This is a genomic window from Pseudomonas sp. sp1636 (genome assembly GCF_030376615.1).
Lineage (GTDB): Bacteria > Pseudomonadota > Gammaproteobacteria > Pseudomonadales > Pseudomonadaceae > Aquipseudomonas.
The window spans coordinates 57,672-99,729 of sequence record NZ_JARRAB010000020.1; the positions used below are offsets into that span (position 1 = coordinate 57,672).

Annotated in this window: 32 protein-coding genes (1 of these 32 running past the window's edge); 18 read left to right on the forward strand and 14 right to left on the reverse strand. The window is 61.8% G+C overall.

Going from position 1 to position 42,058, the window contains the following annotated elements:
• Nucleotides 1-130: the beginning of a bifunctional aconitate hydratase 2/2-methylisocitrate dehydratase gene (gene acnB / locus P8H27_RS17795; RefSeq protein WP_289639038.1), read on the reverse strand. Its footprint begins 2,471 nt before the window's first position; 130 of the gene's 2,601 nt are visible here — the first part of the coding sequence; the start codon lies at nt 128-130; its stop codon lies beyond the left edge, outside the window.
• Between the two features lie 552 nt (nt 131-682).
• On the opposite strand from acnB, the gene P8H27_RS17800 reads away from it, so the two are divergent.
• On the forward strand, nt 683-1,159 hold the full coding sequence (locus P8H27_RS17800) for a DUF1289 domain-containing protein (RefSeq protein ID WP_289639008.1): 477 nt from the start codon (nt 683-685) through the stop codon (nt 1,157-1,159).
• A gap of 86 nt (nt 1,160-1,245) precedes the next feature.
• Here P8H27_RS17800 and P8H27_RS17805 read toward each other — a convergent pair whose 3' ends face one another.
• Nucleotides 1,246-2,109 carry a universal stress protein gene (locus tag P8H27_RS17805; protein ID WP_289639009.1) on the reverse strand — a complete coding sequence of 288 codons (864 nt, stop codon included), beginning with the start codon at nt 2,107-2,109 and terminating at the stop codon, nt 1,246-1,248.
• A gap of 163 nt (nt 2,110-2,272) precedes the next feature.
• Between P8H27_RS17805 and P8H27_RS17810 the strand changes: the two genes are divergently transcribed.
• Complete coding sequence (locus P8H27_RS17810) at nt 2,273-2,878, forward strand: tRNA-(ms[2]io[6]A)-hydroxylase (protein WP_289639010.1); 606 nt, start codon at nt 2,273-2,275, stop codon at nt 2,876-2,878.
• Nucleotides 2,879-2,885: 7 nt separating this feature from the next.
• Here the strand turns inward: P8H27_RS17810 and P8H27_RS17815 are convergent, their stop codons facing one another.
• Together P8H27_RS17815 and P8H27_RS17820 are read right to left on the reverse strand one after the other, a co-directional pair.
• Nucleotides 2,886-3,359, reverse strand: coding sequence for a hypothetical protein (locus P8H27_RS17815; protein WP_289639011.1), 474 nt, complete (start codon nt 3,357-3,359; stop codon nt 2,886-2,888).
• Between the two features lie 535 nt (nt 3,360-3,894).
• Nucleotides 3,895-4,767, reverse strand: coding sequence for a sulfurtransferase (locus P8H27_RS17820; RefSeq protein WP_289639012.1), 873 nt, complete (start codon nt 4,765-4,767; stop codon nt 3,895-3,897).
• A gap of 153 nt (nt 4,768-4,920) precedes the next feature.
• Between P8H27_RS17820 and P8H27_RS17825 the strand changes: the two genes are divergently transcribed.
• From P8H27_RS17825 to P8H27_RS17855, 7 genes are all read left to right on the forward strand, one after another.
• Nucleotides 4,921-5,691, forward strand: a complete 771-nt coding sequence (locus tag P8H27_RS17825) for a ZIP family metal transporter (RefSeq protein WP_289639013.1) — start codon at nt 4,921-4,923, stop codon at nt 5,689-5,691.
• Between the two features lie 52 nt (nt 5,692-5,743).
• Nucleotides 5,744-6,427, forward strand: coding sequence for an MnmC family methyltransferase (locus P8H27_RS17830; RefSeq protein WP_289639014.1), 684 nt, complete (start codon nt 5,744-5,746; stop codon nt 6,425-6,427).
• A gap of 200 nt (nt 6,428-6,627) precedes the next feature.
• Complete coding sequence (gene rnd / locus P8H27_RS17835; protein WP_289639015.1) at nt 6,628-7,761, forward strand: ribonuclease D; 1,134 nt, start codon at nt 6,628-6,630, stop codon at nt 7,759-7,761.
• A complete protein-coding gene (locus tag P8H27_RS17840; protein WP_289639016.1) occupies nt 7,758-8,051 on the forward strand; it encodes a YcgL domain-containing protein in 294 nt (97 codons plus the stop codon). Before rnd ends, P8H27_RS17840 begins: the two co-directional genes overlap by 4 nt.
• Before the next feature lie 5 nt (nt 8,052-8,056).
• Nucleotides 8,057-8,989 carry a D-2-hydroxyacid dehydrogenase gene (locus P8H27_RS17845; protein ID WP_289639017.1) on the forward strand — a complete coding sequence of 311 codons (933 nt, stop codon included), beginning with the start codon at nt 8,057-8,059 and terminating at the stop codon, nt 8,987-8,989.
• A 199-nt stretch (nt 8,990-9,188) separates the two neighbouring features.
• On the forward strand, nt 9,189-9,638 hold the full coding sequence (locus tag P8H27_RS17850) for a YcgN family cysteine cluster protein (protein WP_289639018.1): 450 nt from the start codon (nt 9,189-9,191) through the stop codon (nt 9,636-9,638).
• 110 nt (nt 9,639-9,748) lie between these two features.
• On the forward strand, nt 9,749-10,975 hold the full coding sequence (locus P8H27_RS17855) for a hypothetical protein (RefSeq protein WP_289639039.1): 1,227 nt from the start codon (nt 9,749-9,751) through the stop codon (nt 10,973-10,975).
• A gap of 163 nt (nt 10,976-11,138) precedes the next feature.
• Here P8H27_RS17855 and P8H27_RS17860 read toward each other — a convergent pair whose 3' ends face one another.
• Nucleotides 11,139-11,606, reverse strand: coding sequence for an RNA methyltransferase (locus P8H27_RS17860; RefSeq protein WP_289639019.1), 468 nt, complete (start codon nt 11,604-11,606; stop codon nt 11,139-11,141).
• A gap of 147 nt (nt 11,607-11,753) precedes the next feature.
• Nucleotides 11,754-12,128 carry a YajD family HNH nuclease gene (locus P8H27_RS17865; RefSeq protein ID WP_289639020.1) on the reverse strand — a complete coding sequence of 125 codons (375 nt, stop codon included), beginning with the start codon at nt 12,126-12,128 and terminating at the stop codon, nt 11,754-11,756.
• Nucleotides 12,129-12,259: 131 nt separating this feature from the next.
• Here P8H27_RS17865 and P8H27_RS17870 point away from each other — a divergent pair, with 131 nt between their 5' ends.
• A complete protein-coding gene (locus P8H27_RS17870) occupies nt 12,260-12,586 on the forward strand; it encodes a hypothetical protein (RefSeq protein WP_289639021.1) in 327 nt (108 codons plus the stop codon).
• 94 nt (nt 12,587-12,680) lie between these two features.
• On the opposite strand, the gene P8H27_RS17875 is transcribed toward P8H27_RS17870, so the two are convergent.
• Complete coding sequence (locus tag P8H27_RS17875) at nt 12,681-14,723, reverse strand: S9 family peptidase (RefSeq protein WP_289639022.1); 2,043 nt, start codon at nt 14,721-14,723, stop codon at nt 12,681-12,683.
• A gap of 158 nt (nt 14,724-14,881) precedes the next feature.
• Between P8H27_RS17875 and P8H27_RS17880 the strand changes: the two genes are divergently transcribed.
• The 3 genes from P8H27_RS17880 (at nt 14,882) to P8H27_RS17890 (ending at nt 16,860) form a co-directional block, all read left to right on the forward strand.
• Complete coding sequence (locus P8H27_RS17880; RefSeq protein ID WP_289639023.1) at nt 14,882-15,364, forward strand: MFS transporter; 483 nt, start codon at nt 14,882-14,884, stop codon at nt 15,362-15,364.
• A 161-nt stretch (nt 15,365-15,525) separates the two neighbouring features.
• The gene (locus P8H27_RS17885; RefSeq protein ID WP_289639024.1) at nt 15,526-16,302 is read left to right on the forward strand and encodes a class II glutamine amidotransferase; all 777 of its coding nucleotides are present in this window, start codon (nt 15,526-15,528) and stop codon (nt 16,300-16,302) included.
• Between the two features lie 33 nt (nt 16,303-16,335).
• Nucleotides 16,336-16,860, forward strand: coding sequence for a DUF2937 family protein (locus P8H27_RS17890; protein WP_289639026.1), 525 nt, complete (start codon nt 16,336-16,338; stop codon nt 16,858-16,860).
• A 72-nt stretch (nt 16,861-16,932) separates the two neighbouring features.
• Here the strand turns inward: P8H27_RS17890 and P8H27_RS17895 are convergent, their stop codons facing one another.
• Nucleotides 16,933-18,357, reverse strand: a complete 1,425-nt coding sequence (locus P8H27_RS17895; RefSeq protein ID WP_289639027.1) for a PLP-dependent aminotransferase family protein — start codon at nt 18,355-18,357, stop codon at nt 16,933-16,935.
• Nucleotides 18,358-18,500: 143 nt separating this feature from the next.
• Here P8H27_RS17895 and P8H27_RS17900 point away from each other — a divergent pair, with 143 nt between their 5' ends.
• Nucleotides 18,501-19,418, forward strand: coding sequence for a DMT family transporter (locus P8H27_RS17900; RefSeq protein ID WP_289639040.1), 918 nt, complete (start codon nt 18,501-18,503; stop codon nt 19,416-19,418).
• A 19-nt stretch (nt 19,419-19,437) separates the two neighbouring features.
• On the opposite strand, the gene P8H27_RS17905 is transcribed toward P8H27_RS17900, so the two are convergent.
• From P8H27_RS17905 to P8H27_RS17915, 3 genes are read right to left on the reverse strand one after another with little or no spacing between them, the layout of a single operon-like run.
• Nucleotides 19,438-20,781, reverse strand: a complete 1,344-nt coding sequence (locus P8H27_RS17905) for a TolC family outer membrane protein (protein WP_289639028.1) — start codon at nt 20,779-20,781, stop codon at nt 19,438-19,440.
• A gap of 1 nt (nt 20,782) precedes the next feature.
• Nucleotides 20,783-22,129, reverse strand: coding sequence for an HlyD family type I secretion periplasmic adaptor subunit (locus tag P8H27_RS17910; protein ID WP_289639029.1), 1,347 nt, complete (start codon nt 22,127-22,129; stop codon nt 20,783-20,785).
• 6 nt (nt 22,130-22,135) lie between these two features.
• Nucleotides 22,136-23,875: a type I secretion system permease/ATPase gene (locus P8H27_RS17915; RefSeq protein WP_289639030.1), complete on the reverse strand. Its 1,740-nt coding sequence runs from the start codon at nt 23,873-23,875 to the stop codon at nt 22,136-22,138.
• Nucleotides 23,876-24,777: 902 nt separating this feature from the next.
• On the opposite strand from P8H27_RS17915, the gene P8H27_RS17920 reads away from it, so the two are divergent.
• On the forward strand, nt 24,778-25,446 hold the full coding sequence (locus P8H27_RS17920; protein ID WP_289639032.1) for a response regulator transcription factor: 669 nt from the start codon (nt 24,778-24,780) through the stop codon (nt 25,444-25,446).
• Between the two features lie 130 nt (nt 25,447-25,576).
• Here P8H27_RS17920 and P8H27_RS17925 read toward each other — a convergent pair whose 3' ends face one another.
• From P8H27_RS17925 to P8H27_RS17935, 3 genes are all read right to left on the reverse strand, one after another.
• The gene (locus P8H27_RS17925; protein ID WP_308446826.1) at nt 25,577-27,247 is read right to left on the reverse strand and encodes an ATP-binding protein; all 1,671 of its coding nucleotides are present in this window, start codon (nt 27,245-27,247) and stop codon (nt 25,577-25,579) included.
• 416 nt (nt 27,248-27,663) lie between these two features.
• Complete coding sequence (locus tag P8H27_RS17930; RefSeq protein WP_289639033.1) at nt 27,664-28,842, reverse strand: VWA domain-containing protein; 1,179 nt, start codon at nt 28,840-28,842, stop codon at nt 27,664-27,666.
• Between the two features lie 169 nt (nt 28,843-29,011).
• On the reverse strand, nt 29,012-29,857 hold the full coding sequence (locus P8H27_RS17935) for a MoxR family ATPase (RefSeq protein WP_289639034.1): 846 nt from the start codon (nt 29,855-29,857) through the stop codon (nt 29,012-29,014).
• A gap of 429 nt (nt 29,858-30,286) precedes the next feature.
• On the opposite strand from P8H27_RS17935, the gene cysK reads away from it, so the two are divergent.
• From cysK to P8H27_RS17950, 3 genes are all read left to right on the forward strand, one after another.
• Nucleotides 30,287-31,261 carry a cysteine synthase A gene (cysK, locus tag P8H27_RS17940; RefSeq protein WP_289639035.1) on the forward strand — a complete coding sequence of 325 codons (975 nt, stop codon included), beginning with the start codon at nt 30,287-30,289 and terminating at the stop codon, nt 31,259-31,261.
• A gap of 305 nt (nt 31,262-31,566) precedes the next feature.
• On the forward strand, nt 31,567-31,851 hold the full coding sequence (ihfB, locus tag P8H27_RS17945; protein ID WP_172149193.1) for an integration host factor subunit beta: 285 nt from the start codon (nt 31,567-31,569) through the stop codon (nt 31,849-31,851).
• Nucleotides 31,852-32,953: 1,102 nt separating this feature from the next.
• The coding region (locus P8H27_RS17950) for a peroxidase family protein (protein ID WP_289639036.1) at nt 32,954-42,058 on the forward strand (9,105 nt) is incomplete at its 3' end.

The window sequence follows — 42,058 nt, forward strand, 5'->3', positions numbered from 1 at the left end:
AGGCTTCTTCGCCAGTCGGCGGGGATTTCAGCAGCTCGATCAGGCCTGCGGTTTGTTCGGCGTTCAGCGGCTGGGGCACGATACCCTGAGCGGCACGCTCTGCTACGTGTATGCGATAGGCTTCAAGCACAGTTATTACCCTCATCAGTGGTCCCAAAGGGTTGTCCGGGACGCGATCCAGAAAACTCTGAACCAGGCGCTTCGTGGCTTTATGGGCCCCTCAGCCGAGGTTTCAGAGGTTTCTTGCAGAAGCTGTTTTCAAAGTTTTACGCCGGCAGGACGGCTTGATGAGGGCTGGCGCAGGCCCTTGAAAAGGGGCTTCCAAGGGCCTGCGCCAACATCGTACCTGCAGGATCGACTGTGCTCGTGACGCTTTGAAAACAGCTTCCAACGGACTATTGGTGCCTATAAAAGGCGGGCCGATTCTACTGGAAAGCTTTGATAAAGTTAAGCTAAAGGCCCACGGCAAGCCGGTTGGCCGAATTGTTTGCGTTCAACGGAGAGATGCGGCGAAAGTCGGTGAAAAAGATGGTTTGCATGGGGTTAAAGCGCAAATTTGGCCATTAATCCAGGCTGCGGCTAAGGGCGAGCGGGTGTTCGGCCGGCCCGTCGATAGGGGTGAACTGACTTAGACAAAGGGCTAAGATGCCTGCCTTTTCGCCAGTATGTATTTAGCCCCGCCATGTCCAGTCAGCGTATCAAGACGCCGTGTGTCGGCCTTTGTTCTACCGTTTACGGTGATTTGGTCTGCCGTGGCTGCAAGCGCTTTCACCATGAGGTGATTAACTGGAACGGCTACAGCGACGGGGAAAAACGTGCAGTCTGGTTGCGCCTCGAAGTGCTGCTGGTGCAGGTGATGACGGCCAAGCTGGAAGTCTTCGACGATGCGCGCCTGCGCAGCCAGTTGGAGCAGCGGAAAATCCGTTTCGTGCCGCAGCAGTCGCCTTATTGCTGGGCCTACCAATTGATTGCCCGCGGCGCTCGGGCAATCAACCAGCTGCAAGCCTACGGTCTGGTATTGCTGCCAGAGTTTCGCGGCTGGACCCTGCCGCAACTGCGTGACGCCATCGACCGCGAATTCTTTCTGCTCTCCGAGGCGCATTACCAGCGCTATATCGCGCCGAAATTTCTCCTTGAGGGCCTGCAGGCGCGCGATTGAGCTGCAGCCAGATACGACAAGGCCGCCTGAGCGGGCGGCCTTGTCGTATCTGGGAATTCCCCGGCAAGCGATCTTTTCACAGCCTCTCAGTGCTGAGCCACCAGTTCTTCCAGGTGGGCGATGATGTCATCGGGCTTGAGCACCAGTACGTCACAATCCAGCACGTCGAGAATCACCTCGGCAGTGTTGCCGATCAGTGCCCCAGACAAGCCGGTGCGAGCCACGGTGCCGATCACGGTCACGGCGGTATTCAACTGATGAGCAATTTGCGGAATCAGCACGTCGGCCGGGCCTTCGGCGACATGCAGGCGCTCCTCGGCAATGGCGTATTCGGCCTGGAAGGCTTTGCATTGCTCGCGGTAGCGCGCCTCGATGGTTTCTTTCAATTGGAAGACCGGATCCGCGGCCGACAGCATCGGTGCCGGGTGGGCGCTGATCACATGCAGGGTGGCCTTGGCCAGTGCGGCGATGTCGTAGCCGTGGTTGACGATGCTGTTATGCAGGGTGCGGTGCTCACTGTCGGCGTTACCGACATCGACCGCGGCGAGGATGGTGCCGCCAGTCCAGGGCTTGTCGGTTTTCACCATCAGCACCGGGGCCGGGCAATAACGCAGCAGTTTCCAGTCGTCCGGAGTGAGAAGGGCTTTTTTCAATGGGTTGTCGGGAAAGTGCTGCTTGATCACCAGGCCACAGCCTTCGGCTTGCTGCACGGTGACGATGGTCTGGTGCAGGTTCTCATGCCAAGCCTGCTGGCTGGAGGTGCTGTAGCCCTCTTTGTCGAGCGTGACGCACAGATCGCTGAGATAAGCCGAGTGGTCTTGCTTCTTGTCACAGACCAGCAAGTGCAAATGCGATTGCGTCACGCCAGCGATCAATTTGGCCCGCTTGAGTGCCAAGCCTTCGGGTCGTTCTGGTTCCATGACCACTAAAATGTTGCGAATGGCTTGCATGCTCGTCTCCGTTCGAGGTGGGTGTGACTAGTAAATACTATAGATGCAGCAACAGCACTGTGTCTTTGCCCGGTGTCAACGGCATGGCTGGCTGTTCGCGGCGCCATTCGTATAATGGCCGCCCAGCCCACCAGACGCGGCTGCCATCGAACTTCGTGAGCTTATGCAACTGTTATCTGAAATTGAAGCGTTCTTGCTTTGCCCAACGCCTGACGCCTGGATTGCCCAAGCCTTGCAAAATCAGGACGTGATGCTGATAGATCACGCCAATTGCGAGAAGAAGGCCGCATCAACCGCCTTGACCCTGCTTTTTCGCTATATCGAAAAGGCCGATTTGCAATATAACTTGTCGCGTTTGGCCCGTGAGGAGTTGCGCCATTTCGAGCAGGTTGCAGCGCTGATGAAGAAGCGTGGCATTGCCTATCGTCCGGTCAGCGCGGCCTTGTATGCCCAACGCTTGCACAAGCACATGCGCACCAGCGAGCCGCACAAGCTGGTGGATACCCTGATCGTCGGCGCTTTTATCGAGGCGCGCTCCTGTGAGCGGTTCTTCCGTCTGGCACCACACCTCGATGAGGAATTGGGGCAGTTCTATCGCTCGCTGCTCAAGTCCGAGGCACGGCATTACCAAGGTTATCTAAAAATGGCCCGTGATTATGCCGGCGAGCCAATCGATGAGCGGGTGGCCTACTTCGCCGAGGTCGAGCGCGACGCCATCCTCACCCCGGACAAGGAATTCCGCTTCCACAGTGGCGCTGCCGCTGGCTGACAGCCGCCTAGGCGACCGCGCTGCCGATGCAGCGTTGCCAGGCTTCGATAAAGTCGCGCGGGTGACCCTGTGGCCGAAATACCCGGCGCCACACCCGGGCCAGGGCGAGCAGGTCGTCGGCCGCCGGCAATTCGCGCTGATCCGCCTCGATCAGCATCCAGGCGATGGCGGTGGCGTAACGCAGGTTGACCGTCAGTTCAAGGTGCGGCGCCGCCAGAAAGGCGTGCTGGCTGGCTAGCCCGCGGATCCGGCTGGCCAGTTCCGGGTCGAGCGCCAGGTATTGATCCCAGAGCTGTTGATGGCGCAGTTCGGCGATGCGGTACAGGCCATGGCCACCCTGGTCGTCCAGCGCCGAGCCCAGCGCCGACTGGCAGGCGGCAGCGCCCAGGAGCAAGACTTCAGCGGCAAGTGAGTGGCGCCCCAGATAAACCAGAGTGGGGCGTATGACATGCTGGACTAATTCGCCGGCTGCAATTCCCATATAGCCCTCGCGAAAAATGACCGGTGGGGCCGGGGGCGCGTGGCAGCTTGTGATCGTTCTTGGAAAGGCCCCACCGGAAGCGGAGGTTAGCCGCTTAATTTGAAGTGTAGTGCGACCTTTTGGCTGTAAAAGGCTGTTTTTAAATTGTTTTCAGCTTTCGGTTATTACCCATATTCCGCTTAGTGCTTAGCCCGAAAGCGCAGGCGTAATCTGCCGGCATCGGTTTGGTTTTGCGGATGACCTGCTCAACTCAGCGATTGCCCACGTCGCCAGGCACCGCACGGATCTGTAGGGCCGCATGTTCCCGGCATTTTTCCTACTCCCCAGTCATGGGGCCGCTGACGGGCGCGGCCCATCTACAGGGGATTGGCGGCGTGGGCTGCTCTTGTAGGAGGGCCGACCTCGGCGCGAGGCTTTGGCGGTTCTGCGGCCTGCATCGGCGCAAGGTCGCGCCTGCCAGATGAGTTCAGCGCTGCGTTTGCCTAGGTCGCGGTGGCAATGGCCACGTGACGACCCAGGGGCTGAAGCATGGCTGTTAACGGCTGCGTGTTTGTTCGTCTCCCGTCGCTACAGGCCGGGTCGGGTCGGTGATCCACTCGCTCCAGGAGCCGGCATACAGCGGCGCCAGTGGGTAGCCGGCGAGACACAGGGCGAACAGGTTGTGGCACGCGGTGACGCCGGAGCCGCAGTAGGCCACCAGCCCGCTGGCCGGGCGTGTGCCGAGCTGCGCGGCAAAACGCTGGCGCAGTTCGCTGGCCGGCAGGAAACGTCCCGTGCTGTCCAGGTTGTCGGTAAAGGGCGCACAGCGCGCGCCGGGGATATGCCCGGCGACCGGGTCGAGCGGTTCCACCTCGCCGCGAAAGCGCGGCAGGGCGCGGGCGTCGAGCAGGGTGAGCTGGGGGGTGTCCAGGCGTTGCAGCAGCTGAGCGGCACTGAGCAGCAGGCTGGCATCGGCTTGTCCGCTGAAGCCTCCGGGCTCGGGGTTCGGCAGCGCTTGAGTCGGCGCGAAGCCCGCCTGCTGCCAGGCCTGCCAGCCGCCGTCGAGCAGGTAGACGCCCTCGCGCTTGCCCAGCCAGGCCAGCAACCACCAGGCGCGGGCAGCAAAAGCGCCGGAACCGTCGTCATACAGCACGACTGTGCTGTTGTCGTTCAGCCCCCATTCACGCAGGCGTGCCAGTAGTCGAGTCGGCTCCGGCAGGGGATGGCGGCCGGTCGTGCCTTTATGGATCGGCCCGGACAGGTCGCGCTCGAGGTCGGCGAACAGCGCGCCGGGGATATGCCCTGCACTATAGCTGCGTTGGCCGTAGGCCGGCTCATCCAGGGCGAAGCGGCAGTCGAGGATGACCAGTTCGGGTTGCCCAAGGCGGGCCTTGAGCGCGTCGGCGGTGAGCAGTTGGGCGAGGGGCATGCTGGGCATCCTTGGCAAAGACTGATTCGAAACATGATAACCGCGCAATAGAGCATGTCATATCGGTCTGCTGATCCGGCATATTGGCAGCCGTCGTTGCGCGGATATTCTCGCGCGCCACTTGGCCGGCCATGTTGCGCTGCCCTGGCGGGGTTGTCGCTAACGCCGGACTTATCCAGCCCATTGTTCCGAAGGGATGAGGTGTCTGTGCATCCTCTGTTGATCGTTGTGATGTTTACCCTCTCGGCCGGCATTGCCATGCCGCTAGGGGCGGCACTGGCCAGTGTCGAGCATATTCGCCCGTACTGGCTGGAGAGCGAGTTCCGGCACAGCGTAGTGGCCTTCGGTGGCGGTGCGCTGCTGGCAGCGGTGGCGTTGGTGTTGGTGCCCCAGGCGATTGCCCAGTTGAGTCCGTGGTCGGCGGCGTTATGCTTCTGTGCCGGCGGCATGGCGTTCATGGGGCTGGATATTTTGCTCTACCGCATGAAGACCTCGGCCAGTCAACTGGCGGCAATGCTGGCGGATTTCATTCCAGAGTCGCTGGCGTTGGGGGCCGCATTTGCGCTGGGCGGTGATGGTGCGCTGCTGCTGGCCGGCTTGATGATGCTGCAGAACTTGCCGGAAGGCTTTAATGCGTATCGGGAGCTGAGAAAGGCGACTGCCTACAGCCGCGCAAAAATACTCATCCTGTTTACGGCCATGGCGTTGCTCGGCCCGCTGGCCGGCGTGTCGGGTTACTTGTGGTTGTCCAATTCACCCCTGTGGGTGGCGCTGATCATGCAGTTTGCCGCCGGGGGTATCCTCTATTCGGTGTTTCAAGATATCGCGCCACAGGCCAAGCTGAACAAGCATTGGGCGCCATCGCTGGGGGCCTTGCTGGGCTTTGTGCTGGGTATCGTCGGGCACATGCTTACGGTGGTTTGAGCGCTGCTGTATGGTTCAGCCTCTTTCAAGCTCACAGAGCCATGAGGCCGCCATGAAGCGTTTTGTACTGCTCGATACCGCCCAGATTCCCGATGGCTCCGGGGCGCTCTGCCTGTTCGAGTACGGCGAGGATTTTGTGATCAAGATTGCCGGTGGCGATGGCGGTCAGTTGATGAACACGCGCATGCACGGCTCGGAAGACGCCCTGGCGGCGATTCCTTGCAAAAAAGTCGCCGGGCGTCCGGATTCGCGGGTACTGATCGGCGGTCTGGGCATGGGCTTCACCCTGGCGGCGGCGCTGCAGAACCTGGGCAAGACGGCCGTAGTGGAGGTGGCCGAACTGGTGCCCGGGGTGGTCGAGTGGAACCGCGGTCCGCTGGGGGCCAAGGCCGGCTACCCGTTGCTCGATTCGCGCACGCGGGTGGTGCAGGATGATGTGGCCAATTGCCTGAAGACGGCGGATAAACGTTATGACGCCATCATGCTCGACGTCGACAACGGCCCCGAAGGCCTGACCCAGAAGCGCAACAGCTGGCTGTATGGCGCGCAAGGCTTGCAGCGCTGTCACCAGGCGTTGCGGCCCAAGGGGCTGCTGGCGGTGTGGTCGGCCAGTGCCGACCGGCAGTTCGCCGACAAGGTGCGCAAGGCCGGCTTCAAGGTGGACGAAGTGCAGGTCTATGCCCATGGCAACAAGGGTACCCGGCACACCATCTGGATTGCCGAAAAACTCAAATAGCCGAACAGCAGGCGTTGTCGCGCAGGCTGCTTAGCGAATTGCCAGTTTGCCGATGTGGCCATCATTCAGACTGGCGAAGTCAGGGGTTCGGCTCGCTCCCGGCAGGCGATGACAGGGTTCTGTGTCGGTTTGCGGGCGCGCAATGCCCGGCAAAGGGCGAGGTCGATATATACTGCGCGGCATTCTGATGGGAGAGCCGCGTGGCTATTGATATTCACTGGATTCGCGACAACGCCAGCCTGGCGCAGTATTGCCTCAGCTGGCGCAGCCTGCCCTTCGTGGCGGTGGACACCGAGTTTATGCGGGTCGACACCTTTTACCCGATTGCCGGCCTGCTGCAGGTCAGCGAAGGCGAGCGGGCCTACCTGATCGACCCGCTGCTGATCGACGACTGGGCGCCGTTCAGCGCCTTGCTGCAAGACCCGGCCGTGGTCAAGGTGTTGCATGCCTGCAGCGAAGACCTGGAAGTCTTCCTGCGCCTGACCGGCAGTTTGCCAGTGGCCTTGTTCGACACCCAGTTGGCCGCCGCCTACCTCAATCTCGGCTTCTCCATGGGCTATTCACGCCTGGTTCAGGCCGTGCTGAACATCGAGCTGCCGAAGGGCGAGACGCGTTCGGACTGGCTGCAGCGCCCACTCAGCGAAACCCAGGTCAGCTATGCCGCCGAGGATGTGTTGCACCTGGCCGAGGTCTATAACCTGCTGCAGCAACAACTGTCGGCCGAGAAAAATGCCTGGGTGCTGGAAGACGGCGCCGAGCTGGTGGCCAGCTTGGGCCGTGAAGTCGCCCCGGAAGAGGTCTACCGCGAGGCCAAGCTGGCCTGGAAACTGTCCCGTGCGCAGTTGGCGGTGTTGCGCCAACTCTGTGCCTGGCGCGAGCGCGAGGCCAGGGCGCGCAATCAGCCGCGCAACCGCATCATCCGCGAACATTCGCTGTGGCCGTTGGCCCGCACCCAGCCGGACAATCTGGTGGCGCTGGCGCGGATCGACGACATGCACCCGAAAACCGTGCGCCAGGACGGCGAGTTCCTGCTCCAGTTGATCGAGAATGCCGCCGCCACGCCATCGGCCGATTGGCCCGAGGCGTTGCCCGAACCCTTGCCGCTGGAAGCTTCGGCATTGCTGAAGAAGCTGCGCGCCATCGGTCAGCGCGAAGCCGAGCGGCTGAACATCGCCCCGGAGCTGATGCTGCGCAAGAAAACCCTCGAAGCCCTGCTGAAAACCGGCTACCCCAATGGCCCCTACCAATTGCCGGACTCGCTGCGCGGCTGGCGCCGTGAGTTGATGGGCCAGGCACTGCTCGATTGCCTGGCTGCTACAGGAGAATCCGCGTGAAACGCATCTGCTCGATCTACAAAAGCCCGCGCAAGAACGAGATGTACCTCTATGTGCTGAAAAGCGATGCCCTGGAGCGGGTGCCGGAAAGCCTGCTGGCGGCGTTCGGCCCGCCGACCCTGGCCTTCAGCATGGTGCTCACCCCGGAGCGCAAGCTGGCCCGCGAGGACATCCACACCGTGCTGGAAAACCTCGAGAAGCAGGGCTACCACCTGCAGATGCCGCCGCCGGAAGATGACTACATCGAGCACCTGCCGGACGAATTGCTGCGCCGCAACGACCCGGTGTGACCGCCATGCGCGTCCTGATCGGCGAAACCGCACATGCCCGCTATGCCGAGCTGCTGAGCCAGGCGCTGCCTGGACTTGAGCTGCACGGCAGCGCCGATCCGCTCGAACTGGCACACTGGGCGGGGCGTTGTCCGCTCTGGCTCGGTCAGCCGGATCTGCTCGCCGCCTTGCTGGAGCAGGGCCACCAGCCGCAGTGGCTGCAGTCGACCTGGGCCGGCATCGCGCCGCTGCTGGCGGCCGACCTGCCGCGCGATTACCAGTTGAGCCGCGCGGTGGGCATCTTCGGCCAGGTGATGGCCGAATACGTGCTCTGTCACCTGTTGGCTCACGAGCGCCAGTTGTTCGCCCGTCTGGCCGCCCAGGTCGAGCGCTGCTGGGATAACCGCCTGCCGCAGAGCCTGGCCGGGCGTCGGGTATTGATCGTCGGCAGCGGCGATATCGGCCTGAGCGTGGCGCAGTTCCTCGCCCCGTTCGGCGTCGAGCTGTACGGCGTGGCCAGTCGCGCGCGCGTCTTGCCGCCTTTTCTTGAAGTAGCCGGCCTCGATCAGCTGCCGCGCCTGGCCAGCCAGGTCGATTACCTGATCAACCTGTTGCCGGACACCCCGGCCACGCGCGATATCTACGATGCCGCGCTACTCGCCCAACTCAAGCCCAGTGCCTTGTTGATCAATGCCGGACGCGGTGTGGCCGTGGTCGATGCCGATCTGGTCGCGGCGCTGCAGCAGGGCCGGTTGGCCGGCGCGGTGATCGATGTCTGCCGCGAGGAGCCGCTGCCGGTTGACCACCCGTTCTGGAACGCGCCGCGCCTGTTGCTCACCGGGCACAGCTCCGCGCCCACCGAGCCACGCCTGCTGGTGCAGTTGTTCGTCGACAATCTGCGCCGTTACCAGGCCGGCCGCGCATTGCGCGGCGCGGTGGATTTTGCCCGCGGTTATTGAGTCCTGCGCATGGGGGGCTTCCCCGGGTTGCCCGCGTCGGCAAAGGCATCGCGCTGGGGTCGGCCCTCCTACAAAAGCAGCAAACACCGCTATCCCTGTAGGAGGCGGTGGTTTGCTTGCCATTCGGCCCGCCGGCCTTGGCCGCGTGCGGGGGGCGCGCTAGACTGCCGGCCTTTTCGCCAGTCACCGTACCCTCGCCATGGCCGCCAAAGTCGAACCCTTCTGGAAACGCAAAACCCTCGAACAGCTCGATCAGGACGAGTGGGAGTCGTTGTGCGACGGCTGCGGCCTGTGCTGCCTGCAAAAGCTCGAGGATGAGGACGACGGCAGCGTCTACTACACGCGTGTCGCCTGCAAGTTGCTGGATCTGGATACCTGCCGCTGCACCGACTACGGCAATCGCCGGCAATTCGTGGCCGATTGCATCCAGCTCACCCCGGCCCAGGCCGACCAGTTCCAGTGGCTGCCGCCGACCTGCGCCTATCGCCTGGTCAGCGAAGGCAAGGATCTGCTGCTGTGGCATCACCTGGTCTGCGGCGACCCTGAACAAGTGCACAAGCAGCGGATTTCCCAAGCCGGGCGCATGCTCAGCGAAAACAGCGTGGCCGAGGACGACTGGGAAGAACACCTGATTTTTCGCGCCGGCTGAGGCGGTTTGCGCGTTAAAACGCTATAACGCTCAGGTTGTATTGAGTTGCACGGCTGGTTTCCGGTCTATGCAATGCACTGACCCGTCCCGTCAAGGAAATGCCCATCATGATGATCTGTCGCCGTTTGTCGTTCGCCTTACTGCTGAGCCTGTGCGCACCGCTATGGGCGGCGCAGAAAGTCGACCTGGATTACCACGTGCGCTTCCTGCCCGAGAGCGATCAGGCCGAAGTCAGCCTGACCCTGGAGAAAGGCGAGCGGGTGCTCAGCCTGGCGTTCGATCTGGGCGATAAGGGCGACTACAGCGACTTCAGTGCCGACGGCGAATGGATCCAGGAAAGCCCCCAGCGTGGTGTCTGGCAGCCAGGCCAGGGGGTGGCCAAGCTGAGCTACCGCGTGCGTATCAGTCAACCGCGCGGGGACAACCGTTTCGACGCGCGCATGACCGAGGACTGGGCCCTGCTGCGCGGCGACCACCTGGTGCCCAGCGCCCAGTTGCGTCAGGAGGACAAGACCGAACTGGTCGCGCGCCTGCAGTTCGAGCTGCCCAAGGGCTGGCGTGGCGTCGAGACCGGCTGGCCGCGTATCGGCAAGAACCGGTTTCGTATCGACAACCCGCAGCGCAAGTTTGACCGCCCGACCGGCTGGATCCTCGCTGGCAAGATAGGCACGCGCCGCGCCAAGCTCGGTGAGACCGATGTGACCATCGCCGCGCCGATTGGCGAGGGCATGCGCCGCATGGACATTCTCACCCTGCTGACTTTCGTCTGGCGGGAAGCCCAGGCGGTGTTCCCGCGCGACCCGGCCAAACTGCTGATCGTCGGTGCCGGCGACCCCATGTGGCGTGGTGGCCTGTCGGCGTCCAACTCCTATTACATGCACGCCGACCGCCCGCTGTTCAGCGAGAACGGCACCAGCTCCCTGGTGCATGAGCTGGTGCATGTGTTCAGCCGCATTCGGGCGCGCGATCGCAGCGACTGGATTACCGAGGGCTTGGCCGAGTACTACGCCATCGAACTGGTGCGCCGCGCGGGTGGTTTGAGTGAAGAGCGCTACCAGAAAGTCCGCGAGCAGCAAGTTAAGTGGAGCAAATCGGTGAAGAGCCTGCGCGGCAATAATGTCAGCGGCGCGGTGACCGCGCGTGCGGTGCTGTTGCTGCAGGAGCTGGATCGGGAAATTCGTCAGCAGACCAAGGGCAGCACCGAGCCGCGCTCGCTGGACGATGTGACCCGCGGCTTGATGCGCCTGGACAAGGCCAGCACCAAGGACTTTATCGAGATCAGCGAGAACGTGATGGGCGGCCCTTCCAGCGTGCTCGCCAGCAAACTGCTGCGCTAGACCACTATCGCCGCGAGGCGCGTGACCTATATGGATGTGGGAAATGCCGCCAGCCCGTCAGGAACGGGTGCGGCCCTCCTGCAGGGGGTCGCGGTGCTGGCCGCTTTTGTAGGAGGGCCGACCTCGGCGCGATGCTTTTGATTGTTGGGCAGGCCTGCGGCCTCTAGAACTTGGGCCCGGACTTGGTGTGGTTGCCCTTGGCCATGCGGTCGTAGAGCACCACATTGACCGTCGCTGCGAGGTTCATGCAGCCCTGGGTGGGGATATAGATCACGTCCTCGCACCAGGCGCGGATCTCCTTGTCGAGGGAGCCGTCTTCCGGGCCGAAGATATAGATGGCGCGATCCGGGTGGGTGTATTGCGGCAAGGGGCGGGCGCCGTCGACCAACTCCACCGCGACCGGGGTGCAGCCCAGCGGAATGATCTTCTGCAGGTCATCGATGCCGATCAGCGGGATATCCATATAAACGCGCTTGGTGTCGGTGATGAAGTCGCGGGCGCGTTCATAGCGCTTGCCGGTGTAGAACACCGAGCTGACCCCATAGCAACCCGCCGCGCGCATGACGGCGCCGACGTTCTCTGGGGATTTTGGGTTGAATAAACCAATGCAGCTGTATCGTTTGTTCGCCACGTAGCCGGCCTTGCGGGTAAAAACCGGCATTATACGGGGTTAAGGCGAGGGGGCTCGCTCTTTGCGCGTTGGAGCGCGGCCACGCCCGGCGTGCCCTGGTCGCCAGCGCCGCGCAGCGGCATGCATGAGTCCGCTCTGCAAGCAGCCTCAGTCTTTGTTTTTCAGCAGGGCAGCCAGGTCGGCGAAGGCCTTGTGGGTCGATTTCGCTCCTTGCGGGCTGGCGGTCGAGCCCTCGCTGAAGTACTGCTGGTCGGTGTAGCGCGCGTGCTCGTTGTCGTGGCAGTACAGGCACAGCAACTCCCAGTTGGAGCCATCTTGCGGGTTGTTGTCGTGGTTGTGGTCGCGGTGGTGCACGGTCAACTCGCTCAGGCGCTTGCCGGAAAACTCCCGGGCGCAACGGCCGCAGACGTGCGGGTACATTTTCAGGGCTTTATCCCGGTAGCCTTCTTCGCGGCTGCGCTGGGCCTCGGCGAGGATGCGATCCAGCTTGGCGGTAGGCGAGGGCGATGGGTTCGTGCTCATGGTTGGTCTCGTGGCTAAACACTAATACCGACAGTGTAGCCCTGCCGGTGGTCGGCGAGAACAGCCGGACGGGCACTTATCGAACCCGCGCGTGCCCAAAGGCCAAGAGCCCGGATAACAGGAGGTGGATGATGCGCCTGACCAGCGTGTTGCCGTTGGCCCTGGCGGCCCTGTGCAGTCTCGCGTCTTATGCGCGGGACTACCCCGGGCTCATCCCCCAGGAGCGGCCGGCCGGCTCGCCCGGCACCGCTACGCCGCAGCCCTTCAGCCAGCCGCTGCCGCGCAATCTGCCGAGTCCGGCGCCGAATAATCCGCCCTTGCTCAACGACGGTACGGGCTACAAGGCCAATCCCTCCGGCGGTTCCCTGGCTCCGCCAGATGGCGAGTTACCGCTACTGGAGCAGCAGCGCCAGCGCAACAGTCAGGGCTTGCCGGGCAGCCGCAAGGGCCGCGAATAAACTGAGCCTTGCCAGCAATGACAAAGCTTCGCGGCGAGCAGCCTGGAGTTCGAGCGTGGCGGATGCGGATCGCTGTCAACCGCTCTGCAGGCGCCTAGCCCAGCTTGAACACCTTGAACAGAAAGGCATATTCCAGCGCCACGTCCCTGAGTGCCTGGTAGCGTCCGCTCATGCCGCCATGACCGGCGTCGAGGTCGGTCTTGAGCAGCAGCAGGCGGTTATCGGTCTTGTTGGCGCGCAGCTTGGCCACCCACTTGGCCGCCTCCCAATACTGCACGCGGCTGTCGTTGTAGCCGGCCACGGCGAGTATTGCCGGGTAGGCCTGGGCCTTGACGTTTTCGTAGGGCGCGTAGTTTTTGATCCGCTCGAACACCGCGGGCTCGTGCGGGTCGCCCCATTCGTCGTACTCGGTCACGGTCAGCGGCAGATCGGGATTCTGCATGGTATTGAGCACGTCGACGAAGGGCACCTCGGCGATGGCGGCGGCGAACAATTCGGGGCGCTGGTTGAGCACCGCGCCGATCAGCAGGCCGCCGGCGCTGCCGCCGCTGATGGCGAGCCGATCCGGACTGGTGTAGCCGCTGGCGATCAGGTGCTCGGCACAGGCGATGAAGTCGCTGAAGCTGTTGTGCTTGTGTTCCAGTTTGCCGGCGCGGTACCAGGCTTCGCCCAGCTCGCCGCCGCCGCGCACATGGGCAATGGCGAAGACGCAACCGCGCTCAAGCAGGCTCAGGCGCGCGTGGGAGAACCAGGGGTCGAGGCTTTCGCCGTAGGCACCGTAGCCATAGAGGTAGAGCGGGGCAGGCTGGCCAAGCACGGCACGCTTGGCCACCAGGCTGATGGGCACCTGGCTGCCGTCCGGGGCGGTGGCCCACAGGCGCTGGCTGACATAGCTGTCGGCGTCGAACGGGCCGAGTACCGGGGTTTCCTTGAGTACCTGTTGTGCGCCGCTGGCGAGACTCAGTTGGCGGATCTGCGCCGGACGGTTGAGTGCTTCGTAGCGCAGACGAATCACCGGGCTGGCGAACTCCAGGCTGTCCTGCACGTAGAGGCTGTAGGCGGCATCCGGCAGGATCACCCGATAGGCGGGTTGATCCCGGGCATGCACCTCGATGATCGGCAGGCCACCCTCGCGCAGGCTGAGGATCAGCGCGCTGTCGTTCAAACTCACGCCTTCGAGCATCACCTGCGGGTCATGGCCGCGTAGTGGCTGCCAATGTTCGCGGCTCGGCGTCTGCGCGGCGGTGCTTTGCTTCACGCAGTACAAGGCGAAGTTGATACCGCTCTGGTTGCTGCGGATCAGCCAGGCCCAGTCGCCATCGACTTTGCCGTGGTCGACGTAATATTCGTGACCGTCCTCGCGTGTTGCCAGGCAGCTGAATGTCGCGTCCGGGGTGTCGGCATCCAGCACCCAGACCTCGCTGGTGGTTTTGCTATTGAGCAGCAGCACCAACTGACGTTCGGAACTGGCGCGGTAGCAGTTGAGAAAGAAACGCCCGTCGGCCTCGTGGAACACCAGTTCGGCCGAGTCGCTGCCGAGCCGGTGGCGATACAGCTTGTGCGGGCGATGGCAGTCGTCCAGTTCGCCGAAGAACAGCGTCTGGCTGTCGTTGGCCCAGGTCATGCTGCCGTCGCAGTCGGTGAAGGGCAGCTCGCTGAGCTCGCCAGTGACCAGGTTCTTGACGAACAGCTGGTAAGTCTCGTCGCCGCTGGTGTCCAGGCTGTAGGCCAGAAGCTGGTGGTCCTGGCTGACGCTGAAGCTGCCGAGCGAGAGAAAACCGCCGTTGGCCAGGGCGTTGGGGTCGAGTAGCAGTTGCTCGGCGCTTTCATCGGCGTCGAGCGAGCCATCGGCCGGGCGCGGGCAGCGGTAGTGGCGCGGGTATTCGTCGCCGGCGGTGGTGCGTTGGTAATACAGATAGGCGCCCCAGGGCGAAGGCAGCGACAGGTCGGTCTCGCGGATACGGCCCTTGATCTCCTGGAACAGCGCTTCGCGCAGCTCGCGTTGCTCGGCCAATTCGGCTTCCAGGTAGGTGTTTTCTGCCTTGAGGTACTCGAGTACTTCCTCGCTGTCGCGCTTCTCCAGCCAGCGGTAAGGGTCGGCTGCGTTCTCGGTGCGGGCGATAGGGGCGTGCGGCATGGGGACTCCAAGTCGGTATGGCCGACAGTCAAGGCGCCGGGCTTCGGAAAAGCCGTTATCATAAGCCGCACTGCGTCAGCAGGCCGTTGAAAAATGCAGCCTTCGCGCGCTGTATTTTTCAACGGGCCAGCCCCGTCATGCTTAGAGATCCGCGCTTTATGATCGAGAACGACTATTTACTTGCCTGGGGCGTCTATGCCATCGCGGCCCTGGGTTGCCTGTTGGTGTGGTTTCGCCTGACTCGCTGGATGTGGCGTTACCTGCGTGAACCCTTGCGTGTGCTGGTGGCGGTGCTGCTGTTCAGCCCGACCGTCGTCGACCCGGTCAAGGAGGAGGTGCTCGCCCCGGCGATTGCCATCAGCGCGATGGATCTGTTGCTGGATGTGGGTAACAGCGCCTGGCGCGCGGTGGCCGATCTGGCCATGTACGGCTTGGTCGCATTCGCCCTGTATTTGCTGTTCGTGGCCATTCGCTGGCCCTTGGAACGCTGGTGGAAGGGCCGTCGTGGCCCGCAGCCGCAGGCCGGCGATGAGGATGTGCCGACCCTGCGCGAGATCATGCAACGCGAGAATGGCGACTATGCCGATACGCGTTACGACCAGGGTGGCAAGGGCCGGACACGGGTCGAACCGCGACTTTAAGCGGATTCTTCGCGGCTAAATGACTGGGCGTGCCTGCGGATCTATCTCATCCACGCCACTCGGGCCGCCTGCATATAACGGCGCAAGAGCTCATTGCTTGCACCCGTCGATCCAGATCGTTCAGCATGGAGCTTCTGTGCACAGAGTCGAGAGATTTAACCATGTGTGAATTGCTCGGCATGAGCGCCAATGTGCCCACCGATATCGTTTTCAGCTTTACCGGGCTGATGCGCCGCGGCGGCGACACCGGGCCGCACCGCGACGGTTGGGGGATCGGTTTCTATGAAGGCCGCGGCCTGCGCCTGTTCCAGGATCCGCGCGCCAGCAGCGAGTCGCAAGTGGCGCAACTGGTACAGCGTTACCCGATCAAGAGCGAAGTTGTGATCGGCCATATCCGCCAGGCCAACGTTGGCAAGGTCAGTCTGGCCAATACCCATCCGTTCGTACGCGAGTTGTGGGGGCGTAACTGGTGTTTCGCGCACAACGGCCAGTTGGCGGGCTTTTCTCCGGCACCGAATTTCTACTGGCCCGTCGGCGATACCGACAGCGAGGCGGCTTTTTGCGATCTGCTCAACGGCCTGCGCCAGGCTTTCCCCGAGCCGGTGGCAGTTGAGCTGCTTTTGCCCACCCTGGTGGCTGCCTGCGCGGCCTACCGCCAATACGGCGTCTTCAACTGTCTGCTCAGCGATGGCGACTGGTTATTCAGCTTCTGCTCGAGCAAGTTGGCGCACATTACCCGGCGCGCGCCCTTTGGCCCGGCACGGTTGAAAGATGCCGACGTGCGGGTGGATTTCCAGGCCGAGACCACGCCCGACGATGTGGTGACGGTGCTGGCCACCGAGCCCTTGACCGATAACGAGCGCTGGAATCTGTATCAACCGGGCGAATGGCGGTTGTGGCGGCGTGGCGAGTGTGTGGCTCAGGGCTTGACCGACTGAGCGCGTGGAGAACTTGGAATCAAGGGAGGGGCGATGTTCAGAAGCTATCTACGCTTGGTGCTGTTTGCCTTGGGGCTGTTGGTGGGTGTGCAGGTGCCAGGCTTTATCGATGATTACGGCAAACGTGTCGAAGCCCATCGGCTGGAATCGGAGCAGGGTCTGAAGGGTTTTCGCGCAACCGCCACGCGCTTTTTCAACAGCGACCTGCAGGCGTTGGTGACGCACTATCAGGCCAGCAAGGATCCGGTGATGCGCAGCGACGCGCAGAGCGTGGCTGATCTCGTCGATCGCGCCAGTTTCCTCGAATTGGAGTGGCAGGCCATGCAACGGCCGTGGTACGCCCAGGTCTGGCACCTGGCGACGGCGGCCGATGGCGAGTTGCTGGAGGAAACCTACAGCGCTTACCGTTATCAGGTGCTGCTGGCGCCGCAAGCCATCGCCTGGGGACTGGTCTGTGCCTTGCTGCTGGCCTGGCTGGCGGAAAGCCTGCTGCTGATGGTCGGCGTGCTGCTCGGCGTCGGTCGCAGCCAGAAGGTGCAGCACCGACACTGGCGCTAGCGGGCCGTTGAAGGGCTGGCCGAGCGACCAGCCAGCCCGGAGGTTGGTCGCGCCGTCGAGGAGCGCTCGGGCTCACTGATCGAAGTGGCTGGCGTTCTGGCACAGGCTGGTGGCCAGGGCGAGGAAGCCGTCGTAGAGCAGTTGGTCGTTGCCTGATGCATTGCTGACGCTGGCGCGGATGAACTGCGGTACCGCATTGCGCCCCACGGCGAAGGCTTCGGCCGCGCTGACCAGGTAGTGCTTCTGCTTGAGCTCGGCTTCGATCTCCGCCGCGCGCCAGGGTTCGGCTACCTCGATCCAGTAGTGCGGGCTCTGTGGGTGGCTCCAGTAGTTCAGGCCGTCGAGCAAGCCAGCCACCTGTTTCTTGCGTCTGCCGATCTCGGCGATCTGCTGATGCAACAGCGTTTGCGCGGTGCCGTCATCGATCCAGCGGGTCGCCAGCTCCAGGGGCAGGGGGGTGGCCATCCAGCAGGTGGCCCGTAGCGCGGCGGACAGGCGGCCGATCAGCGACGCTGGCGCATGCAGGTAACCCACCCGCAAGCCCGCGGCCACCGCCTTGCTCAGGCTGCCGATGAGGATGCTGCGTTCAGGTGCGTACTGGCTAAGGGGCGGCGGACGGTCGAGCACCAGCACGGCATGGGCTTCGTCTTCCAGAATCAATAGATTGTGCGCGCGACAGATCTGCGCAATGGCTTGCCGGCGCGCGGCAGAGAGCACAGTGCTGGTCGGGTTTTGCAAGGTCGGCGTGCAGTACAGGGCGGACACCCGGTGGCTGCGGCACAGTTGTTCCAGGGATTCGGGGCGCAGCCCCTGGTCGTCCATTTCGATGCCCAGCAGCTTGATGCCGAGAAAACGTGCGGCGCTGATCAGTCCCGGGTAGGTGAGCTGTTCGGTGACCAGGGTGTCGCCCGCCCGGAGCAGGGCCATAAGGGTGCAGAACAGGCCGTGCTGGCCGCCATTGACGCACACTACCTGATCCGCATGGGGGGCAAAGTCGCCATGGGCCAACCAGCGCGCGCCGGCCTGGCGATAGTGCGGCAGACCGACGTCCGCGGTGTAGCGCGTGAGCTCCTGCAAGGTCTGCGGGTCGTTGCTCAGTTCTTTCAGGCTGTGCGCCAAACAGGCCGTTTCATGCCCTGGGATGTGCATGTTGTGGCTCATGTCGAAGTACCGCTGGGGCTCATCGAGGACGTTGCGAAACCCCGGATCGGCCGTGCGCTGCTGCCCGCGCTGGCGCACGAAGGTGCCGTCACCGACCCGGGCCAGCACCAGGCCCGTGCGTTCCAGTTCGGCGTAAGCGCGGCTGATCGTGCCTATGGTCACGCCCAGTTGATCCGCCAGCGTGCGATGGGGCGGCAGCTTTGCTCCGGCCTCGATAGAGCCTTCGAGAATCCCCGCTTGCAGGGCCAGGGCCAATCGCTGGTACTTGGCGCCCTGGCCTGAGGCGAGTGCGTTCTCGAGTATTGGCACCGTGTCAATAATTCTTTTGACAGCCATATTTCGCCCTAATAGTCTGCTTCGACACCCGATAGCGGGCGGATTGCCTTAGATTTTTCAGCGCATTTCCAATAAATGGAAGAATTGACATCATGCCAATCGCCGTTGCAATTGCCAACACCGAAAAGCTGCGCAAGCAGTGGCTGGCCGGATTCGTCACCAGCCTGCTGTTTTTGATCGTCTGTCTGAGCTGGGGGACTACCTGGCTGGGCATCAAGATTGCCGTCGAGAGCGTGCCGCCGCTGACTGCCGCCGGCTTGCGCTTTCTGATTGCGTTTCCGCTGTTCCTGAGTTTCGCCGCGTTGCGCCGGGAGCCGATCTTCTTCCCCCGGCAAAGCCTCGGCTTCTGCGTGTTCGTCACCTTGAGCTATTTCAGCCTGCCCTATTACCTGCTGAACTACGGGGAGATGTACGTTTCCTCGGGACTCACCGCGTTGCTGTTCAGCAGCATGCCGGTGTTCATCCTGATCTTTTCCGCGTTGTTGCTGCGGGAAAGGATCTACGGTTCGCAGGTGGCGGGCATCGTTATCGGCTTCGCCAGCCTGTTCATGATCATCAAGAGTCAGGGGCTGCACCTGCAAAGTACGGAGTTGCTCGGGGTCTTGGCGATCCTCGCGGCGGCGCTGATGCATGCCCTGTGTTACGTGGTCACCAAGCAGAAGGGCGCTGCCATTAGCGTAATCACCTATAACACCCTGCCGATCGGTCTTGCCGGACTGATGCTGTGCCTCGCCGGGCTGTGGCTGGAGCAGCCGGATTTTACCGCGGTCACCCTGCGCTCCTGGGGCGCCTTGAGCTATCTGGGGCTGGTCGCTTCGGTCGGCGGTTTTATTGTCTATTTTTTCCTGCTCAAGCGGCTCAGCCCGGTGCCGCTGTCGTTCGTGTTCATCATTTTTCCGGTGTTCGCCGTGATCATCGGTGCTTGGTACGAGGGGCGGCCGGTTTCCAGCGATCTGCTCGGTTACTCGGCGCTGCTGCTGGCGGGCTTCGCCATTACCAAGCTCCCGTTGGAAAAAATCCTGGCGAAGAACAAGGCCATGTCCTCGTCATGCAACACGTAACTGGAGAATGGGCGCGACCTCAATAGCCCAGAACCAATTCCGGCCCTAGGTAGGCGTTGACCCGGCTGATGTCGTCGTCGCCGAGCAGGCCCACGGCCGCCTCCAGCTGCAAGCGCGACAGCAGGTAGCGCAACTTGGCTTCCAGCAGGTCGCGGCGGGCGATAAATACCTGTTCTTCGGCATTGAGGATGTCGACGTTGGTGCTGGAGCCGGCGAGGAAGCCTTTCTTGGCCGAGTCCTGCGCGCGTTCGCTGGAGGCGACGGCTCGCTCCAAGGCGGCGATGCGTGCCTGGCCGCTTTGCACCCCGCGAAACTCACGGGTAGTGGCCGAGAATACTTCCTCGCGGGTGGCATTCAGTTCTTCGCCGGCCTGTTCGCGACTGGCCACGGCCTGGCGCACCTTGGAGCTGACGGAGCCTCCGGAGAACAGCGGCATATTGAACTCCAGCCCGGCCGATGCGTAACGGTTCTGCTGGTTGATGGTGGAGATGGAGTCGCTTTCGCTGTCGGTATAACCCAGCACCAGGTCGAGGGTCGGCCAATGTCCGCTGCTGGCCCGGTTGACTTCCTCTTCCGCTACGCCGTGGCTGTAACGCCGCGCCCGCAGGGCCGGGTTGTTCGCCTGGGCCTTGTTTAGCCACTCCTGCAGGGTTTCGGGGTGCAAGCCCGGAGTGGGAAAGTCGTGGCGCAAGGTGGCGACATGCTCGGGCACCTCGCCGAGCATTTCCTGCAGCAGGCGCAGAGCAATCACCTGGTTGTCCTGGGCCTCGATCAGTTCGGCGTAAGCCAGGTCGCGCCGTGCCGTGGCCTGATCGATGTCGGTGACGGTGCCGTCGCCCAGGTCGAAACGCCGTTGCGAAGCCGATACCTGTTGTTCGAAGGCCTTCAGTTTGGCATGCGCCAAGTCGATGGTCTCCCGGGTCAACAGCACATCGAAATAACGCCCGGCCAGGCGTACCGCTACATTCTGGGTTTTTGCATCGAATACCGCTTCGCTATAGTTGGCGCGTTGCTTGCCTTGACGGTACTCGGCGAGCTTCTGCCGATTGAACAGCGGCTGGCGTAGCTGCACGACCAAGTTTTGCGAGTCATAGTCCAGGTCGTTTTCGACCGAGTTGCCGAGCTGGTTATCTTGCGTCTGAGTGCCATCGATGCGGCTTCTGCTGGCACTGGCGCTGAGTTGCGGCAGCAAGCCGGCGCGCCCCTGGGGCCGGTTCTCCAGGCCGGCATCGCGCTCGTGGATGGCGGCGCGGTAGGTTGGGCCTTGCAGTCGCAGAGTGTTCCAGGCTTCCTGCAAATCCAGGGCTGCGGCGGGCAGGCTGGGCAGTCCAAGCAGGCAAGCTAAAGCTAAACGAGCCACCATATTATTGCTCCTTGAAAGCACCATCAATCCTATCGAGCATAGGTTTCATCAGGTAACTCATTAGGTTGCGTTCGCCGGTTTTGATCGTCACGGTGGCCGGCATGCCAGGACGAATCCGGTTGTTGCCGAGCATCTCCATGCCCATTTCGGTCACCTCGACCTCGGCGAGGTAATAGGGTTGTTTGTTGGTTTCATCGATCAGTCGATCCGCCGATACGGTGAGTACGCGGCCCGGGATGTTCGGTGTTTGCGCGTGGTTGAAAGCGGGGAAGGCAATGTCCACCGGCAATCCTGGAGCCATCTTGTCGATGGCCTGCACCGGGATCATGGCGTTTATCTGCAGCGGTTCGCCTGCCGGCACTACATGCATGATAGTCGAGCCGGCCTGAATCACCCCGCCGATGGTGGTGACGTTGAGGCCTAACACGACGCCGTCGATGGGGGAGCGGATCACCGTGTTGGTGACTTCATAGTCGAGCGCGCGCAAACGGTCGGCGAGGGCTGTGGCCTCCTTCTGCGTCTCGGCCAATTGCGACTGCACTTCCTTCTGATGGTTTTGTTCGAGCTGCAGGATGCGCAGTTTCAGTTCGGCTATCTGGTTGCGGGTGCGACCGATCTCGGCGATGTTCTGCGCCAGCGAGGCATTCAGTTCGGCCGCGTTGCGCTCCAGTTCGAGCATGCGATTGCGCGTGACATAACCTTCTGCAGCGAGGCTGCGCACACCTTCCAGTTCCTGCTTGAGAAATTTGATCTGCGCGTAGCGTGAGCCCTGAACCTGGCGCAGGCCTTTGAGCTGCTCTTCGGCGCCGAGGATGTTTTCCCGCAAGATCCCGGCTTCACCGGTCAAGGCCGAGCGGCGGGTGGTCAGCAGGCGCTGTTGCAGACGGGTTGCCGCACGCAGGCGCGGATCGTCGGCGAATTGGGCGAGCAGCTCGGGATCGAAGGCCACTTCGTCCAGACCATCGCGTTCGGCCTGCAGGCGATTTTCAACGGTTCGCACCACTATGTACTGGGAGCTGACCACGCCTTGCTCGGCAATCGCCTGGGTCGAGTCGAGTTCGACCAGGGCTTGGTTGCGTTTCACCAGGTCGCCTTCGCGCACCAGGATCGTCTTGACCGAACCGCCGCTCAGGTGCTGGATGGTCTTGCGGTTGTCGGTCACATTGACCGTTGCATTGGCCACTATTCCGGCATCCAGGGGCGCCAGGACGGCCCAGAGGATAAACCCGCCAAAACCGGCGACCACCAACCACAGTCCCCAGCGTCCGGGGCGGCGGTCGTCGACGTCGATTCCCTGCGGGTTGTTGGCTTGCGGTAGGTTTTTGCTTTCGAATTCAAGATTAGACATGCGTTGTCACTCCTTGGACTTGACCGACGCCAGGTTCGGCGAACCCGGAACGGCCGGCATCACACTGGCCTGGCGGAGTGCATTGAAGACCTCGTCGCGGCTGCCGAGCATCTGCGTCGCGCCCTCACGGAGTACCAAAACCTTGTCGACTATGTTCATTACCGCCGGTCGGTGCGAGATCAGAATCAGGGTTTTGCCGCGCTGTTTGAGGCCGACCAGGGCTTTGATCAACGCCACTTCACCGACGTCGTCGAGACTGGCGTTTGGTTCATCCAGCACGATCAGCGAAGGGTCGCCGTACAGCGCGCGGGCCAGGCCGATGCGTTGCTTCTGGCCACCGGACAGCGAGCCACCGTCCGCGCTCAATGGGGTGTCATAGCCATGCGGCAAGTGCAGAATCATCTCGTGCACCCCGGCTTGCTGGGCCGCCAGTATCACTGCTTCGCTGTCTATCTTGCCGAAGCGGGCGATGTTCTCGGCGATGCTGCCTTCGAACAGTTCGACATCCTGTGGCAGGTAGCCCAGCCAGGGGCCGAGTTCTTCCTTGTCCCACAGGAAGACATCGGCACCGTCCAGGCGCACCTTGCCGGCCGAGGCCTGCCAGACGCCAACCAGCAAGCGCGCCAGGGTCGACTTGCCGGAGGCCGATGGGCCGATTATGCCCAGTGCTTCGCCGGGCGAGACGTTGAACGAGATGTTGCGCAGTATGTTCAGCGATGAGCCGGGCGCGTTGGCGTAGGCGCCCTCCACGGCGAGCATGCCCTGGGGCTTGGGTAGCGACATCCCCGATTTGTGCGCGGGGAAATCTTCCAGCAGGGTGTTAAGGCGGCTCCAGGACGAGCGGCTGGTGAGCAACTGTTTCCAGGTCGCGATGGCCAACTCGACCGGCGCCAGGGCGCGCCCGGCCAGGATCGAACAGGCAATCATCATCCCCGGGGTGATCTTGCCTTCGATCGCCAGCAGTGCCCCGGTGCCGAGGATCAGCGATTGCAGGGTAATGCGCACGAAGCGGGTGGTGCCGTTGATATAGGCCGCGCGATCCGACGCCAGGGTCTGCATCTCCAGCGTGCGCAGGTGGTTGCCGAACCAGCGCTGACGGATGGCGGGAAGCATGCCCATGGCCTCGATGACTTCGGCGTTGCGCAGGTTGTTATTGGCGAAGTTGGCGGAAGCCATGGAAGCCTGGTTGGCTTCGGTCAGCGGCTTGCGGGTGCTGATTTCGGTCAGGTAGGCGAGGGCGATCAGCAGTAGTGAACCGATCAGGGTGACCAGCCCGAGTATGGGGTGAACCAGGTAGATCACCAGCAAAAAAATCGGCGTCCAGGGCGCATCGAAAAAGGCGAACAGGCCATTGCCGGTAAGAAATTGACGCACCTGGGACAGGTCTTGCAGCGCCTGCGCCGGATTCCCGCCTGCGCGGCGCAGGTTGCGTTCGAACGCGGCGCCGAACACGCGCTGGTTGAGCATCATGTCGAGGCGGTTGCCGACGCGAATCAGCACGCTCGAACGCACCACTTCCAGCAGGGCCATCAGTACATACAGGCCTACCACCAGCACGGTCAGCATCAGCAGGGTGGTGATGTTGCTGCTGACCAGTGCGCGGTCATACACCTGCAGCATGTACACCGCAGGGGTCAGCATCAGCACATTGATCACCCCGCTGAAAGAGGCCAGGGCATAGAAGGTCTTGCGCAAGCGGAACAGCACCTCAGCTAGCTCGGAGCGAGGGGACGACAACATATCCATATTGAACCTCCAGGACTGCGGATCTCTGAGTGCTTAGCTGCGGCTAAGACTGCGAGTCGTTGGTCTCTGACGAGCCAGGGCGAGCGCACAAAAATATCTTCGTCAGCCGCCAAAGAAGTGACTTGCCAACTAGGTATAGATCGGTTTTCAGGGTTCACGCAAGCGCAGGAAGGATTCAAACGGGGCGCCCCTTGTTTGAATGTGGGTGAATCTATTTTCTATTGCTGGCAGTGACTTATGATTTGTAAAGGTTTTTGGTATTTTCTCCGACGGACTCTTGACAGGGCTAAGCTCCGAGACTTTAGTCTAGTTGTGAGGAACAGCTGAAAGCATGCCGCGCAGGAGAGGGCGTGGTGGCGTATGTCGGCTGCCAACACTGGGCATTCATCATGAGCAGAGTCTTGTTGTGCGTCACGATCATGCTGTCTGCGCTAGGGCATCTATTCGATCTACAGCTCCCCGTGGCTGATATTCAATGCCGCATTTTTGGGGAATCCTTGCGGGAAAATCCCACTCTAATGAGCACTGCCGAGCGCCACTGGCTCGCGGATGCTCGTGCGTGAGCATTTTGCCGGACGGCCATGCCGCCGCACCTTTGCACGGTGGGCGTGCAGGTACATAACTTCCTGTTTTGTGTTTTGCTCGCCGGGTTGAGGTGGCGCGCTAATGCTGTGATCAGCCCGTAGGGCGTACTCGTGAAGCAGTACGCCGTTAGGCCAAGGGGGCGGCGGACTGTTCGCTGCGCTCACGAGTGGTCGGCGCTGCGGGTCGCCCTCGCCAATGCGGGGCCGTTGCATCGAGCTCGACACTATGAGAGTCGATAGTGAGAGCCACTGGTTGTTGCAACAGCTAGCGGGAGGCATGGCCGAATCGAAACCCCATTGCCACCGGGAGGATTTCGTATGAATGACAAGATCAGGATCGGCATAGTCGACGACCATCCATTGTTGCGCCAAGGGGTGGCCACAACCTTGCAGAAGGAGGCGGACTTCGACGTGGTGGCGCAGGGCGACTCCGCCGATGAGGCGCGGGAGATTGCGGCGCGCTGCATACCCGATGTGTTGTTGATGGATGTGAACATGCCCGGCGATAGCTTTGCCGCGGTGCGCGCGATCAGTAAGGCGCAGCCGGCGGTAAACGTGCTGATATTAACTGTTTCCGAGTCCGAGAATGACGCATTCGCGGCTTTGGAGAGTGGCGCCCGGGGCTATGTACTCAAAGGCGTGAGCGGTCCTGAACTGGTGTTGGCGATCCGCAGCGTGGCCAAGGGGGAAACCTTCATTACCCCGGAGTTTGCCAGCCGCCTACTGAGCCATTTAAGGAAGCATGAAAGTGAAGCGCGTGGCGTCGAACTTACCTGCAGGGAAGAGCAGGTCATCCGTGAGGTCGCTGAAGGGCTGACCAATCGTGAGGTGGCGGCCAAGCTCGGACTCAGCGAAAAAACCGTCAAGTACTACATGACCATCATCATGCAAAAATTCCATGCGCGGAATCGAGTCGAGGCGGTGACAGCGGCTCGGCGTCAGTGGGACATGCAAAAGGGCTGGGATGTCGATATTCGCGCACGATAAGCCAGCTTCCCAGTTGTGCCTAAAGGGCCGGCAGTTCTGACAATCGGCCAGTGACCGGCCGTGGTGGTGCAGTGGTGCTGCCGCTTGTCGGGGGCGATCCAGGCATCGCGACAAACCGTCAGTTGCACACTCAAGAGTTGTCGCTATCGGCCGCCGCCATATTGAACTGGGCCTTGATCCGGGTGCCGTGCTCAGGCGCTGACTCGATGCTGAATCGACCGCCGAGCGACTCCACACGGTAGCGCATGCCGACCAGGCCAAGGCGTGATCGGCCGCGGCTCTTGGCCTGCAGGGCCTCCGCGCTAATACCTGCGCCGGCATCCTCAATCTGCACCTCCAGCAATCCGCCCCGGTAACTGGCACTAACCTGCTGTTGTTTGCCGCCGGCATGGTGAAATGCATTGTTCAGCGCTTCTTGAACCAGGCGGTAAATGCAGATTTTATAGGGCAACGGCACCCCGCTGGGTAAATTGCCCAGGGAGAGTTTCACCTTGCTCTCAGTCCGCAGCTCATGCCGCTGCACCACCAGCTGTAATTCTTCATGCAGGCTCAGCACGTTGATTTCCGGCAAGGCCAGGCCGCGGGAGATGCCGCGAATTTCCCGCAGACTATCCTGCGCTGCACTGCGGATGGTTTCCAAGGCATCGCTACTGGGGTTTTCGCCCTCTTGCAAGTAGCGCTCACGCAGTCCGCTCAACTCATCGATGCGCAGCAGGATCAGGGTCAGCAGCTGTGCCGGGCCGTCATGCAAGTCGGCGCCGAGGCGTCTGAGGGTGAGTTCGGTGATGGTCGAGAACTCATGGCTTGCGCTAGTGATCTTGTCCTGCAAGGCGGTGTTTTGCTGGTGCAGTTGATCCTGCTCGTGCATCTGTTGGCGCAATGCTATCTGCTGCCGTTCGATGATCCGGTCGCCGTGCCTGACAATGCAGAACAGCAGTATCAGCATGGCGATGGAGGCTGCCGCGATGGTGGCCCACACCTCCTGATGGATGCTGCCGATTTCGTGCTCCATTTCGTAGAACTCACCTGCTGCCAGAACCCGTCCACTGCCAAGCTCGCGCAGTGGTACATAGGTTTCGTAGAGCGGAATGTTGAGGCTGTGCTCATAGGCATGTTCCTCCTGATCCAATTCGCTCAAGCTGGTGACTATTTTGCCCTGCATGGCCTGGGCGATGGATTCCGACGGGTAGAACTGGTTCGCTGGCAGCTCTCTGGTGCTGTAGACATTGCTGCCGTCGGGCAGCCAGATTTTCACCGAAACGACATGTTGCTTGAGAGAGGTGTTGCTCATCAGCTTGTCGATGGCTTGCTTGCTGGCATCGGGTAGCGTGCGGGCTGAGGCTAACCCCTGGATATGTTCACTCAGGTACGCCTCCATATAGATAGCCGCGCCTTCGCCTGCACTTTGTGCGGCGGCCAGTTTGATCTGCTGGCTGATCAGGTTGCCGACAAAGGCCATCGTCAATCCCACAGTGATCGTCGCGGCGAACAGAAACCGTGTGGCGCGGCTGAACCTGCCGGCCATGGCCGATAGCTGTTGCCACCATGAGATGTGTGGGGCGCCCGACATCGGCGCGGTTCTGGCCAGCGCCTCATTCGGTGCCTGGAGGGATGCCGCCGACTCTGATTCGGCTTTCGCATCTTTAGGCATATGCGTCTCTCCCGGGTGCTTTGAGCGAGCCGCCGCCGACGGCCGGGCGAGGGCAGGCTGCTGCCCAAACGCCTGCAACCTGTCCTCTTCATAAGCTAGTTGAGGATTCGCGGGTTGTCGGTGATTGCAACCAGGGATTTTCGTGGCCATGCCTCAATTGTGTGTTGCAGGCGCGATCTCTTGCGGAGGGCCGCACCTGTTCCTGACAGGCTAGCGGCATTTCCCACCTCCATGTGGGGCACGCGCCCCGCGGCGAATGCAACCCGCAGGGCTGCCTGCCCATCGTTTCGCGGTATCGCCAAAGCTCGCCCCGAGGTCGGGCCTCCGACGGATCGCAGGCCGTTCGCGCCCGGTGATACAACACCTAACGGATACCGAGCCATTTTCTTGGCTATGCCTCGTTAACTGTTGCCAACACGCCCAGGCGCGAGGATCTGTCCGCAGGCTTCAGCCGCGAAAATTGCGGATAAATCCGCTGCGCCCCCCCCTTATGCGACACGTCGCAGGGACGTAGCCTTTTTCGGCGGCCGGCTAAACACCGGCAACGATCGCGGCTGCAGTCGCGCCTACTTGGAGAGGAACTTCATGCCGTCTTCCAAGCCCTGCAGGGTGAGCGGATACATCTTGTCTTCCAGCAGCTCGCGCAGGATGTTGGTCGAGGCGGTGTAGCCCCAGGCGTCCTTGGGGTAGGGGTTGATCCAGACAAGCTTCTTGTACTTCTCCATAAAGCGTTTGACCCACACGTAGCCCGGCTCTTCGTTCCAGTGTTCGACGCTGCCGCCGGCCTGGGTGATTTCGTAGGGCGCCATGGCCGCATCGCCGACGAACACCACCTTGTAGTCGGCGCCGTACTTGTTCAGCAAGTCCTGGGTGGAGAAGCGCTCCGAGCTGCGGCGCAGGTTGTTCTTCCACACCGACTCGTACACGCAGTTATGGAAGTAGAAGTACTCCATGTGCTTGAACTCGGTCTTGCAGGCGGAGAACAGTTCCTCGCAGACCTTGACGTGGGCATCCATCGAGCCGCCGATGTCGAACAGGATCAGCAGCTTGACCGTGTTGCGCCGTTCCGGGCGCATCTGGATATTCAGCAGGCCGCCGTCCTTGGCGGTGTGGTCGATGGTGCCGTCCAGATCCAGCTCGTCCTGGGCGCCCTGGCGGGCGAACTTGCGCAGGCGGCGCAGGGCGATCTTGATGTTGCGCGTGCCCAGCTCGACCTGGTCGTCGAGGTTCTTGTATTCGCGCTGATCCCAGACCTTGACCGCGCGGCCCTGGCGTTTGCCGGCATCGCCGACGCGGATGCCCTCGGGGTTGAAACCGCCGGAACCGAACGGGCTGGTGCCGCCGGTGCCGATCCAGCGGTTGCCGCCAGCGTGGCGCTCCTTCTGTTCTTCCAGGCGTTTCTTGAATTCCTCGATCAGCTTGTCCAGGCCGCCGAGGGACTCGATCCTGGCGCGCTCCTCGTCGCTCAGCGAGCGCTCGAACTCCTGGCGCAGCCATTCGTCGGGGATCAACGCCTCGATGTGCTGGTTGAGGTTTTCCAGGCCCTTGAAGTAGGCGGCGAAGGCCCGGTCGAACTTGTCGAAGTGGCGCTCGTCCTTGACCAGGATGGTGCGGGCGAGGAAGTAGAACTCGTCCATGTCGGCGAACACCACGTTGTGTTGCAGCGCGTTGATCAGGTCGAGCAGCTCGCGCACCGACACCGGCACCTTGGCCGCGCGCATTTCATTGAACAGGTTGAGCAGCATGGCTGCATCCTCGTGTAATCGTTGACTCCTAAAATCGTTCCAGGGGCTGCGAGCTAGAGCCAGGCAAGGCGAGGGCAGGCGAGGAAGCGGAGTTTACGTCTGTAAATGAGCATTCCGAACCTGATCTCAACGCAGCATGGCCGACGCGCAGCGGTCCTCGGGGCGATTTTCAGCGGCTGGCGCGGCGGCTCATGAACGCCAGGCGCTCGAGCAGCTGCACGTCCTGCTCGTTTTTCACCAAGGCACCGGCCAGCGGCGGGATGGCCTTGGTCGGATCGCGTTCGCGCAATACGGCTTCGCCGATGTTGTCGGCCATCAGCAGTTTCAGCCAGTCGACCAGCTCGCTGGTGGACGGCTTCTTCTTCAGGCCCGGCACCTTGCGCACATCGAAGAACACGTCCAGCGCCTCGGCGACCAGGTCTTTCTTGATGTCCGGGTAGTGCACGTCGACGATCTTCTGCAGGGTCACGCGATCCGGGAAGGCGATGTAGTGGAAGAAGCAGCGGCGCAGGAAGGCGTCCGGCAGCTCTTTCTCGTTGTTCGAGGTGATGATGATGATCGGGCGTTTTTTCGCCTTGATCGTCTCGTCGGTCTCGTAAACGTAGAACTCCATCTTGTCGAGCTCTTGCAACAAGTCGTTGGGGAACTCGATATCGGCCTTGTCGATCTCGTCGATCAGCAGAATCACCCGCTCCTCGGCCTCGAAGGCTTCCCACAGCTTACCCTTCTTGATGTAGTTGCGAACGTCGTCGACCTTGGCGGAATCCAGCTGCGAATCGCGCAGGCGGCTGACCGCGTCGTACTCGTACAGCCCCTGGTGGGCCTTGGTCGTGGACTTGATGTGCCAGGTGATCAGCTTGGCGCCGAAGGACTCGGCCAGTTGCTCGGCGAGCATGGTCTTGCCGGTGCCCGGTTCGCCCTTGACCAGCAACGGGCGCTCCAGGGTAATCGCGGCGTTGACCGCGAGCTTGAGGTCGTCGGTGGCGACGTACGACTGGGTGCCTTCGAACTTCATCGGTAAATCCTCGAACGGTAACGCGCCGGGTAATACCCGCGGGTTCAGTATTTGAAAAAACGACTATACCGCGCAGCCCCGGCGACTGTGAACGCAGACGCGCCATTCAGTCACTGAATGGCGGGTCACGCTTTGCACGTCACAGGAGTCGGCTGGCGTCCCCAGTCGGCTTTCGCCGTACTGGACGGCCGGGCCTGCGCATCATAGGCTTCAGAGCTTGTGAAAATATCGAGCGACGTAGCGAGGCCGTCTCCAGGCGTTCGCGGCAAGGCGCGATACGTGAAAAGCAGGGGAGTTTAGTGAGCTAAATGACCCTGCTTTTCACGTAGCGCAACGCCGCAGCGGGCGTTTGGAGGCGGCCGCAGTAGGCGAGAGTTTTTTCACAAGTTCTCAGGCCTTCTTCCAGCAGCACAGCACAAGGACACCGCCATGAGTCGTATCTTCGCAGACAACGCACAAGCCATTGGCAACACCCCGCTGGTCAAAATCAATCGCCTCGGCCCGGCCGGCGTGACCATCCTGGCCAAGACCGAGGGGCGTAACCCGGCCTATTCGGTGAAGTGCCGGATCGGCGCCAGCATGGTTTGGGATGCGGAGGAGCGCGGTGTGCTCAAGCCCGGCATGACCATCGTCGAGCCGACCTCGGGCAATACCGGCATCGGTCTGGCCTTCGTCGCGGCGGCGCGCGGCTACCAATTGCTGCTGACCATGCCCGCTTCGATGAGCCTGGAACGGCGCAAGGTACTCAAGGCCTTGGGCGCCGAACTGGAACTCACCGAACCGGCCAAAGGCATGAACGGTGCCATCGAGCGAGCCACGGAAATTGCCGCTTCCAACCCCGCTAAATACTTCATGCCGCAACAGTTCAACAACCCGGCCAACCCGGCGATCCACGAAACGACCACCGGTCCGGAAATCTGGAACGACACCGACGGCGCGGTCGATGTGCTCGTTTCGGGCGTCGGCACCGGCGGCACCATCACCGGGGTGTCGCGCTACATCAAGCAAGCCCGGGGCAAGCCGATTATCTCGGTGGCGGTAGAACCGGTCAGCTCGCCGGTGATCAGCCAGACCATCGCCGGCGAGGAGGTCAAGCCCAGCCCGCACAAGATCCAGGGCATCGGCGCCGGCTTCGTGCCGAACAACCTCGACCTGGGCCTGGTCGACCGCGTCGAACTGGTCAGCGACGAGGACTCCAAGGCCGTGGCGCTACGTTTGATGCGTGAAGAAGGCATTCTCTGCGGTATTTCCAGCGGCGCAGCCATGGCCGCAGCCCTGCGCATCGCCGCCGAACCGGCAATGCAGGGCAAAACCATCGTGGTGATCCTGCCGGATTCCGGTGAGCGCTACCTGAGCAGCATGCTGTTCAGCGACTTGTTCAGCGAACAGGAGCTGCAGCAGTAAACGCATCGCGCCGGCTCGGCCCTCCTACAACAGCTGCTAACACCGCTATCCCTGTAGGAGGGCCGTGCCCGTTCCTGACGGGCTAGTGGCATTTCCCGCATCCATGTGGGTCACGCGCCCCGTGGCGATGGCGGACAGCGTCCGCCCAACAATCAAAAGCATCGCGCCGAGGTCGGCCCTCCCACAACAGCAAGAAACACCGCTATCCCCTGTAATCCATTGTTTTTCGGGCTGTTCAAATGCCGATCAGCATGCTAAAACCATTCTATCGAGTGATCTAGCCGCTTGAAAAAGAAGGGAAAAACATGACCAAGTCGGAGTTGATCGAAAGGATCGTCACCCATCAGGGCCAGCTCTCAAACAAAGATGTCGAGCTGGCCATCAAAACCATGCTGGAGCAAATGTCTCAGGCTTTGGCTACGGGTGACCGCATTGAAATCCGCGGTTTCGGCAGTTTTTCTCTGCACTACCGCGCGCCTCGCGTTGGGCGTAACCCGAAAACGGGTGATTCGGTTCGGCTCGATGGCAAATTCGTGCCGCATTTCAAGCCGGGCAAAGAGCTGCGTGATCGGGTCAACGAAGACGAATAAGCACGCTGTTTAAGACTGTTTGAAACTGTCCCCCGCCTTCTCTTTCTCGACCCTCTCCTGCCCAGGCCAAGCGCAGGGCGACGCCGCACGGACGACCGGCCGGCATGGCCGGAGATTGCCCGCTCTCTTCGATGAGGCGCAGCAAAAGCTTCGCCGCTAAAACCTTCTCTCATCCAGCCTCTGCTGGACGCAAAGCGTCCGGCTACGTGCCTGTGCGCGATCGATGGGGCGCGCTATCCCATCGGTGGACTTCGCGATCGCCGTGCGCTGCCACGCCCATGCACCCGCAGCAAATAAAGCGCTGGCGTCAGCTTCAGGCTGCTGGCCAGGACGGATGCTGCCCGGTCAGGGCTTTCCCGCAAGCACAACAAGCCCTGTGCCCATTGCGCGCGCGGGGGTGAAAAAAGATCCATGTCGATCCTCCAGTATCGCAACCCCTGACGGCTTGGCCATGCCAGGGCGATGTGCCATCCGGGCAAAGGCGCCGGCGATGCTGTCGCCCTGATCAGGCGCCAGAGGTGCTTGCGTTGTTTAGGTATAGATCGGTTTTTCGGCATCGCGCAAGGCTGAGAGCCCTGTCAGCGGTCGTCTCCCGATGATGCTGTATTGATTTTTATCTAGTGCTGGCAGTGACTTATGATTCGTAACGGTTTTTATTGTTCTGACCGACGGTAACTTGACAATCTTAAAGACCGGGACTTTAGTCTAATCGTGTGTAATTGCTGATGAAGCTTGCGGCGCAGGAGAGGGCGCGAAGTTTGTGTCAGCCAGCCAACACTGGATGAACATCATGAGCAGAGTCTCGTTTCACGTTTCGGTTATGTGGTCACCGCTAGGGCACTTCTTCGACCCGCAGTTCCATGGGCCACCTCGTGCCTGAAATTCAACGCTGAGTTCTCTCGGCGTTGATGGGGCAAATTCAACTCTAGTCGTACACCGACGCGCGTAAGCATGTTGGTGCGAGCAGTTTTTGGCCTTATCCCAGGCATCGCCACCCGTAACCGTTCTGTATTGCAACGCTGAGCCACGCTTTTGCGAGGATTTGCATGCACGTGGCTTCCTGTTTTTTGCGTTTTGTGCGCAAAGCACCGAGGGAATAGAAATGGCCAACTTCATCAAGTCCGATCTCGAGTTCATTCTTCAGCAGATCCTGATTGCCGAAGCCCATGCGGCGGGTGCGGATCTGCTCGATCTGCTTCCGAATACAGAGGTAGGTTTTGGCCTGCGCACGGTCGATGGGTCGTTCAACAACCTGATCGAGGGACGCAACCTGTTCGGTGCTGCCGACACGCTGTTTCCTCGGCTGCTCACCCCGGTATTCAACGCTGCCGAGGGCGGCACCTCCTATACCCAGACCAGCGGCTTGGTGTTCGACTCGCAGCCGCGCACCATCAGCAACCTGATCGTCGATCAGACCGCCAATAATCCGGCGGCAGTGGCCGCGGCGGCAGGTAATGACGGCGCTGAAACCGTCGTGAGCCCCGGCCTGGATGGCATCTTCGGTACGCCCGACGACAAGGATGTGTTCCTTATTCCGAACATTGCCCCGGACGAGGGGCTCTCCGCACCCTTCAACCAGTGGATGACCTTCTTCGGCCAGTTCTTCGATCATGGGCTCGACCTGGTCACCAAGGGCGGCAATGGCACGGTGTTCATGCAACTGCAGCCGGATGACCCGCTGTTCGATCCGACCCCTGGCGCGCCGAATTTCATGGTGCTCACCCGGGCCACACAGGTGGCCGGGCCTGGCGCGGATGGGATACTCGGCACTGCCGACGATACCGTGGAGCATGAAAACACCACGTCTCCGTTCGTCGACCAGAACCAGACCTATGGCTCGCATGCCTCGCAACAGGTGTTCCTGCGCGCCTATGCGGTCAACGCAGAAGGCAAACCGGTTGCGACCGGCAAGTTGATCACCAATCGCGACCTCGGCCCCGATGGTCAGTTCGGTACTGCCGATGATGTCGAAATCGGCGGCATGGCGACCTGGAAGGTGGTCAAGGCGCAGGCCCGCGACATTCTCGGCATCAATCTGACCGATGCCCAATTCGACAACGTGCCGCTGCTCGCCACCGATCAATACGGCAACTTCATCAAGGGCCCCAACGGCTATCCGCAGGTGGTAATGGCGGGCAACGTCCTGGTCGAAGGCGACCCCTTGGCCAATGGCGGGCTGGGCATCAGCCTGGACAACGCGATAGGCACCAATCACCAGTTCCTGATCGACATCGCCCATAACGCGGTGCCGGTATTCGATGCCGGCGGTAATCTGCTGCCAGACAGCGACAGCGCCGTCGGCCTGTCCGAGGCGGGCACTTATGACAACGAGCTGCTCGACGCCCACTACATCGCAGGCGATGGCCGGGTTAACGAGAACATCGGCCTGACCACGGTGCACCACATCTTTCACTCCGAGCACAACCGTTTGGTCGAGCAAACCAAGAGTGTGCTCATCGAGTCGGGCGATGTGGCTTTCCTCAATCAGTGGTTGTTGACCCCGGTTGCAGCAATACCTGCTGACCTGTCGACGCTCGATTGGAACGGCGAGCGCTTGTTCCAATCCGCCAAGTTCGGCACTGAAATGCAGTACCAGCACATCGTGTTCGAGGAGTTCGCGCGCACCATTCAACCGCAAATCGATGCCTTCATCGATTTCGACGACACCATCGATCCGTCGATCGTCGCCGAGTTCGCGCACACGGTTTACCGTTTCGGCCACTCGATGTTGCTCGAGACCATCGACCGTCTGGATCCGAATTTCGTCTCCAGCGAGATCGGCCTGATCGCCGCTTTTCTTAATCCGTTGGAGTTTGCCGCCAGCGGCCCCACTCCCGATGAGGCGGCTGGCGCCATCATCCGCGGCGTGACCCGCCAGGTCGGTAACGAAATCGACGAGTTCGTCACCGAAGCCCTGCGTAACAATCTGGTCGGTCTGCCACTGGATCTGGCCGCGATCAACATCGCCCGTGGCCGAGATACCGGTGTGCCGTCCTTGAATGCGGCGCGTCGTGAGTTCTATGCCGGCACCGGCGACGCCCAACTGAAGCCCTACACCAGTTGGGGCGATTTCGTGCTGAACATTAAACACCCGGAATCGCTGATTAACTTCATCGCCGCCTACGGCACCCACTCGACCATCACTGCCGAAACCACCCTCGCCGGTAAGCGTGCAGCGGCCTCGGCTATCGTGCTCGACGGCGCTGGCGCCCCGGCAGACCGTCTCGACTTCCTCAACAGCACCGGTGCCTGGGCCAGCGACGCTAACGGTGTGACCACCACCGGCCTGGACGCTATCGACTTCTGGATCGGTGGCCTGGCCGAGGCGAAAATGCCGTTCGGCGGCATGCTCGGTTCGACCTTCAACTTCGTCTTCGAGACCCAGCTCGAGGCGCTGCAGAATGGCGACCGCTTCTATTATCTGCACCGTCTGGCTGGACTGAATTTCGTCCATGAGTTGGAGCAGAATTCCTTCGCCGAACTGGTGATGAACAATACCGATGCGACCCACTTGCCGGGCCTGCTGTTCCTGACTCCTGGGTTGATTCTCGAGGTCGATCAAACCAAACAGTTCACCGGCCTTAACGAAGCGGGCCCAGACGGTATACAGGGCACCGCCGACGATGTCGTCGGAGCGGACTTGATCGACGGCAACTCGGATCCCGACAGCGGCGACCCGCTGATGCCGTTGGTGATCCGCGACAATCCGGCGACCGCTGGGCCGGACGCCAACTACCTGCGCTATACCGGCGATGAGCACGTGGTGCTCGGCGGCACCGCCGGCGACGACATCCTTATCGCCAGCATTGGCGACGACACCCTGTATGGCGACGAGGGCAATGACCGCCTCGAGGGTGGCCATGGCAACGACGAGATCCAGGGCGGCGCCGGCGACGACATCATCACCGACATGGGTGGCGACGACGTGCTCAAAGGCGGCGACGGTAACGACGTGATCCACGGCGGTCCGGGTGTGAACCTGATTATCGCCGGTAAGGGCAATGACTTTATCGTCACCGGCGAGGACATCTCCGAGGTGATTGCCGGCGAAGGCAACGACTTCATTCTGGGCAGTAAATTCAACGTCCAGCAAGCCGGTAATGAAGGCGACGACTGGATCGAAATCGGCACCCAGGACGGTGCGCCCGGCGACAACTTCGACCCCTTCGGCCGAGACCAGGTAATCGGTCACGACGTCTTCGTCGGTGATGGCACCTTCGATGAAATGATCGGCGAGGGCGGCGACGATATCTTCGTCGGCAGCGCTGGTCCGGACAAGATGAAGGGTATGTCCGGCTTCGACTGGGCCACCTTCAAGAACAGCCGCAATGGCGTGAGCATTGACTTCTTCGCCAATGCCTTCAATGAAACGCCGATTGCCGCGGCGCTTGCCGCAGTTACCACCAAATATGCCCAGGTTGAAGGGCTGTCGGGCTCGGCCTTTAGCGACTATCTGCGCGGCGATCACGCCGACGCGGCGCAGATTGCCGCTGCCGGTGCTTATGGCAGCGTGCTGACCAATGCCTACATCGACAACATCGCCGGCCTGCGGGCGTTCCTCGGCAGTGCGGCTGCCGGCCCGGACGGCATCTTGGGTAACGCCGACGATCAGTTCGGCTCCGGCAACATCATCCTCGGCGGCGATGGCAGCGACATCATCGAAGGCCGTGGCGGCGATGACCTGATCGATGGCGACAAGTGGCTGAACGTACGCATTAGCGTGCGCGAGAACAATGATGGCACAGGGGCTCAAATCGCCAGTTTCAACAGCCTGAAAGACATGGTTCCACTCATGCTGAACGGCACTTACAACCCTGGCCAACTGGTGATAGTGCGTGAGTTGATGGACGGCGCAGGCGGCTACGACACCGCCATGTTTACCGGCAACCTCGCCGACTACATCGTCAGTGTCGACGCGAGCGGCACCGTCACCGTGACCGATACCTTCGTCGATGGCGATGGAACCGACCGGCTGACCAATATCGAGCGTCTGCAGTTTGGCGATGGCGCGCTGGTGAGTGACGGGGCGGGGGGCTTTGTCCAGGAAATCGCAGGCACCCAGCAGAACGGCAACTTCTCGCCGCTGGGGCAGGTGCAAATCCTCGGTACAGTGGCATCCTTCCAGACGCTGACCGCCTCGATTGCCGGTGTAACCGATGGCGACAACGCAGCGGGCGGGGCTATTACCGGTCGGGTCAGCTACTACTGGCAGGTTGAACTGGTGCCTGGGGATGGCTTCTTCGAGGACATCGTCGGCCCCGGCGGTTTGCCGGTGGTCGGTCAGACCTTCAGAGTGACCCCTGACCTCGAAGGCTTGAACCTGCGTGCCAGGGCGGTCTATCAAGACCAAAACGGCGTGCTGGAAAATGTTTTCTCGGCACCTACCGCCGATGTAGTTGCCGGCGTTGCGCCCGGCCCTGTGGCTCCGCTGCCAGCCGAGTCCAGTACTACCAGCCCGGGCATCCACCTGATCCGCTCGGATCTGCAGTTCATCCTCGATTCGATCAAGATTGCCGAGCAGCACGCGGCCGGTGCGGACTTGCTGTCCCTGCTGCCGCATGAACGTTCGACTCTTGGCCTGCGCACGGTGACGGGGGAATTCAATAACCTGTTCGCCGGGCAGAGCCAGTTCGGCGCGGCGGACACGGTATTCCCGCGTTTGCTGGATCCTGTATTTAATGAAGCGGAGCCTTTGGATGTAACAATGGGTGGTGACGGTGTTACCCCCACGTCGTACAACCAAACCAGCGGCTTCGTGCAGGACAGCCAGCCGCGCACCATCAGCAACCTGATCGTCGACCAGACGCCAAGTAACCCGGCGGCGGTCGCTGCGATGGCCGCGAATCTGGGCTCGCAGAGCATCAAGAGCCCCGGCCTGGACGGTGTGTTCGGCACCGCCGACGACAAGGATGTGTTCTTCATCCCCAACGTGGCGCCCGACGAGGGGCTGTCCGCGCCGTTCAACCCGTGGATGACTTTCTTCGGCCAGTTCTTCGACCATGGTCTGGATCTGGTGACCAAGGGTGGTAACGGCACGGTCTTCATTCCGCTGCTGCCGGATGACCCGCTGTTTAGCACGGCGCCGGGTGCACCGAACTTCATGATGGTGACCCGCGCCACTCAAGTGAACGGTCCAGGTGCTGACGGTATTCTCGGTACCGCCGACGACACCACACATGAGGCTGAAAACACTACCTCGCCGTTCGTCGACCAGAACCAGACCTACGGTTCGCACTCCTCGCAACAGGTATTCCTGCGCGCTTATGAGATCAATGATGCCGGCGCGCCAGTGGCCACCGGACGCCTGATCACTAACCGCGACCTGGTCGATGGCGTGTTCGGTAACGGCAACGATGTAGAAATCGGTGGCATGGCTACCTGGGCCGTGGTCAAGGCGCAGGCGCGGGACATCCTTGGCATCAATCTGACCGATGCCGATGTCGACAACGTACCGTTGCTGCGCACTGATGCTTACGGCAACTTCATCAAGGGCCCCAACGGTTTCCCGCAAGTCATCACTGGGCTCGGTCCTGACGGCATCCCCAACACGGCCGATGACGTGGTTATAGAAGGCGACCCCGACGCGAATGGTGGGCAGGGTATCAGTCTGGCCACTGCCGTGCGCACTGGTCACCAGTTCCTCATTGACATTGCCCACAATGCGGTGCCGGTCTTCACCGCCGGCGGTGGCGCCGACGGCATCCCCAGGACTGCGGATGATCTTGATCCGAGCGCCTACGACAGCGCGTTGCTTGACGCCCACTACATCGCCGGTGACGGTCGGGTTAACGAAAACATCGGCCTGACCGCGGTGCACCACATCTTCCACTCCGAGCACAACCGGATGGTCGAACACACCAAGGACGTGGTGCTGGCGAGCAACGATGTGGCCTTCATCAACGAGTGGCTGCTGACCCCGATCGTCTCGCTACCGGTTGGCCAAGCGGCGATCGATGCCCTAGAGTGGAACGGCGAGCGGCTGTTCCAGGTCGGTAAGTTCAGCACCGAGATGCAATATCAGCATCTGGTGTTCGAGGAGTTCGCACGCACCCTCCAACCGCAGATCGACGTCTTCATCGGCCCGACCCAGGGCTATGACGCCGACATCGATGCGTCGATCGTTGCCGAGTTCGCGCACACCGTGTACCGCTTCGGTCACTCGATGCTGACCGAGACGGTCGACCGCCTCGACCTCAACTTCAATGTCGTGGGGGACTCTAACCCGACAGAAGCAGGCAATCAGCAGATGGGCCTGATCGCCGCCTTCCTTAATCCGTTGGCGTTTGTTGATAGCGGTCCGACCCCGGACGAAGCCGCCGGCGCCATCGCCCGCGGGCTGACCCGCCAGGTGGGTAACGCGATTGACGAGTTCGTCACCGAGGCGCTGCGTAACAACCTGGTCGGCCTGCCGCTGGACTTGGCCGCGATCAACATCGCCCGCGGCCGCGATACCGGCATTCCCTCGTTCAACGCGGCGCGCCGCGAGTTCTACAACATGACCGGCGACAGCCAACTGAAGCCGTACACCAGTTGGGTCGATCTGCTGCAGAACCTCAAGCACCCGGCGTCGGTGATCAACTTCATCGCCGCTTACGGTACTCATGCCGAGTTGCTGGCGGCTGACGTCAATACGCTGGCTGAAATGCGCGCGGTGGCGACCGCACTCGTACTGGGCGGTACGGCCACTATTAATGAAGGGACAGCGGAACAGCGAATCTTTGACGCTGATCTGATTGCCGGCGACCGCCTGGACTTCCTCAACAGTGTGGGCGCCTATGCCAGTCTGGCTAATGGCGTAACCACCACCGGGGTCGATGCCATCGACTTCTGGATCGGCGGTCTGGCCGAAGCCATCATGCCCTTTGGCGGCATGCTCGGCTCGACCTTCAACTTCGTCTTCGAAACCCAACTGGAGGCCCTGCAGAACGGCGACCGCTTCTACTACCTGGATCGTACCGCCGGCCTGAACTTCGTCACCGAACTGGAGAACAACTCGTTCGCCAAGATGGTGGCGAACAACACCAGCGCGACTCACTTGCCGGGGCTGATCTTCCTGACTCCGGGGCTGATCCTCGAGGCCGATCAGAGCAGGCAGCACACTGGGCTCGATGAGGCCGGAGCCGACGGCATACAGGGAACTCTCGACGATGTGATCGGAGCCGACGGCATCGCCGGTAACTCGGATCCTGACGGCGACGTGATGCGTGACGACCCCAGCACCATTGCGGTGGAGGCCAACTACCTGCACTACACCGGTGATGAGCACGTGGTGCTCGGCGGCACCGACGGCAATGACACCCTGATCGGCAGTATCGGCGACGATACGCTCTGGGGCGATGCCGGTAATGATCGTCTGGAAGGCGGTCATGGCAACGACATGATCCGCGGTGGCGCCGGCCACGACATCATCACCGACATTGGCGGTGACGATAATATCCAGGGCGACGACGGCAACGACGTTATCGCCAGCGGTAACGGCATCAACCTGAACCTCGGCGGCTTCGGTCAGGACTTCATCATTAACGGTGAAGACAGCACCGAATCCTTCGGCGGTCCGGGCAACGACTTCATCCTCGGCAGCAACGCGGATGAGCAGAACGCCGGTAACGAAGGCGACGACTGGCTCGAAGGCGGGCATCTGGACGGTAGCCCAGGCGACAACTTCGACCCGCTCGGGCTCGATACCGTGATCGGTAACGACGTCTACATCGGTAGCGGTCTGCCGGACATCATGAACAGTGAGGGCGGCGACGACATCATGGTCGGCAGCGCCGGCCCGGGCGACAAGTACATCGGCGCCTCCGGTTTCGACTGGGCAACCTTCAAGGACGACCTCACGGGTGTCGATATCGACCTGACCGTACGTGCCATCGACGCAGCGCCTGGGCCGGTGGCCGCCGGCATCCTGGCGCGTTTCAAGGAAGTGGAAGGCCTGTCGGGTTCGCGGCACAGCGACATCCTGCACGGCGATGATGCCGACGCCGCGGTGATCGCCACCGCCGGCTTCCAGGGCAGCGTGCTGACCAACATCGCCCTGATCAACGGTCTGCAGGAGTTGCTCGACACCGCCATTGGCGATGGCGTCAACCCGGTCACCTCCTTCGGTGCCGGCAACATCATCCTCGGCGGCGACGGCAGCGACATTCTCCATGGCCGCGGTGGCGACGACATCCTCGACGGCGACAAGTGGCTCAACGTGCGCATCAGCGTACGCGCCGGCATCGACGCCAATGGTTTGCCGGTGGGGGACGAGATCGCCACCTACGACAGCATGAGGCCTCTGGTTCCGCTGATGCTCAGCGGCTTCTACAACCCGGGGCAATTGCAGATCGTTAGGGAAATCATGCCGGGTGCTGGTGGCTTCAACTTCGACACCGCCTATTACGACGGTCTCGCAGCGGACTACCTCATCACCGAGAACCTCGCCAACGGCACCTTCACCGTGAACGACCTGGTCGGTATCGACGGTGTCGACACTCTGATTGGGATCGAACGGATTCAGTTCAACGACGTGGCGGTCGTGCTGGTTGATGGCCTGAACGCCGAACCAGTAGGTCTGGCTTCGATCAACGACAACACGCCGGAAGTCGGCTCGCTGCTGAGCGCAGGGGTCGAAGGTGTGACCGACGCCGATAACCCAGGGCTAGGCAGGGTCACCGGGCCAGTGAGCTACTACTGGCAAGCCGACTTCACCGGCACCGGGCTGTTCGAAGATATCCTGATCACGACCGGTCTGGGCGTGGAGAGGGCCACCGGCAAGACCTTCCGCGTCACCAATGACGTCGAAGGCTTGGCCCTGCGCGTCATGGCCATTTACAAGGACGCCAACGGCGTACTCGAGACCGTGTTCTCGGCAACGACTGACCTGGTAGCAGCGGTTTCGGTCAACGACGCCCCGGTCGGCACCATGCTGATCAGCGACACGACGCCGGTGATCGGCCAGCTGCTAACCGCCACTCGCGCCTTCACCGACCCGGATGGCCCGGCTAACCCTGTGCTGTCGTACCAATGGCAGTCGGGTAACGGCGGCGTCTTCAACAACATCGCCGGCGCCACCACCGCCACCTTCACCCCGACCCTGGCCCATGCCGGACTGCAACTGCGGGTCAGGGTCACCTACACCGATGACCTTGGCACGCTGGAGACAGTGACCTCGGTGGCGACGTCGGTGGTGACCAGTGTGATCGTCGGTACGCCGGGGGATGAT

What these genes read in the sequence shown, in the direction of transcription:
- P8H27_RS17800 (WP_289639008.1), top strand. Translation starts at nt 683, where the DNA reads ATGTCCAGTCAGCGTATCAAGACGCCGTGTGTCGGCCTTTGTTCTACC.
- P8H27_RS17805 (WP_289639009.1), bottom strand. Translation starts at nt 2,109, where the DNA reads ATGCAAGCCATTCGCAACATTTTAGTGGTCATGGAACCAGAACGACCC.
- P8H27_RS17810 (WP_289639010.1), top strand. Translation starts at nt 2,273, where the DNA reads ATGCAACTGTTATCTGAAATTGAAGCGTTCTTGCTTTGCCCAACGCCT.
- P8H27_RS17815 (WP_289639011.1), bottom strand. Translation starts at nt 3,359, where the DNA reads ATGGGAATTGCAGCCGGCGAATTAGTCCAGCATGTCATACGCCCCACT.
- P8H27_RS17820 (WP_289639012.1), bottom strand. Translation starts at nt 4,767, where the DNA reads ATGCCCCTCGCCCAACTGCTCACCGCCGACGCGCTCAAGGCCCGCCTT.
- P8H27_RS17830 (WP_289639014.1), top strand. Translation starts at nt 5,744, where the DNA reads ATGAAGCGTTTTGTACTGCTCGATACCGCCCAGATTCCCGATGGCTCC.
- P8H27_RS17845 (WP_289639017.1), top strand. Translation starts at nt 8,057, where the DNA reads ATGCGCGTCCTGATCGGCGAAACCGCACATGCCCGCTATGCCGAGCTG.
- P8H27_RS17850 (WP_289639018.1), top strand. Translation starts at nt 9,189, where the DNA reads ATGGCCGCCAAAGTCGAACCCTTCTGGAAACGCAAAACCCTCGAACAG.
- P8H27_RS17855 (WP_289639039.1), top strand. Translation starts at nt 9,749, where the DNA reads ATGATCTGTCGCCGTTTGTCGTTCGCCTTACTGCTGAGCCTGTGCGCA.
- P8H27_RS17865 (WP_289639020.1), bottom strand. Translation starts at nt 12,128, where the DNA reads ATGAGCACGAACCCATCGCCCTCGCCTACCGCCAAGCTGGATCGCATC.
- P8H27_RS17870 (WP_289639021.1), top strand. Translation starts at nt 12,260, where the DNA reads ATGCGCCTGACCAGCGTGTTGCCGTTGGCCCTGGCGGCCCTGTGCAGT.
- P8H27_RS17875 (WP_289639022.1), bottom strand. Translation starts at nt 14,723, where the DNA reads ATGCCGCACGCCCCTATCGCCCGCACCGAGAACGCAGCCGACCCTTAC.
- P8H27_RS17880 (WP_289639023.1), top strand. Translation starts at nt 14,882, where the DNA reads ATGATCGAGAACGACTATTTACTTGCCTGGGGCGTCTATGCCATCGCG.
- P8H27_RS17885 (WP_289639024.1), top strand. Translation starts at nt 15,526, where the DNA reads ATGTGTGAATTGCTCGGCATGAGCGCCAATGTGCCCACCGATATCGTT.
- P8H27_RS17890 (WP_289639026.1), top strand. Translation starts at nt 16,336, where the DNA reads ATGTTCAGAAGCTATCTACGCTTGGTGCTGTTTGCCTTGGGGCTGTTG.
- P8H27_RS17895 (WP_289639027.1), bottom strand. Translation starts at nt 18,357, where the DNA reads ATGGCTGTCAAAAGAATTATTGACACGGTGCCAATACTCGAGAACGCA.
- P8H27_RS17905 (WP_289639028.1), bottom strand. Translation starts at nt 20,781, where the DNA reads ATGGTGGCTCGTTTAGCTTTAGCTTGCCTGCTTGGACTGCCCAGCCTG.
- P8H27_RS17910 (WP_289639029.1), bottom strand. Translation starts at nt 22,129, where the DNA reads ATGTCTAATCTTGAATTCGAAAGCAAAAACCTACCGCAAGCCAACAAC.
- P8H27_RS17915 (WP_289639030.1), bottom strand. Translation starts at nt 23,875, where the DNA reads ATGGATATGTTGTCGTCCCCTCGCTCCGAGCTAGCTGAGGTGCTGTTC.
- P8H27_RS17920 (WP_289639032.1), top strand. Translation starts at nt 24,778, where the DNA reads ATGAATGACAAGATCAGGATCGGCATAGTCGACGACCATCCATTGTTG.
- P8H27_RS17925 (WP_308446826.1), bottom strand. Translation starts at nt 27,247, where the DNA reads ATGGCCACGAAAATCCCTGGTTGCAATCACCGACAACCCGCGAATCCT.
- P8H27_RS17930 (WP_289639033.1), bottom strand. Translation starts at nt 28,842, where the DNA reads ATGCTGCTCAACCTGTTCAATGAAATGCGCGCGGCCAAGGTGCCGGTG.
- P8H27_RS17935 (WP_289639034.1), bottom strand. Translation starts at nt 29,857, where the DNA reads ATGAAGTTCGAAGGCACCCAGTCGTACGTCGCCACCGACGACCTCAAG.
- cysK (WP_289639035.1), top strand. Translation starts at nt 30,287, where the DNA reads ATGAGTCGTATCTTCGCAGACAACGCACAAGCCATTGGCAACACCCCG.
- ihfB (WP_172149193.1), top strand. Translation starts at nt 31,567, where the DNA reads ATGACCAAGTCGGAGTTGATCGAAAGGATCGTCACCCATCAGGGCCAG.